The organism is Acidobacteriota bacterium, assembly GCA_020853395.1.
In the GTDB taxonomy this organism is placed as follows: Bacteria; Acidobacteriota; Vicinamibacteria; order Vicinamibacterales; family SCN-69-37; genus JADYYY01.
The window spans coordinates 346030-401518 of sequence record JADYYY010000019.1 but is presented as its reverse complement, the minus strand read 5'-3'; the positions used below and the strand labels follow the sequence as shown (position 1 = coordinate 401518).

At 70.2% G+C, this 55489-nt stretch carries 59 protein-coding genes (1 of these 59 cut by a window edge); 38 read left to right on the top strand and 21 right to left on the bottom strand.

The window, feature by feature from the left end; all coding sequences use genetic code 11:
- The first annotated feature begins 23 nt into the window (after positions 1-23).
- Positions 24-803, top strand: a complete 780-nt coding sequence (locus IT184_18350) for an SDR family oxidoreductase (protein ID MCC7010779.1) — start codon at positions 24-26, stop codon at positions 801-803.
- 21 nt (positions 804-824) lie between these two features.
- On the opposite strand, the gene IT184_18345 is transcribed toward IT184_18350, so the two are convergent.
- From IT184_18345 to IT184_18335, 3 genes are all read right to left on the bottom strand, one after another.
- Positions 825-1292 carry a nuclear transport factor 2 family protein gene (locus tag IT184_18345; GenBank protein MCC7010778.1) on the bottom strand — a complete coding sequence of 156 codons (468 nt, stop codon included), beginning with the start codon at positions 1290-1292 and terminating at the stop codon, positions 825-827.
- 172 nt (positions 1293-1464) lie between these two features.
- A complete protein-coding gene (locus IT184_18340) occupies positions 1465-2568 on the bottom strand; it encodes an aldo/keto reductase (protein ID MCC7010777.1) in 1104 nt (367 codons plus the stop codon).
- A 39-nt stretch (positions 2569-2607) separates the two neighbouring features.
- Complete coding sequence (locus IT184_18335; protein ID MCC7010776.1) at positions 2608-2970, bottom strand: nuclear transport factor 2 family protein; 363 nt, start codon at positions 2968-2970, stop codon at positions 2608-2610.
- A 299-nt stretch (positions 2971-3269) separates the two neighbouring features.
- On the opposite strand from IT184_18335, the gene IT184_18330 reads away from it, so the two are divergent.
- The 4 genes from IT184_18330 to IT184_18315 are packed head-to-tail and all read left to right on the top strand — an operon-like array spanning position 3270 to position 5729.
- A complete protein-coding gene (locus IT184_18330) occupies positions 3270-3890 on the top strand; it encodes a carbonic anhydrase (GenBank protein MCC7010775.1) in 621 nt (206 codons plus the stop codon).
- Positions 3890-4798, top strand: coding sequence for an alpha/beta hydrolase (locus IT184_18325; GenBank protein MCC7010774.1), 909 nt, complete (start codon positions 3890-3892; stop codon positions 4796-4798). The genes IT184_18330 and IT184_18325 overlap by 1 nt, the downstream gene beginning before the upstream one ends.
- A gap of 20 nt (positions 4799-4818) precedes the next feature.
- Complete coding sequence (locus IT184_18320; GenBank protein ID MCC7010773.1) at positions 4819-5160, top strand: DMT family protein; 342 nt, start codon at positions 4819-4821, stop codon at positions 5158-5160.
- Between the two features lie 8 nt (positions 5161-5168).
- Complete coding sequence (locus tag IT184_18315; protein ID MCC7010772.1) at positions 5169-5729, top strand: hypothetical protein; 561 nt, start codon at positions 5169-5171, stop codon at positions 5727-5729.
- A gap of 3 nt (positions 5730-5732) precedes the next feature.
- Here the strand turns inward: IT184_18315 and IT184_18310 are convergent, their stop codons facing one another.
- Positions 5733-7010 (bottom strand): MFS transporter, encoded by a 1278-nt coding sequence (locus IT184_18310; protein ID MCC7010771.1) that lies wholly within the window; start codon positions 7008-7010, stop codon positions 5733-5735.
- Positions 7011-7110: 100 nt separating this feature from the next.
- Between IT184_18310 and IT184_18305 the strand changes: the two genes are divergently transcribed.
- Entirely contained in the window at positions 7111-7386 is a 276-nt protein-coding gene (locus tag IT184_18305; GenBank protein MCC7010770.1) for a BMC domain-containing protein, read from the top strand.
- Here the strand turns inward: IT184_18305 and IT184_18300 are convergent.
- Genes IT184_18300 through thiO form a run of 3 tightly spaced genes read right to left on the bottom strand, consistent with a single transcriptional unit; the run spans position 7376 to position 9270 of the window.
- Positions 7376-7846 carry a MerR family transcriptional regulator gene (locus IT184_18300; GenBank protein MCC7010769.1) on the bottom strand — a complete coding sequence of 157 codons (471 nt, stop codon included), beginning with the start codon at positions 7844-7846 and terminating at the stop codon, positions 7376-7378. The genes IT184_18305 and IT184_18300 overlap by 11 nt on opposite strands.
- Positions 7815-8144, bottom strand: a complete 330-nt coding sequence (locus tag IT184_18295) for a 4a-hydroxytetrahydrobiopterin dehydratase (GenBank protein MCC7010768.1) — start codon at positions 8142-8144, stop codon at positions 7815-7817. Before IT184_18295 ends, IT184_18300 begins: the two co-directional genes overlap by 32 nt.
- A 25-nt stretch (positions 8145-8169) precedes the next feature.
- Positions 8170-9270: a glycine oxidase ThiO gene (gene thiO, locus IT184_18290; GenBank protein ID MCC7010767.1), complete on the bottom strand. Its 1101-nt coding sequence runs from the start codon at positions 9268-9270 to the stop codon at positions 8170-8172.
- Positions 9271-9486: 216 nt separating this feature from the next.
- Between thiO and IT184_18285 the strand changes: the two genes are divergently transcribed.
- Positions 9487-10467, top strand: a complete 981-nt coding sequence (locus IT184_18285; protein ID MCC7010766.1) for a hypothetical protein — start codon at positions 9487-9489, stop codon at positions 10465-10467.
- A 3-nt stretch (positions 10468-10470) separates the two neighbouring features.
- Here the strand turns inward: IT184_18285 and IT184_18280 are convergent, their stop codons facing one another.
- Together IT184_18280 and IT184_18275 are read right to left on the bottom strand one after the other, a co-directional pair.
- Complete coding sequence (locus IT184_18280; protein ID MCC7010765.1) at positions 10471-10938, bottom strand: histidine phosphatase family protein; 468 nt, start codon at positions 10936-10938, stop codon at positions 10471-10473.
- Positions 10938-11441 carry a glutathione peroxidase gene (locus IT184_18275; protein ID MCC7010764.1) on the bottom strand — a complete coding sequence of 168 codons (504 nt, stop codon included), beginning with the start codon at positions 11439-11441 and terminating at the stop codon, positions 10938-10940. The genes IT184_18280 and IT184_18275 overlap by 1 nt, the downstream gene beginning before the upstream one ends.
- Before the next feature lie 18 nt (positions 11442-11459).
- Between IT184_18275 and IT184_18270 the strand changes: the two genes are divergently transcribed.
- Positions 11460-12692, top strand: coding sequence for a TCR/Tet family MFS transporter (locus IT184_18270; protein ID MCC7010763.1), 1233 nt, complete (start codon positions 11460-11462; stop codon positions 12690-12692).
- Between the two features lie 3 nt (positions 12693-12695).
- Here the strand turns inward: IT184_18270 and IT184_18265 are convergent, their stop codons facing one another.
- Positions 12696-14009, bottom strand: coding sequence for a hypothetical protein (locus IT184_18265; GenBank protein MCC7010762.1), 1314 nt, complete (start codon positions 14007-14009; stop codon positions 12696-12698).
- A 93-nt stretch (positions 14010-14102) separates the two neighbouring features.
- On the opposite strand from IT184_18265, the gene IT184_18260 reads away from it, so the two are divergent.
- The gene (locus IT184_18260) at positions 14103-15002 is read left to right on the top strand and encodes a serine protease (GenBank protein ID MCC7010761.1); all 900 of its coding nucleotides are present in this window, start codon (positions 14103-14105) and stop codon (positions 15000-15002) included.
- Positions 15003-15076: 74 nt separating this feature from the next.
- Positions 15077-15397, top strand: coding sequence for a helix-turn-helix transcriptional regulator (locus IT184_18255; GenBank protein ID MCC7010760.1), 321 nt, complete (start codon positions 15077-15079; stop codon positions 15395-15397).
- Between the two features lie 21 nt (positions 15398-15418).
- Here IT184_18255 and IT184_18250 read toward each other — a convergent pair whose 3' ends face one another.
- Positions 15419-16420 (bottom strand): trypsin-like peptidase domain-containing protein, encoded by a 1002-nt coding sequence (locus IT184_18250; protein MCC7010759.1) that lies wholly within the window; start codon positions 16418-16420, stop codon positions 15419-15421.
- Between the two features lie 79 nt (positions 16421-16499).
- Here IT184_18250 and IT184_18245 point away from each other — a divergent pair, with 79 nt between their 5' ends.
- Entirely contained in the window at positions 16500-18470 is a 1971-nt protein-coding gene (locus IT184_18245; GenBank protein MCC7010758.1) for a tetratricopeptide repeat protein, read from the top strand.
- On the opposite strand, the gene IT184_18240 is transcribed toward IT184_18245, so the two are convergent.
- The 4 genes from IT184_18240 to IT184_18225 form a co-directional block, all read right to left on the bottom strand.
- Positions 18459-19709 carry a glycosyltransferase family 9 protein gene (locus IT184_18240; GenBank protein ID MCC7010757.1) on the bottom strand — a complete coding sequence of 417 codons (1251 nt, stop codon included), beginning with the start codon at positions 19707-19709 and terminating at the stop codon, positions 18459-18461. The genes IT184_18245 and IT184_18240 overlap by 12 nt on opposite strands.
- A gap of 163 nt (positions 19710-19872) precedes the next feature.
- Positions 19873-21255: an argininosuccinate lyase gene (gene argH, locus IT184_18235; protein ID MCC7010756.1), complete on the bottom strand. Its 1383-nt coding sequence runs from the start codon at positions 21253-21255 to the stop codon at positions 19873-19875.
- Positions 21255-22388, bottom strand: coding sequence for an argininosuccinate synthase (locus tag IT184_18230; GenBank protein ID MCC7010755.1), 1134 nt, complete (start codon positions 22386-22388; stop codon positions 21255-21257). Before IT184_18230 ends, argH begins: the two co-directional genes overlap by 1 nt.
- Positions 22388-22837, bottom strand: a complete 450-nt coding sequence (locus tag IT184_18225) for an arginine repressor (GenBank protein MCC7010754.1) — start codon at positions 22835-22837, stop codon at positions 22388-22390. Before IT184_18225 ends, IT184_18230 begins: the two co-directional genes overlap by 1 nt.
- A 205-nt stretch (positions 22838-23042) precedes the next feature.
- Here IT184_18225 and argB point away from each other — a divergent pair, with 205 nt between their 5' ends.
- The 14 genes from argB (at position 23043) to IT184_18155 (ending at position 34779) form a co-directional block, all read left to right on the top strand.
- Positions 23043-23891 carry an acetylglutamate kinase gene (argB, locus tag IT184_18220; GenBank protein ID MCC7010753.1) on the top strand — a complete coding sequence of 283 codons (849 nt, stop codon included), beginning with the start codon at positions 23043-23045 and terminating at the stop codon, positions 23889-23891.
- A gap of 5 nt (positions 23892-23896) precedes the next feature.
- Positions 23897-25081: an acetylornithine/succinylornithine family transaminase gene (locus IT184_18215; protein MCC7010752.1), complete on the top strand. Its 1185-nt coding sequence runs from the start codon at positions 23897-23899 to the stop codon at positions 25079-25081.
- 22 nt (positions 25082-25103) lie between these two features.
- Positions 25104-25610 (top strand): GNAT family N-acetyltransferase, encoded by a 507-nt coding sequence (locus IT184_18210; protein MCC7010751.1) that lies wholly within the window; start codon positions 25104-25106, stop codon positions 25608-25610.
- Between the two features lies 1 nt (position 25611).
- Positions 25612-26835: a bifunctional glutamate N-acetyltransferase/amino-acid acetyltransferase ArgJ gene (gene argJ / locus IT184_18205; protein MCC7010750.1), complete on the top strand. Its 1224-nt coding sequence runs from the start codon at positions 25612-25614 to the stop codon at positions 26833-26835.
- Positions 26836-26855: 20 nt separating this feature from the next.
- Positions 26856-27782: an ornithine carbamoyltransferase gene (argF, locus tag IT184_18200; protein MCC7010749.1), complete on the top strand. Its 927-nt coding sequence runs from the start codon at positions 26856-26858 to the stop codon at positions 27780-27782.
- An 11-nt stretch (positions 27783-27793) separates the two neighbouring features.
- A complete protein-coding gene (locus tag IT184_18195; protein MCC7010748.1) occupies positions 27794-28492 on the top strand; it encodes an HAD family phosphatase in 699 nt (232 codons plus the stop codon).
- 181 nt (positions 28493-28673) lie between these two features.
- Complete coding sequence (gene hisI / locus IT184_18190; GenBank protein MCC7010747.1) at positions 28674-29006, top strand: phosphoribosyl-AMP cyclohydrolase; 333 nt, start codon at positions 28674-28676, stop codon at positions 29004-29006.
- Positions 28996-29880 (top strand): ATP phosphoribosyltransferase, encoded by an 885-nt coding sequence (locus IT184_18185; GenBank protein MCC7010746.1) that lies wholly within the window; start codon positions 28996-28998, stop codon positions 29878-29880. The genes hisI and IT184_18185 overlap by 11 nt, the downstream gene beginning before the upstream one ends.
- Entirely contained in the window at positions 29880-31115 is a 1236-nt protein-coding gene (gene hisD / locus IT184_18180; protein MCC7010745.1) for a histidinol dehydrogenase, read from the top strand. Before IT184_18185 ends, hisD begins: the two co-directional genes overlap by 1 nt.
- A 20-nt stretch (positions 31116-31135) precedes the next feature.
- Positions 31136-32155, top strand: a complete 1020-nt coding sequence (locus IT184_18175; protein MCC7010744.1) for a histidinol-phosphate aminotransferase family protein — start codon at positions 31136-31138, stop codon at positions 32153-32155.
- Positions 32118-32726 carry an imidazoleglycerol-phosphate dehydratase HisB gene (gene hisB / locus IT184_18170; protein MCC7010743.1) on the top strand — a complete coding sequence of 203 codons (609 nt, stop codon included), beginning with the start codon at positions 32118-32120 and terminating at the stop codon, positions 32724-32726. The genes IT184_18175 and hisB overlap by 38 nt, the downstream gene beginning before the upstream one ends.
- Entirely contained in the window at positions 32723-33337 is a 615-nt protein-coding gene (gene hisH / locus IT184_18165) for an imidazole glycerol phosphate synthase subunit HisH (GenBank protein ID MCC7010742.1), read from the top strand. Before hisB ends, hisH begins: the two co-directional genes overlap by 4 nt.
- Positions 33331-34092 carry an imidazole glycerol phosphate synthase subunit HisF gene (hisF, locus tag IT184_18160; GenBank protein ID MCC7010741.1) on the top strand — a complete coding sequence of 254 codons (762 nt, stop codon included), beginning with the start codon at positions 33331-33333 and terminating at the stop codon, positions 34090-34092. Before hisH ends, hisF begins: the two co-directional genes overlap by 7 nt.
- Positions 34093-34098: 6 nt before the next feature.
- Positions 34099-34779, top strand: a complete 681-nt coding sequence (locus IT184_18155; protein ID MCC7010740.1) for a 1-(5-phosphoribosyl)-5-[(5-phosphoribosylamino)methylideneamino] imidazole-4-carboxamide isomerase — start codon at positions 34099-34101, stop codon at positions 34777-34779.
- A 232-nt stretch (positions 34780-35011) separates the two neighbouring features.
- Here the strand turns inward: IT184_18155 and IT184_18150 are convergent, their stop codons facing one another.
- Together IT184_18150 and IT184_18145 are read right to left on the bottom strand one after the other, a co-directional pair.
- On the bottom strand, positions 35012-37192 hold the full coding sequence (locus IT184_18150) for a xanthine dehydrogenase family protein molybdopterin-binding subunit (GenBank protein MCC7010739.1): 2181 nt from the start codon (positions 37190-37192) through the stop codon (positions 35012-35014).
- Between the two features lie 128 nt (positions 37193-37320).
- The gene (locus IT184_18145) at positions 37321-37803 is read right to left on the bottom strand and encodes a (2Fe-2S)-binding protein (GenBank protein ID MCC7010738.1); all 483 of its coding nucleotides are present in this window, start codon (positions 37801-37803) and stop codon (positions 37321-37323) included.
- 42 nt (positions 37804-37845) lie between these two features.
- Here IT184_18145 and IT184_18140 point away from each other — a divergent pair, with 42 nt between their 5' ends.
- Complete coding sequence (locus IT184_18140; protein ID MCC7010737.1) at positions 37846-38967, top strand: XdhC family protein; 1122 nt, start codon at positions 37846-37848, stop codon at positions 38965-38967.
- Between the two features lie 35 nt (positions 38968-39002).
- Entirely contained in the window at positions 39003-39944 is a 942-nt protein-coding gene (locus IT184_18135) for an MBL fold metallo-hydrolase (protein MCC7010736.1), read from the top strand.
- Between the two features lie 178 nt (positions 39945-40122).
- On the opposite strand, the gene IT184_18130 is transcribed toward IT184_18135, so the two are convergent.
- Together IT184_18130 and IT184_18125 are read right to left on the bottom strand one after the other, a co-directional pair.
- Positions 40123-41046, bottom strand: coding sequence for a TIGR01777 family oxidoreductase (locus IT184_18130; GenBank protein ID MCC7010735.1), 924 nt, complete (start codon positions 41044-41046; stop codon positions 40123-40125).
- 3 nt (positions 41047-41049) lie between these two features.
- On the bottom strand, positions 41050-41628 hold the full coding sequence (locus IT184_18125) for a nucleotidyltransferase family protein (GenBank protein ID MCC7010734.1): 579 nt from the start codon (positions 41626-41628) through the stop codon (positions 41050-41052).
- Between the two features lie 147 nt (positions 41629-41775).
- On the opposite strand from IT184_18125, the gene IT184_18120 reads away from it, so the two are divergent.
- Positions 41776-43353 (top strand): TolB family protein, encoded by a 1578-nt coding sequence (locus IT184_18120; protein ID MCC7010733.1) that lies wholly within the window; start codon positions 41776-41778, stop codon positions 43351-43353.
- Positions 43354-43475: 122 nt separating this feature from the next.
- On the opposite strand, the gene IT184_18115 is transcribed toward IT184_18120, so the two are convergent.
- A complete protein-coding gene (locus IT184_18115) occupies positions 43476-43886 on the bottom strand; it encodes a hypothetical protein (GenBank protein MCC7010732.1) in 411 nt (136 codons plus the stop codon).
- Positions 43887-44346: 460 nt separating this feature from the next.
- Between IT184_18115 and kdpF the strand changes: the two genes are divergently transcribed.
- The 4 genes from kdpF to kdpC are packed head-to-tail and all read left to right on the top strand — an operon-like array spanning position 44347 to position 48808.
- A complete protein-coding gene (gene kdpF / locus IT184_18110; GenBank protein MCC7010731.1) occupies positions 44347-44436 on the top strand; it encodes a K(+)-transporting ATPase subunit F in 90 nt (29 codons plus the stop codon).
- A gap of 1 nt (position 44437) precedes the next feature.
- Complete coding sequence (gene kdpA / locus IT184_18105; protein ID MCC7010730.1) at positions 44438-46168, top strand: potassium-transporting ATPase subunit KdpA; 1731 nt, start codon at positions 44438-44440, stop codon at positions 46166-46168.
- Positions 46168-48216, top strand: coding sequence for a potassium-transporting ATPase subunit KdpB (gene kdpB / locus IT184_18100; protein ID MCC7010729.1), 2049 nt, complete (start codon positions 46168-46170; stop codon positions 48214-48216). The genes kdpA and kdpB overlap by 1 nt, the downstream gene beginning before the upstream one ends.
- Before the next feature lie 10 nt (positions 48217-48226).
- On the top strand, positions 48227-48808 hold the full coding sequence (kdpC, locus tag IT184_18095) for a potassium-transporting ATPase subunit KdpC (GenBank protein MCC7010728.1): 582 nt from the start codon (positions 48227-48229) through the stop codon (positions 48806-48808).
- Between the two features lie 6 nt (positions 48809-48814).
- Here kdpC and IT184_18090 read toward each other — a convergent pair whose 3' ends face one another.
- Positions 48815-49174, bottom strand: a complete 360-nt coding sequence (locus IT184_18090) for a hypothetical protein (protein ID MCC7010727.1) — start codon at positions 49172-49174, stop codon at positions 48815-48817.
- A gap of 71 nt (positions 49175-49245) precedes the next feature.
- Here IT184_18090 and IT184_18085 point away from each other — a divergent pair, with 71 nt between their 5' ends.
- The 6 genes from IT184_18085 to IT184_18060 all read left to right on the top strand — a co-directional run.
- Positions 49246-50391 carry a universal stress protein gene (locus IT184_18085; GenBank protein MCC7010726.1) on the top strand — a complete coding sequence of 382 codons (1146 nt, stop codon included), beginning with the start codon at positions 49246-49248 and terminating at the stop codon, positions 50389-50391.
- Positions 50392-50433: 42 nt separating this feature from the next.
- Entirely contained in the window at positions 50434-51306 is an 873-nt protein-coding gene (locus IT184_18080) for a hypothetical protein (protein ID MCC7010725.1), read from the top strand.
- Between the two features lie 379 nt (positions 51307-51685).
- Positions 51686-53074 carry an efflux RND transporter periplasmic adaptor subunit gene (locus tag IT184_18075; GenBank protein ID MCC7010724.1) on the top strand — a complete coding sequence of 463 codons (1389 nt, stop codon included), beginning with the start codon at positions 51686-51688 and terminating at the stop codon, positions 53072-53074.
- Between the two features lie 47 nt (positions 53075-53121).
- Positions 53122-53862 carry a response regulator transcription factor gene (locus IT184_18070; GenBank protein ID MCC7010723.1) on the top strand — a complete coding sequence of 247 codons (741 nt, stop codon included), beginning with the start codon at positions 53122-53124 and terminating at the stop codon, positions 53860-53862.
- Positions 53862-55085: an ABC transporter permease gene (locus tag IT184_18065; protein ID MCC7010722.1), complete on the top strand. Its 1224-nt coding sequence runs from the start codon at positions 53862-53864 to the stop codon at positions 55083-55085. Before IT184_18070 ends, IT184_18065 begins: the two co-directional genes overlap by 1 nt.
- 1 nt (position 55086) lies before the next feature.
- Positions 55087-55489 carry the start of an ABC transporter permease gene (locus IT184_18060; GenBank protein MCC7010721.1) on the top strand. Its footprint extends 881 nt past the window's final position, so 403 of the gene's 1284 nt are visible here — the first part of the coding sequence; its start codon is at positions 55087-55089; its stop codon lies off the right edge, out of view.

Here is a 55489-nt window from a genome sequence, read left to right as displayed (position 1 = left end):
TCACCCTTCACCGCGGAGTCACCATGGATTATCAGTTGAACGGCAAGCTCGCCTTCGTCGCGGCCGGCGCACACGGCATCGGCGAATCGATCGCGGATCTGCTCACCCACGAAGGCGCCGTCGTCATCGTCGCCGATACGGACGGCGACACGCTGAAAGAGAAGGCCGGCAAGTGGCACGGCGTCGTCGCGAGCGATCTCGCGACCGGTCCCGGCGTCGACCGGGCCGTGGCGCACGTGCTGGACACGTTCGGCCGCGTACCCGACATCCTGATCAACAACCTCGGGGTCGGCAACCCGTACAACCTGGAGGAGCAGACGGACGAGGGTTGGGCGGCGTCCATCCAGGTGAACCTGATGGGCACCGTGCGCATCTGCCGCGCGCTCGTCCCGAAGATGGCGGCCCGCGGCTCCGGTGCGGTGGTCAACACCGGATCGGATCTCGCCAAGCAGCCCGAGCCGGCGTTCCTCGACTACGGCGCCTGCAAGAGCGCGCTGCTCTACCTGACGAAGGCGATGGCCAAGCAGTACGCGCCAAAGGTCCGCGTCAACACCGTCCTCCCCGGGCCCATCTGGTCGCGGATGTGGACGCGTCCCGGCGGCATCCTCGAGCAAATCGTCGATCAGTACAAGCTGCCGCCCGACGATGCGGTGAAGCGGTTTCTCGAGGAGCGCCAGATGCCGATGGGCATCGGCCAGCCGGAGGACGTCGCCCACGCGGTCGTGTTCCTCGCGTCCCCGCGCGCGAAGTTCATCACGGGCGCGAGCCTCGACATCGGGGGCACGATCAGAGGGCTGATCTAGGTCGGGCGCCGTTCGGCGAGCCTACTTCTTCATCTTGATCTCGTCGGACCGGAACGTCGTCACCTGGGCGAACATCAGGCCGTCCTTCGTGACGTACGCGTCCGCGCCGAGATAGGGCTCGAGCAGGAAGTCGGCGGTCGCGCGCCACTGCACGTTGATGGTGTCGCCGACGGTGAACGCGTGCTCGGTGACGAACTTCAGCCCGCACAGGCCGCCCTCGCGCGCGGGCTTCACGAAGTTGCGGAAGAGATCGCCCACCGCCTCCCGGCCCTTGACGACCTGGCCGCCGGGCAGGAAGAACTCGACGGTCGGCGGGTACTGCGCCATCAACCGGTTCCAGTCGCACTTGTTGATGGCGTCGAGGTGCTCGTCCACGACGGCCTGCGCGCCCGGCTGCCGCTTGATTGGCGGCAGATCCGACGCCTTGGTCTGGGCCGAGACGGCAACGGCGCCGCCGAGCAGCATGAAGCTGACGATGTGCTTGATCATCACGTCCTCGCTGTTTCCGGAGGGCACTCGACGCCCTCGCGCAACCTGTCGATCTCAGGGCTGAACGCCTCGCGACGCCGCAGACGGCGCGCGCGCCCGTTTCGTCCTCGGAGTCCGAGCGCCGGCGCATCGTGCCTCGCGTGCGTGCACCGGACCCGCGCACGCCGGCGTGTCATGACGGCCGCCGGACGTGCTGCATGCTGCCGGCCTCGTCGCGGCTGCCGGACACGTCGCTTCGCCACTCCGCCGTGCGCATCGACGGCAACCGCGGGTTCCGCTCCAGGCCGAACTTGTGTTGGTGCCAGTACGGATACGGCTCCGGCAGCGCGCTCACGCCGTCGAGCTGCTGCATTTCGTCCGTGGTCAGGCGCCAGGTAGCGGCCGCGAGATTGTCGCGAAGCTGCGCCTCGTTCCGTGCGCCGAGGATGACGGTGGAGACGCCGGGCTTGCCCATCACCCAATTGAGCGCGACCTGCGCGGCGGAGACGCCCCGCGCCGACGCGATCTCGAGCATCACGTCCACGATTCGGTAGAGGCGCTCGCGGTCGATCGTCCCCGGCGCCTCGAGATCGGCCAGCCGCGTCTCCGAGGGCTGCGCGTCGCGGCGGAACTTGCCGCTGAGCAGCCCGTAGTGGAGCGGGCTCCACGCCATGATGCCGACGCCCTGGTCGAGGCCCATCGGCACCAGCTCGTGCTCGACGTCGCGGCAGACGAGCGAGTAGTTCACCTGCTGGCACACGTAGCGCGCCAGCCCATCCCGCGCCGAGACCGCCAGCGCCTTCATCACGTGCCACGCCGAGTGATTCGAGCAGCCGATGTAGCGGACCTTCCCTTGACCGACGAGATCGTCGAACGCGCGCAGCGTCTCCTCGACCGGCACGAACAGGTCGGGATCGTGCGCCATGTAGACGTCGAGGTGGTCCGTGCCGAGCCGGCGCAGGCTCGCCTCGCAGGCCGCGATCAGGTGCTTGCGCGACAGCCCGACGTCGTGCACGCCCGGGCCGGTCCGCATGAACGCCTTCGTGACGAGCACGAAGTCGTCGCGCCGGCCGGCCAGTGCCGCGCCGAGGATCTCTTCGGCGGCGCCGTAGGAGTACAGATCCGCGGTATCGATCACCGTGAGCCCGGCGTCGCGGCAGAGGTCGAGCATCCGCGTGACCTCCGGCACGCCGAGATTCCCCATGTGCTGGAAGCGATCGCGGCCGCCGACCGTCATGGTGCCGAGGCTGAGCACCGATACGGTCAGGCCGCTCGTTCCGAGTTGCCGCAGCTCCATGCCTCGCTCGATGCGCGCGTCGCGAGCGCGCGCCGGACGCTACCGGGCCGCCGCGGCCTTCGGCGTGATCTTGCCGGCGAAGAAGTGCGCGACGATCTTGCCGTTCTCGACGACGAACGCGTCCACCGCGCCTTCGTACACGTTGTCGGCGGTCTCGGCGTCCCAGAAGATGTAGGCGTGCTCGCCGTCCACGATCCGCTGCTTCAGCGTGAACGTCATGCCGGGCTTCCCCCACTCGACGAACAGGTTCTCGAACGTCGTGCGGAGCGCGTCGGTGCCGCGCACCGGCCCGCCGGGTGTGAACATCACCGCGTCGGCGGCGTAATCGGCGAGCACGCCCGGGACGTCCCGCTTGCCGAACGTGTCCATGTGTCGCTGCAGCACCTCATTCGTCACCGTCACATTCCCCTCCGCTGGCGCGGCCGTGGGCGCGGGCGCCTGCGACCCGCTGCAGGCGGACGCCGCGACGCTCCCCGCCAGCACGATACCTGCGAGCCCCTGCCGCAACCGTAGTCTCCAGCCGTTCGTCATCTCGTCTCCTCACCGTGTCGGGTTCCTGATGCTAGTGCGCGGCTCCCGGCGAGTCAACGCGGCGCGGACCGATCGGGACGCCTGCGGGTCACTTGGCCGCGCCGGCGAAGTCGATCACAATGGAACGCCATGCACACGGCACACCGCGATCCTTGCAGGCAGGGCGCCCGATGATCCCGGCAGCGGACGCGCTCGAGCGGCTGCGCGAAGGCAACCGCCGATTCGCAGCGGACGTCGTGAGCCGCGACGGCATCGCCAGCCCGAGGCGCCGCAGCGAGCTGGCCGGCGGCCAGCAGCCCTTCGCGATCGTCCTCGGCTGCTCGGACTCCCGCGTGCCGGCCGAGATCATCTTCGACCAGGGGCTCGGCGATCTCTTCGTCATCCGCGTGGCCGGCAACATCGTCGCGCCCTCACAGGTCGGCAGCGTCGAGTTCGCGGCCGAGCAGTTCGGTACGCGGCTGGTCGTCGTGCTGGGCCACTCTCGATGCGGCGCCATCCAGGCCACGCTCGAAGAGCTGCAGCGGCCGCGCGAGAACCAGTCGCGGAATCTCAAGTCGATCGTCGACCGGATCCGGCCGTCGGTCGAGCCGCTGCTCCACACCGACCTGCGGGAGCGGCGCGAGGCGCTCGTGGCCGAAGCCGTGCGCGCGAACGTTCGAGCCTCCGCCTCTCATCTGCGCTCGGGCTCGGCCATCCTGGAGCACCTGATCCTGAACCACGGCCTGCGCGTCGTCGGCGCCGAGTACTCGCTCGAAACGTCGCTCGTGGACTTCTTCGACGTCGACCTCTGATGAGCCGCTGGGTACGCGTCGCCGCCGGCGTCGCGATCCTGGCGATCGTGGCGGCCGGCGTCGCGCTCGCGTGGCGCACGCGGGCGGAAGCACATCGCCTGCTGACGAACCCGCTCGACACGCGGCCGCTGCCGGGCAAGCGCCCGATCGACTACGGGCTGCTCTACCAGGACGTGGCGGTCACGACGAGCGACGGCCTCCGCCTCGTCGGCTGGTACGTCCCGCCGCGCAACGGCGCGCTCGTCCTGCTCCAGCACGGTTACAAGTCGCATCGCGGCGAGATGCTCAACGAGGCCGCGATGCTGGCCCGGCACGGCTACGGATCCCTCCTGACGACCGTCCGCGGACACGACATGAGCGACGGCGATCTCATCACGTTCGGCAGCGGCGAGATGCGCGATCTCGAGGCGTGGCACGCGCTCGCGCCCACGCTCTCCGGCGTCGACGTCGGCCGCTTGGGCATCATCGGCAACTCCTTCGGCGGCACGCTCGCGATCGAGTTCGCGGCCGACCATCCCGCCCTGGCCGCCGTCGTCGCCAACTCGGCCTTTTCGTCGCTACGCGACACCGTCGAGACGAGCGTCAGGTACTTCACCGGCCTGCCGCCGTTTCCCTTCGCGCCGCTCATCACGTTCTGGGCCGAACGCGAAGCGGGATTCCGCACCGACGACGTGGACGCGAAGCGATGGATCGGCCGATTGAGCCCGCGGCCGGTCTTGTTGATGCAGGGTGGGCGGGACGTCGTCATCTCGCCCGAGAGCGGCCGGAAGCTGTACGAGGCCGCCCGGGAGCCGAAAACGCTCTGGTTCGCGCCCGACCTCGGCCATACCCGGTTCGACACCGCCGCGCCCGAGGAATACGAGCAACGGGTCGTGGGCCTGTTCGATCGCTACCTGCTCGGCCGATAACAGCTCAGGAGGATCCCGCCGTGCCAGTCGTCCTGCAGACCACGGGTCTGCTGCTGATTTCGAATCTGTTCATGACCTTCGCCTGGTACGGACACCTCCGGAACCTGAATCACCGGGCGTGGTACGTGGCGGCGATCGCGAGTTGGGGCATCGCGCTCTTCGAGTACTTGTTCCAGGTCCCCGCGAACCGGATCGGCTACACGACGATGAGCCTGTCGCAGCTCAAGATCCTCCAGGAGGTCGTCACGTTGTCGGTGTTCGTGCCGTTTGCGATGCTGTACATGGGCGCGCCGTTCAAGCTCGACTATCTCTGGGCCGGGCTCTGTCTCGTCGGCGCCGTGTACTTCATCTTCCGATCGTAGGAGTCGTCATGCGTCTCTTGCTCGCGTCCTCACTCTGTGCGGTGGGCCTGCTGCTCGCCGGCGCCGCGACGACGGCCGCCAACGGCGCGCAGGTGCTCGCGGGCGTGCAGGCGAACTGGAAGGATCTCGAGACCTGGTCACGGCCGGATCCATCGGCGCGCCAGAGCGAGCTGGGGCTCGGCCTGCACCCGATCGGCGGCGCGGTCGTCGCCTTTCTCGGCCGGCTGTCGCTGACCGATCCGAACCGTCCCGCCGCTGACGTCCGCGTCCACGTCGCTCCCGCGTACATGGCGAACCCGAACGTCCTGCGCAGGGCCACGCTCGTCTTCACCGCCGATCTCGGATCCGATCGGCCGGCCATCGTCGACGTCAGCGCCAGCTTGATCACCGACGACGTCTCGGCCGGCGGCATCATCCAGAACGCAATCGGCACGATGCGCGCGGCCGATTTCCTCCGGCTCGCTCGGGCCGAGCGGCTCGTCGCGAACGTGCTCGGCTTCGACGTGGCTTTCAGGCCCGAACAGATCCGCGCCATGCGCGAGCTCGCCGCGCGGCTGCACCTGCGCTGACCCTCACGCCCGCAGCCGATGGCGGGCGAACCGGAGCTGATATCGGCGGAGCTGCGGCGTCATCAGCGCGATCAGCAGCGTTGCCGCCAGGCACCCCAGGCCGCCGCTGATCGCCGAGAACCGCGGCCCGAGCGCCTGTGCCACCAGCCCGGCTTCCAGCTCGCCGAGCTGAGGTCCGCCCTGGAAGAACATCATGTTGATGCCCAGCATGCGCCCGCGGATCGCATCCGGCGTTTCCAACTGGCGGATGAGGTTGCGGATGATCGCGCTCACCGCATCGCTCGCACCCGTGAGCGCGAGGCACAGGAACGTGACCGCGAAGGACGTCGAGAGGCCGAAGACGATGGTCGCGACGCCGTAGCCGAGGATGGCGGCGAGCAGCACGCGGCCGTGCTCGCGCAGACGATGGCTGAGCGGGAGCAGGACGACCGTGGCCGCGAGCGCGCCAGCGGCCGGCGCCGCCGCGAGCACGCCGTACCCCCGCGCGCCGACGTGCAGCACGTCCTGCGCGAAGACCGGCAGCAACGCCATCGCCGACGCGAAGAACGTCGCGAAGAAATCCAGCAGCATCGTCGATCGGATCACCGGGTGCCGGAACACCCAGTGGAGCCCTTCGCGCGCCGCGTGCAGCAAGAACTGCTCGCGGGCCTGCGCCGCGGATCGATCCGACCTCGGCAGATCGCGCATCAGCAGCAGCGCGGCGACGACGAACAGGAACGAGACCGCGTTGACGACGAAGGCCCACCCGACGTTCGCCTGGGCGATGATCAGGCCGCCGAGCGCCGGCCCGGCGACCGACGTCGCCTGCACCATCGCGGAGTTCAGGTTGACGGCCTGCGGCAGGTGCTCGCGCGAGACGAGCGACGCCACCAGCGCGTGGCGCGCCGGCGGATCGAACGTCCCGACCGCGGCGCCCAGCGCGGCGAGCAGGTACACCGGCCACAGGCTACTGGCGCCGGCGAACGCGAGCGTCGCGAGCAGACCCGCCACGGCGGCGCCGCCGATCTGCGTGATGAGCATCAGCCGGCGGCGATCGAAGGCGTCGGCCGCCACGCCCGCCAGCATGGAGAACAGCACCATCGGCGCCGCGCGGACGAGCCCGACCATGCCGAGCGCCAGCCCCTTGTGACCCGGCGGCGCGACGAGCGAAACGTGCCACAGGATGGAGGCCTGCTGCATGAAGGACCCGGTGAACGACACGACGAGCCCCAGCCAGAGCAAGCGGAAGTTGCGGTAGCGAAACGGCGAGAACAACCCCGTGAGCATAGCGCGCGGCACCACGTCGTGCGCGCGTCGCCGCGGCGACGGATCTGGTAGAGTTCGGCTGGCGATGGCTCAGGATAAACCGGACAAACAGGACAAGAAGGACGCCCGCCAGGCTCTGCCAGGCGAAGCGCTCGGCATGGTCGAGACGCGCGGCTTCATCGGCATGGTCGAAGCGACGGACGCCATGGTCAAGGCGGCCAACGTGGTCTTCGTCGGGTGGCAGAAAGTGGATGCCGGGCTCGTCACCGCGATCGTGCGCGGCGATGTCGGATCGGTCAAGGCCGCGACCGATGCGGGCGCCGCGGCCGCCCGCAAGGTCGGCGAGCTCGTCGGCGTCCACGTGATCCCTCGGCCCGTCGAGGGCCTGCAGGACGTGTTCCCTATCGAGTAGCGTGTCGGCTGCCCCGTCGGCGCAACTTCGCGCGCGCCGGCACCGGCCGCAGCGGCAGCCCGTCACCGGTCACGAGCGGCTGCGCAGGATCGGCTAGCAGATCGAAGATGTGCCCCTGCCTGGTCCGCAGGTAGAGGCGCCGCCCGTCCGTCAGCAGCCGCAACTCCCCGGCATCGTCGAGCGTCTCGGACAGCCGGCGGCGGAAGTAGTCGCCGAGCGCGTCCATCGCCTGCTTCAGCACCGCAGGCGTGAAACCCCGGCTGCGCAGGTCGGCGAGCGCCATCAGCTCCAGCAGATCCACCGGCGAATACCGGCGCTCCGTGTAGCCGCCCTGGCCGGTCCGGCGCGACGCGATCGCAGACTGGAAGATCCGGGTCCGGTCCCAGCTCTGCAACTGGCGGGCCGTCAGGCCCGTCAGCGCGACGACCTCACGTGCGCTGTAGCTCGTCTTGAGACGCATGCACCCCGAACGCCTGCGCGATTCTGTCCGATTGCGCGGCGCCGGCGAAATCCTTTTCCGTGACGCCCCCGGCGCTGTGCGTGCTCCAACTCACCGTCACGCGCCGGTAGTTGACGAGGAGGTCCGGGTGATGGTCGGACGCTTCGGCGTCGAACGCGAGCCTCGTCACGAAGGCGATCGCGTCGGGAAACGAGGCGAACGCGTACCTGGTCGCGATCGCGCCGTCGCGCAGCGACCAGCCGGGACGCTCCCCCAAGCGTTGTTGAACCTGCGGTTCGTCGAGTCGGACATCCTGCATGGCAGACCTCCAGCGGTATCCCGAATCAGAGGAATCGGTTCGGCGACGTGAGCGCGAACGCCGGATCGTCCGTGCCGTCGAGCAGCCAGCCGCTGACGAGCTCCGCCGTCAACGGCGCGAGCAGGATGCCGTTGCGGAAGTGCCCGGCCGCGACGACCACGCGCGGCGCGCGCGCGACCGGACCGATCAACGGCAACCCGTCCGGCGACGCCGGACGCAGGCCGACGCGCACCTCGTCGAGCGCCGCGCCTGCCGAGTCGGGCAGCAGATCCGCGACCGCCGACGTGAGCGCCTGCACGCCGGCCACCGTGGCGCGCTCGTCGAACCCGACGTCTTCCGCCGTCGCGCCGACGAGCAGCGAGCCGTCGGTCCACGGCACCGTGTAGCACCGCGGTCCCCAGACGATGCGGCTGGGACGTTGCGGTCCGGTCCACCGCAGGTGGAGCAACTGACCGCGCACCGGGCGGACGGGCAGCGCGGCCAGGTGCTGCACGCGGACCCGGCGCGACCAGCAGCCGGCCGCCAGAACGACGGCATCGGCCGACAGCCGCCGGTCTTCGATCTTGACCTCGACGCCGTCGCGCATGCACTCCACGCTGGCGGCCTCGACCGGCGTTTCGAAGATGGCGCCGGCCAGGCGTGCACGTTCCGCCAACGCGCGGACGAGCGGCTGCACACCGACGAAACCGTGCGGACGCGTCAGGAGCGCCGCCACGGCGCGACCCGCGACGGCCGGCTCGCAGCGCCTGACCTCGTCGCCCACGAGCAGATCGGCATCACAGCCGGCTTGCTGCAGCGCCGCTCGGTCGGCGTGCAGCCGGCCGGCTTCCTGCTCGTCCAGCGCGACTTCCAGCGTGCCGGTGCGGGCGTATTCGATCGGGAGGCCCGTGGACGCGCGAAGCGACGCGATCCAGTCGTCGAACAGCGCCAGGCTGCGGGTGCCCAGCTCGAGGACGCGCGCGTCCCCGTGCGCCTCTTTGAATGGCGCGAGCATCCCGGCGGACGCCTGCGACGCGCCCGCGCCGACGGCCCGCATCTCGAGCACCGAGACGGCGGCGCCCCGGCCCGCCAAGGCATCCGCCACGGCCACGCCGATGACGCCCGCGCCGATGACGATGACCTTCACGATGAGCGTCTCACGGATGCGGCTCCTGGACCGGTCGAGCGGAGGGCGCGCGTTCGGCCGATCGCCTCTCTGTGATGGGCCGGATCCACAGACAGGCATCAGCGGGCCTGTGCGCGCGAGGTGACGAATCATTGTCCTCCTCGCTGCGGCAGGGCGCAACGGGTGCGCGGCACGCGCTTTCAGTGTTACGGTACGCGCCTTGCTCCAGGGGACATCGTGATCTCTCCCAAATCGCTCATCGTCGGAGTGGTTGGGGCCGGATGCATCGCGGCAGCCGGCCTCGGCGCGTATCTCGCGGTTCGCACCGGCAACTCGGCGCCGTACGCGGCCCCGGCCGCGGCCTCATCGGCCGGTCCCACGTTGCCCGGCGGCACGACCGCCGAGGCCGAACCGGCCGCCGGGTCGTCCACGTCCGCACCCGCGGCGTCGGCCCCGGCTCCTCAGACGTCGCTTCGGGCTCGCGCCGCGCGTCCGGCGGCCAGGGTGGCGGCCGCGCCTCCAACGCCGGAGGCCGCCGCGATACCGCCGGCGCCGCCGTCTTCGCCAGCGTCCGCCGCTGAGCGGCCGCTCTCGGCGACAGAGGCCGCGTCGCCGTCTGCCTCCGACGCGGACGCCGTTGCTCAGCCCGTCGTCGTCGCACCAGCCGCCGCGCCAGCGGCGCCAGCGTTCGATGAAGTCACCGTCCGAAGCGACACGGTCATCGGCATCCAGCTCACGTCCACCGTCTCCAGCGAGAGCGCCAAGATCGAGGACCGTGTCACCGGCAAGGTCGTCCGCGACGTCACCGTCGACGGCCGCGTGATGATTCCCGCTGGCGCGCTCGTCGACGGTGCGGTCACGTCGGTGCAGCGGGGCGGCAAGTTCCACGAGCAGGCGAAGCTTGGCGTCCGCTTCACGTCCGTGCAGCTCGGCGACTTGCGCGTGCCGATTCAGACCGAGACGATCATCCGGCTGGGCGAGGCGCCGACCGGCAAGGCCGCATCGAAGATCGGCGCGAGCGCCGCGATCGGGGCGGTCATCGGCGGCATCTTCGGGGGCAAGAAGGGTGCGGCGATCGGCACGACGGCTGGCGCCGCAGGCGGCACGGCGGCCGTGATGGCCGGCGACGCCAAGGAAGCCGTGCTCGCGGCGGGCACGCCGCTCACGCTGCGTCTCACCGCGCCCGCGACGTTCGAGATCGAGCGCGCCGCCCGCTGACGCTCACGTCGCCGGCGGCGCGATGCGCCATCGCTCGACGTACGAGCCCTCGTCGCCGCGGTCGAGCAGCACCATCCCGTGCGGCGGGAAGTCCGTATCCGCCCGAACCAACCGTCGCAGCAGCGCCGGCATCAGCGGCATGTGGCTGACGAGCGCCACCATCTGAGTCTCCCCAGCCAGCATGGCGCGCACCCACTCGGGCGAGTCCTCCGGCCGCAGGCCGCGAACGGCGCGCAAGACCGCGCGGGGATTGCACGCGAACAGCAACGCTTCAGCCGTCTCGCGCGCGCGAAGCTTGCCGCTGTGCCAGATGACGTCAGGAACGAGGCCGGCGCGTTTGGCGTAATCGGCCAGCCACGCCGCCTGAGCTCGTCCGGCTGCCGAGAGCGGCCGCTGAGGATCGACCTCCGGCCCAACGGCGTCCGCGTGGTGCACGAGGAGCACCGCCGCTCGTGGGTGCTCGCCGCTCATCACGCCGCCGACGCCAACGCCGCGACGACGTCGGGTTCGATCGCGGCCGGCGGCTTGCCGGGCGCGTACCGCCGCAGCACCGCACCCGCGCGGCCGACGAGGAACTTGGTGAAGTTCCACTTCACGCGATCGGATCCAAAGATGCCTTTCTTCTGCGCCTTCAGGATCCGGTACAGCGGATGCGCGCCAGGCCCGTTCACGTCGATCTTGCTGAACATCGGAAACGTCACGCCGTAGACGCGCGAGCAGAACGCGCGCACCTCGGCGTCGGTGCCGGGCTCCTGTCGGCCGAACTGGTTGCACGGAAATCCCAGGACGACGAAGCCGGCGCGGCGGTGCGCGCGGTACAGCGTCTCGAGGGCCGCGTACTGCGGCGTGTGACCACAACGGCTGGCGACGTTCACGACGAGGAGGACGCGCCCTCGATAGCGCTCCATCGTGAACAGATTTCCGTCGATGTCCCTCACCTCGATATCGTAGAGGCTTTGCGAGGGGGAAGGCATGCGTTTCCGGATGCTAGCATGACGACAGCACGCTCCTCGGGCACGCGCCAGGCCGCGGTTGCCTTCATCTTCATCACCATCCTCCTCGACATGCTGGCGCTCGGGATGATCATCCCGGTGCTACCGGTGCTCATCGAGGAGTTCCGGGGAGGCGACACGGCATCGGCCGCGCGGACCGTCGGGCTCTTCGGCACCGTGTGGGCCGGCATCCAGTTCTTCGCGGCGCCCGTGCTCGGCGCGCTGTCCGATCGGTACGGGCGACGGCCGACGATCCTGCTCTCCAACCTCGGACTCGGCGCCGACTACCTGCTCATGGCCTTGGCGCCGTCGCTCGGCTGGCTGTTCGTCGGGCGCGTGCTCTCGGGGATCACGTCGGCGAGCGTCCCCACGGCGTTCGCGTACCTCGCGGACGTCACGCCCGTCGAACGTCGCGCGCACGCGTACGGCGTCATGGGCGCCGCGTTCGGCATCGGGTTCATCGTCGGGCCGGCGCTCGGCGGCGTGCTCAGCGTGTTCGGACCGCGCACGCCGTTCTGGGTCGCCGGGGCGTTCAGCCTCGCCAACGCGGCCTACGGCTACTTCGTGCTGCCGGAGTCGCTCGACGCCGCACATCGGCGGCCGTTCTCGTGGGCGCGCGCGAATCCCATCGGGTCGTTGCGGTTGTTGCGGTCGCACCACACCCTGGTCGGGTTCGCGGCGATCCACTTCCTCTATCACCTGGCCCACCAGTCGCTGCAGGGCGTCTTCGTGCTCTACACCGACTACCGCTACGGCTGGACGAGCACCACGGTCGGCTGGGCGCTGGCCGGCGTGGGCGTCTGCTCGGCCATCGTGCAGGCGGGCCTCGTCGGCCGTGTCGTCTCGGCGATCGGCGAACGGCCGGCGGTGCTGTTCGGCCTCTCCGCGGGCGTCGTCGGCTTCGCGATCTACGGCCTGGCCCCGACCGGCGCCGCGTTCGTCGCGGGCATTCCGATCATGTCGCTCTGGGGATTCTACGGTCCGGCGGCGCAGGGTCTGATGACGCGCCGCGTCGGACGCTCCGAGCAGGGCGCGTTGCAGGGCGCGCTCGCCAGCATCCAGATGGTCACCGGCCTCATCGGCCCGGCGCTGTTCGCCGAGACGTTCGCCGCGTCGATCAGCGGCCGCGGCTGGAACCTCCCGGGCATGCCCTTCCTGCTCGCGTCGGCGCTCCTCGTCGCCAGCGTGTTCGTCGCGATCGCCGCGACACGTCGCACCGCGGCGGCGGCCTGAGCGTCAGGCGCCGCCCATGTTCGGGTTCGAGATCGTCACGCCGCGCTTGACGAGCACGCGATCGCCTTCCTTCCAGAAGAAGCTCACCACGCCGTCCTGCGAGACCACGAACGCGGCGGTCTGCTCCGCCGCCCCCACGCACCGGAGCGCGGAGCGATGCCGCATGCCGAAGCTCTCGCCGTCCACCGCCGGCCAGGCCGCGCCGCGTTGCGCATGGCCGGTCACCTCGTAGGCCGGCACCGGCCGCGACGCGTCGACGACGATCTCCGCGCCGAAACCGAGCACGCGCAGGTCCGTGCACACGATGAGCGCGCCGTCGATGGCGCTGAACTGCGCGACGACGTCGGCCGCCGTGGCCAGGTCGTCCTCCGCGATCGTGGTCGCATCCTGCAGGTGCGGCAGGTCCGCGTCGGGCACGCGTCCGCCCTCCGGCTGCGCGCGGGCGCGCCGCGCGTCGACCAGCGCATGCCGCGCGTTGACCAGCGCGACGAAGCGATCGGGCAGCACGCTGTTGCGCTCGTCGACGTCGAACTTCATCCGCACGGGCAGCGACGATTCCGCGCCGGGCGCCGTGACGAGCAGCGTGCCGCCGTGCCCGTGCGACTCGAGGCCGCTCACGAGCGCCAGCACGGTGTTGAGCAACGCCGTCCACTCGAAGTCCGACGTCTCCCGCGCAGGCTCGCGCGTCGGCCCGACGATGCGCGGCCGCAACTGCTCCACGCCCCGCGTCAGCAGATCGCTGATCGGCAGGAACTCGAGCTCGGAGAACGCCAACTGATCCTGCAGGCTCCCGGACTTCAGCGTCGCGAGCTTGATGCCGCCCCGGTAGATGTGCAGCTCGCCGGCATCGCGGACGTCGACGAGCAGCGCATACGGCGCCGGGCGCTGGTAGATGGACCGGCCGCGCCGCGCACGCACGAGATTGGCCCCGATGTTCAGCACGCCGGCAATCGTGCAGTCCGACGCCTGCCCTGCCGGATCGCACACCACCAGCATCGCGGCGTTCGACGGCGCCACCGCGGGCGCCAGCGAGCGGATCGCGTCGCAGGTCAACCGCCGCCGGTTCACGAACGGGATGATCGGCACCGGCTCCGACTCGCCTTCGCGCAGCACCCGCACGTCCGGCGCGCAGCACAACGTGAACTTCAGCGTCCGCCCTTCCTCTCGCGCGAAGCTGGCGAAGAAGGCGGTCTCCAGGATGTACCGCAACTGCGCGATCGGCGGCAGCGGGGGCGCGGGGCGATCGTGACGGGCGACGAACGTCGTCCATCGGCTGAGCACCTGCTCGGCCAGGTCCGCCGGAAATGCGTACGGCATCGTCCGCTACGATAAGAACTCCCGGATCGGATTGTCCAGCGACCCGCCCATCCGGGTGATCCGTGACGACCGGCCGGATGTCACGATGGCCGCATGAACGCCATGTCCCTCAGCGGCTTCTCCGAACAGCTCGCCGATCTCGTCGACCGTGCCTCCGCGTCGGTCGTCCAGGTGCAGGGCCGGCGACGGCCAGCCAGCGGCGTGGTGCTCCACCCGGATCTCGTGGTGACGACGACACGCGCCATCGGTCAGGAGCGCGGGCTCCGGCTTCGAACCTCGGACGGCACCGCACACGATGCCGAGCTGCGTGGTTGGGATCCTGCGACCGGCCTCTCGTTGCTGAAGGTGACTGGGGCGCCGCTCCAGCCGTTCGAGGCCGAGGCGCCGCCGCCGAGGACCGGTCACCTGATCGTGGGCATCGCGCGCTCGTGGAGCAACGTCGTCACCGCGACGTCCGGCATCGTCGCGATCGTCGGCGGCCCGCTGCCAACCGGCCCCGGCCGCGCGATCGAGCGGGTGATGCGCACGACCGCGCCCATGCACGGCGGATTCGCGGGCGGTGCCGTGCTCGACGTGTCCGGCCGGTTCGCCGGCGTCGCGACGGCCCAGGCGATCCGCGGCCTCGCGGTGGTCATCCCCGCCGACATCGTCGGCCGAGTCGCGGCCCGGCTCGCGGAGCACGGCACGCCGCGCCGCGGCTACCTCGGCATCGCCGGCCAGGCCGTGCGCCTTCCGCCGGGTCAGCAGGACGCACGATCGCCGCAGCGCGGACTGCTGATCGTCGGCATCTCGCCCGAGAGCCCGGCCGAGCGCGCCGGGCTGATGGTGGGCGACGTCATCGTCCGCTTCGACGCGCAGGCGGTGGAATCGCCCGTGGACCTGCTGGCGCTGCTCGACGACGGGCGCGTCGGACGCGAGGTCGGCGTGCGCCTGCTGCGCGGCGGCTCGACGATCGACGCAACCGTCATCGTCGGAACGCGTCCACATCCTTGATGCGCGTCGTCCTCGTGGGTCCGGCGGGAACGCGCGAGCGGCTTCGGCCGTCGCTCGCGGCCGCGGGCTAGAGCATCGCGGGGGAATTCGAATCGCTGGCCGCGGCACGCCGCGCCGGCGTCCGGGCCGACGCCGTGCTGCTCGCGGATCCGTCGAGCGGGCAAGAGGAGCTCGCGGCCCGTGCGGCACCGCCGGCGGACCCGTTGACGCCGCGAGAGCTCGAGGTGCTGACGCTCATGGCTGACGGGCTGCCGAACAAGGCGATCGCCGCGCGGCTCGGGATCAGCGATCAGACCGTGAAGTTCCACGTCGCCGCGATCTGCGGCAAGCTCGGCGCACGCAACCGCACCGGTGCCGTCCGGCTCGCGCTGGCCGAGGGCCTGATCGCGATCTAAAGTCCCGCCGCGGCCGTCGCGTCAGGCGGGCCAGTCTCCTCGCGGCACGACCGTGACCCGGTGCAGCTCGCCCATCCTGATCACGCCGAGCTCGGCCGGCCGCCCGATGCGGTCCGCGTCGAGAAGGCGGTGCAGCTCGTCCACGCCGCCGATGGGGACGCCGGCGAAGCTCACGACGATATCCCCCTGCCGCACGCCGGCAGCGGCCGCCGGCCCGCTCGGCTCGACGGCCATCACACGGATGCCGCTCGACGTGTGCAGTTGATGCGCGCGCGCCAGGGCGCGGCCGACGGGCACGCGCTCTCCCGCCACGCCAAGGTAGCTGCGGCGCACGCGTCCTTCCTGCAGCAGGTGCGAGACGACGAAGCGCACGATGTTGCTCGCGATCGCGAACGACAGCCCCTGCGCGCCCATGATGATCGCCGTATTGACGCCGACGACGTGACCGGCGGTCGTGACGAGCGGGCCGCCGGAATTGCCGGGGTTGAGCGCGGCGTCCGTCTGGACGATCTCGTCGATCAGCCGGCCCGTGCGGCCGCGCAGCGACCGGCCGAGCGCGCTCACGACGCCGCTCGTGACGGTGCACTGGAAGCCGTACGGGTTGCCGAGCGCGACGACCACCTGGCCGACGCGGATCGACGACGAGTCGCCGAGGCTGACCCATGGGAACGGTCCGCCGCTGATGCGCAGCACCGCGAGGTCCGTCGCGGGATCGTCGCCGATCAGGTCCGCGTCGTGCCGCTGCCCGTCCTGCTGTATGACCTGGACCGCGGCCGCTCCGTCGACGACATGGCTGTTGGTGATGACGAGACCGTCGGGCGCGAAGATGAAGCCGGATCCGGCGGCCTGCCCGTCGCGCGGCGCCGCTGCCGCGTCGCGCCGGCGGCGTGCGACCTCGACGCCGACGACCGCGGGGCTGACGACGTCGACCGCGCCGATGACCGCGCGGGAGTACGCATCGAGCAGATCGACGTCGTCGCTCGCCGGCTGAGATCCAGGCACCTGCGGTCCCCACGTCGCCATGGATCCATCCTACGGATCGGCGCAACGAGCCGCCTCACCCGTTTGGGGAGGCGCCGAATGCGTGTGGTAGCCTCACGCGATGGCTCGGGCGAATCGCCGCCGCCGAGCGCGTGAACAGCCAGCCGCGCCGCGCGATGTGTTCTCACCGCAGCCCGTCCGCCGCTGGCCCGCCGCCCTGCTGCTGATCTGGATCGCCCTCGTCTACAGCCCATCGCTCTCGAACGGCTTCACCTACGACGATCCGGACGTCGTCACGCTCGCTTCCGGTCTGCTGAGCGATCCAGGACAGATCGGCCGCCTGTTCTCGTCGGACTACTTCCGCCTCTCGAATGAGTCGACGTACCGGCCGTTCGTCACCTTCACCTACATGGTGGACTGGCAGGTCGGCGGCGGCCGGCCCTGGGCGTTCCATCTGCACAGCGTGCTCTGGCATCTGGTGGCAGTGTCTTGTCTCGTCGCGCTCCTTCGACGTCTCGGCGCGAGCGACGGATTCCGCTACGCGTCCGCCGGCCTCTACGGCGTGCATCCGGCTGTCACGGAAGCCGTCGACGCGGTGGCCTTCCGCGAGGACGTGCTCGTCACCGCCCTCGGCCTCGTGACGCTTCTGCTCGTGACGGGCGATCGGCCGCGGCCGCGCGCGTTGCGGCTCGGCCTCGGCGCGCTGGCCATGACGCTCGCGTTGCTGGCGAAGGAGTCCGCCGTCGTGCTGCTGGCGCTCGCGCCGCTGACCTTCTGGGCAATGGCGGAGCGGCGCAGAGCCGGCTCGTGGACGCCCCGCGCGCAGCGCGTCGAGTACCTCGTGCTCGCAGCTTGCACGCTCGCGTACGCCGTCGTGCGGTTCGTCGTCTTTCCGGCGAGCAGTGTTTACGGCATCCGCATCGGCGACTCGCTCTTCGCGTCGCTCGCGACCGGCGCGGTCGCCTTCGGCTATTACGCCGGGCTCCTGCTGTACCCGTTCGCGCTCTGTGCCGACTACCGCGGCGTCGTCCCGTTCGTCACCTCTGCGCTCGATTGGCGGCTCTGGTTGGCGCTCGTGGCGCTCGTCGGCCTGAGCTACGCCGCGTGGCGCTGGCGGCGACAGGAGCCGCTCGGATTCTGGGGCTGGTCCTGGTTTCTCGTCGCGCTGCTCCCAGTGTCGAACCTCGTGCCGATTCCCGCCTTCATGGCGGAGCGGTTCCTCCATCTCCCGTTCGTCGGCCTCGTCGTGGCGTTGGCCGCGACCGTGCGGCAAGTCATCGTGCGAACGGCCCGAAGCCCGCGACCGATCGTCGCCGGCGCGGCGATCGCCACCTTGCTGCTCATGAGCGCCGTCACGTGGCGACGTCACGCGGCTTGGTCGTCGGACGAAGGGCTCTGGGCCACGACGCTTCGCGATCACCCGACGTCGCAGGGCGCTCTGCACGGCTACGGCTCCGCGCTGATCCAGCAGGGCCGATATGCCGATGGGATGGCATACCTGCAGCAGCTCCTCCAGGATTCGACCGTCGGCCGCGAACGGCGCGCCGCGGTCGCGATCGAGCTCGGCGCGGCCTACGACAGGCTCGGGCAACCCGACGCCGCGCGTCGCGCCTTCGAGCAGGCGCTCGCGGCCGCGCCCGACGTCCGCGCGCATCTTGGGCTCGCGATGATCGCGTACCGAGCCGACGAGCTCGACGACGCGAAGCGGCACGCCGAGGCGGCAGTGCGGCTGCAACCGGACTCCCCAGAAGCTCTGGGTGCGCTCGGCGCGGTGCTCTCGAGGCTCGGGCGGCGTGCCGACGCCATCGCGGCCTGGCGCGAAGCCGTCCGCGTGCAGCCCTCGCTCGCGTCGGCGCACGCGAACCTCGGCGTCGCGCTCGGCGCCGAGGGAGACGTCGACGGCGGGATCGCGGCACTCGACCGGGCCCTCGCGCTCGATGCCGGCCAGGCGCCGTGGCATCTCGCCATCGCGAGGTTGCTCATCCGCCGAGGCCGCACCGACGAAGCGGTGCAGCACCTGCAGACGGCGTTGCGGCTCGATCCCGGATTCGAACCGGCGCGCGACGCGCTGCGGGCGTTGTCAGCTCGCTGAGCTCGCGGCGGCCCGCCGCGCGTCGAGGATGCGCGTCGTCAGCGCGAACACGTCATCGACCGTGATGGCCTGCATGCACCGGTTGTCGCGGCAGCTCGTCTGGCGGTTGTTGTACGCGTTCACGCACGGGCTGCAGGCGATGCCGGCCCACAGCGGATGCGTGCGATCGCCCAACGCGGCGAAGAGCGCCGGCGTCTCCGGCCCGAAGAGCACGATGGCGTCGACGCCGGTGAGCGCCGAGAAGTGGCCCGGACCGCTGTCGTTGGTCACGAGCACGTCGGCCAGGTCATAGAGCACGAGCAACTGCCCGAGCGTCGTGCGGCCGGCCATCGACACGCACCGGGCCGAGCCGACACGGCGCGCCAGCGCGTCTGCCGCCGCCGCTTCGCCGGGAGCGCCCGTGAACGCGACGGCGACGTCCGGATCGCGGGCGACGAGCCGCTGCGCGAGCTCGACGTAGTTGTCGGAGGCCCAGCGCCGCAGCGGCAACTGGTCGCTGGCGTTCGGGTTCAACAGCACCAGCCGATCGCCGCGGCGGACGCCGAGCGCGTCCAGAATGGCGCGCACGCCGGTGTGCTCGCCCGCACCCGGCGTGAACCGTGGCAGCGGCGGCGTGTCCGGCGGCACGAGATCGAAGGTCGGGAACGCCCGCGGATCGGCGTCGATCGCCATCACGAGGAGCGTGAACAACCGGCTCGTGTGAAGGTGCGGATTGTAGAGCACGCGATGCGTGAAGAGATCCCCGCGATACGGACCGTCGTTGAAGAACCCGTGGAGGCCGACGCGCCGCCGGCAGCCCGTCAGATACGCGATCACGGCCGACAACCGCGTCAGGAACTCCAGATCGACGCACGTGTCGATTCGGCGCCGCCGGATCTCGAGCAGCCGCGCGAGGCCGCTCGCGAGCAGCGCGATCGGCGACGCCGTGCGGACGGTCAGCACGTTGTCGCGCGGGATGAGATCCAGCGCGTCGAGGATGAACCGGTTCTCCTCGAAGACGAGGAAGTAGACGTGGTCGCGCCCGACCCGCGCGACGGCGCGGCTGATGGCGTCCCGGGCGAGCACGGTCGATCCCTGCTCGGCCAGCTTGATGAACACGATGCGCTGGGGATCGCGCGGCGGCGGCGTGCGGACGAGATCGACGAGACGCCGCCAGCCCGTGAGCACGAGGCACGCGGGCACGCCCGCCCATCGATCCAGCCGCTGCAGCAGCCGTACGTTGCCCGTTACGCGAGCCATCCGTGTCGAGCGGGCATCAGGCGGCCGCTGGGCGCCGCCGGGCGAGGCGCGCGGTCACGCGAGGCGTGCGCGATGCGTCGGCGCGAGCAACGCGGGCGTCGGGACATGCGGGCGCGATACGCTTCGTCGCCGGATCGGCAGCGTGATGCCCGCGGACACACGGCTACCGATTATGGACCAGCCAGCCTTTCAGCTCGGCGAGCGCCGCCGCCACGGCCTCGGGATTGGTCGACTGCGGCGTCTTGCGCGCCGCCACGGCGGCCTCCGGCGTGATCGCCTGGAAGATGCCGTCGTCGAAGAGCTCGTGATATCGCCGCCAGTCGTCGAGCGACAGCGCCGAGAAGTCGCGGCCGTCCGCGTAGAGATCGCGCACGATGCGGCCGGTCACCTCGTGAGCGGTGCGGAACGGCAGGCCTCGTCCGACGAGGTAGTCCGCCACCTCGGTCGCGAGCAGCAGGCCGGAGGCGGCCGCCCGCGCGGCCGGCGCGCGCAGCGCCAGCGTGCGCACGACGGTCGCCGACGTGCGCGCGCACGCGATCACGGTGTCCTCCGCCTCGAAAGCGATCGCCTTGTCCTCCTGGAGATCCTTGTTGTAGCCGAGCGGGAGCCCCTTCATCGTGGTGAGCCAACCGGTCAGCAGGCCGATCGCCTTGCCCGACTTCCCGCGGACGAGCTCCAGCGGATCCGGGTTCTTCTTCTGCGGCATCAGGCTCGACCCGGTCGCCACCGAGTCGTCGATCTCGAAGAAGCCGAATTCCTCGCTCGAGAGCAGGATGACGTCTTCCGCCAGCCGGCTGAGGTGCACCATGGCCATCGCACAGGCATAGAGAAACGTCGCGACGAAATCGCGATCGCCCGACGCGTCGATGCTGTTGGCGACCACGCGCGCGAAGCCGAGCCGCCGGGCGAGCCACGCCGTGTCGATCTCGTACGCCGTGCCGGCGATGGCGCCCGATCCAAGCGGCAGGACGTCGGCCTCGGCGCGGGCGACGTCGAGCCGATCGACGTCGCGCCGGAAGGCGGCGGCGTGTGACAGGAGCACGTGGGCCACGAGCACGGGCTGCGCGCGCCGCAGGTGCGTGTAGGACGGCATCACCGCGCGGCCGGCGCCCTCGGCCTGTGAGGCGAGCGCCTCGATCAGCGTGCGCACGGCCTGCTGCACGACCCCGATGCGGCGCTTCAGATAGAGACGGAAATCGACGGAGACCTGCTCGTTGCGCGACCGTCCGGTGTGCAGCCGGCGGCCCGCCTCGCCGACGCGCTCCACGAGGTGCCGCTCGACGAACGAGTGCACGTCCTCGTCCGCCGCCTCGTCGACGAGCGCCGGATTGGCGTGCACCGCGGCTCCGACGGCGGCGAGCCCGTCGAGGATCGCGGTGCAGTCGGCCTGCGTGATCACGCCCGCGCGCGCGAGCGCTTCCGCCCACGCCCGGCTGCCGGCGATGTCGTCGTCGATCAACCGCCGATCCACCTGGAGCGACTTGCCGTACTCGAAGACCTCGGCGTCAGGCTGCTGCGCGAACCGGCCGGACCAAAGCGTGGACACTAGGCATCCTTCCCTGTCGAGGCCGGAACCGCGACCCCGCGCGGATCGGCCGGAATGGCGCGGACGGCCGAGATCTCGCACCGCCCCGCGAACAGCCGGACGCACACCTCGCCCGCGAGATGGCGCCGCGCGCTGGCCGCGAACGCATCGAGCGCCTGCCGGGTGAGGCCGTACCAGTCGCCGCGCTCGATCAACGCGGCATATCGCCCGCCGAGATCGGTCGCGAGCCGGTCGAGATCCGCGGGCAGGACGTCACGCCGCAGGGCGGCGTACGCCGGACAGAGCACTACTGCCGCCGACGCGTCGAGATCGATCCCGCGAGGGCTCGAGGCCACGCGGCCCACGCCGTGCGCCGCCGCGATCGTCTGCAGCGTGACGACGAGCTCGACGGGATCGAGGCTGACGCCGTTGAGCCCAACCGGCACGCCATCGGCGAAGGCGATGTCGATCGTCGCCGACGGCGGAAACCGGTCGTCGTCGTCCGATGCGGCCGCGGTGCGCAGCGGCCCGGACGGTCCGATCGGCCGCTCCCAGAGGTTGCCATGCTCGAGCGGATCGTCCGCTCTCGTCTCAGCGGCGGCGTGAGCGCGCGCGCCGTGGGATCGTTCCCCCACCTGCCGTGTCGGGAACTCGAGCGATTCGTCGGCGCGGGAGAACCGCTGGCGATCGCGATCGCCGAGAAGCTCCAGGCCGTCGCGGCGAACGAGATCCGCGAGGGTGACGACGTCGAGCGCCGGATTGAGCGCGTGAAGCGCGTGCGCGAACCGCGCGACGCCGCCCCGCGACCGTGCGCCGTGCGCGACCGCGGACGCCCCTTCGAGCGCGGCGATCTCGGTGAGGGACCGCGCGATGAGCGGCGCCGTCAGCGCGTGGCCGAGCCCGTCGCCAGGCTGCAGCGCGCCGGCGGCGAACGCCGGCCAGACGAACTCGCGGAGGAACGGCTCACGCGCGTCGATCACGTGCGCTCGGCGCGCGCCGAGCGCCAGCGCCCGCTCGCGCACGTCCTCGAGCGTGCGGCGCTGCCCCACGTCGAGCGTCACGGTGACGACCTCGGTCCGCGCGTCGCCCGCGATCGCGGCGAGCGCGCGCGCATCGTCGCGGCGTCCGCTGTCGGCGAAGACGACGACGGCCATCAGGCCTTGACCATCGCTTTCAGCTTGGTCTCGACCGCGGCCGCGGCCGGCCCGCCCCGACAGACGAGCAGGATCGTGTCGTCGCCCGCGATCGTACCCGCCACCTCCGCGAGCTGTGCGCGATCGATCCACTCGGCGAGGCCCTGGGCCTGCCCGCGATCCGTCCTGACCACGACGAGCGGATCGACGCGCTCGAACCCGCGCACGAGCGTCGCCACGGCGCGCTGGAGCTGCGTGCCGACCGCCGGGCCGCCGCGGTCGAGACCCGGCCGCACGTACGCGCCGTCGCCCGCCCGCTTGACGAGCCCGAGGTCCTTCAAGTCCCTGGAAATGGTGGCCTGGGTCGCGTCGATGCCCACAGCGTGGAGCCGCTGCCGCAGCATCTCCTGGGAGGCAATCGGCTCGCGATCGATGACGTCCAGTATCTGAGCTTGGCGCCAGGCTTTCATAGTTATTCAGCCGCGGCTCGAATCATACAGTGTCTGCATAGTTGAGCCAAGCGATTTGGCGGAGCCGAAACGCGAATCTCGATTGACTCCGTCATCCTCGGCATGTATATCTATTTGCTGTTGTGAATATCTATTCTGCCAATGTCGACGAGGCGACCGGCTGCGCAGCCCTATCGCCCACCTTTGCCGGCCGAAGAGGCGGGCGATGACGCCGCTCGTCCTGAAGCTCGGCGGCGAGCTCGTCGAGACCGCCGCACAGCGGGCGAACGTGGCCGCCGCCCTGGCAGCCGCCAGCCGCCGCCGGCCGGTCGTTGTCGTTCACGGTGGCGGGCGCGCGATCGACGCCGAGCTGGCGCGGCGACACATCGCGCCAGCGAAGGTCGAGGGCCTCCGCATCACCGACCGCGAGACGCTCGACGTGGTGATCGCCGTGCTCGGCGGCACGGCGAACACGGAGCTGGTCGCCGCGTGCGTGGCGGCCGGCGTCCCGGCTGTCGGTCTGACCGGCGCCGACGCGGGCTTCGCCCGCGCCGTGCGGTCCAGCGCGCATCGCACGTCGAGGGGCGACACGGTCGATCTCGGGTTCGTCGGCGATCCCGTCGGCGTGGACGCCGCGCTGCTGAACGCGCTCCTCGCGGCGGGCTACGTGCCCGTCGTCGCCAGCCTCGGCCTCGAGACGGCGACAGACGATGGACGCCTTCCCGCGATCCTGAACGTCAACGCCGACGTCATGGCCTGCCGCATCGCGGCGGCCTTGAGCCACTGCGATCTGGTGATCGCCGGCACGACGGCGGGCGTGCTCGACCGTGACGGCTCGACGATCGCCGATCTGGATCTCGACGGCGTCGATCGGCTGATCGGTGCCGGCACGGCCACGGCCGGCATGATCGCGAAGCTGGCCTCGTGCCGCGCGGCGCTCGACGCCGGCGTCGCACGCGTGCGAATCGTCGACGGCCGCGGCTTCGGCGGCACGAGCGATCTAGAGGCGGCGCCAGGCACGACGCTGCTCCCGGCACACGCGGCCGCCGGCACGGCTGAGGAACCAACACGATGACGACGATGACGGATGTGAAGGCGCTCGAAGCGCAGTACCTGCTGCAGAACTACAGGCGGCAGCCGGTGGTCTTCCAGCGCGGAGACGGCGTGCGCCTCTTCGACGACGCGGGCAAGCCGTACCTCGACTTCGTGTCGGGCATCGGCGTGGCGTCGCTCGGCCACGCGCATCCCGTGCTCGCGAGCGCGCTGGCCGATCAGGCGCGGACGCTGCTCCACACGTCGAACCTCTACTACCACCCGCTGCAGGGTGAGCTCGCGAAGCGCCTCGTCGAGCTGACCGGCCTCGATCGCGCCTTCTTCTGCAACAGCGGCACGGAGGCGATGGAAGCCTGCCTGAAGTTCGCCCGCCGCTACTGGCAGGCGCAGGGCCGGAACCGGACGAACTACGTGGCGTTCTCGCACGCGTTCCACGGACGGACGATGGGCGCGCTGTCGGTGACGTGGGACGAGCACTACCGCGCGCCGTTCGAGCCGCTGGTGCCCGGCGTGACGTTCGTGCCGGCCGACGATCCTCGAGCGCTCGCTGCCGCCGTCGACGAGGACACGGCCGCCGTGGTGTTCGAGCCGATCCAGGGCGAGGGCGGCGTGCGCCCGTTCTCGCCGGCGATGGCCGGCGCGGTCGCGGCCGCGTGCGAGGCGACCGGTGCGCTGCTCATCGCGGACGAAGTCCAGTCCGGCTCGTGGCGCACGGGCGCATTCCTTCGCAGCGGCGCCCTCGGGCTGAAGCCGGACCTCGTCGCGCTCGGCAAGGCCCTCGGCGCCGGCGTTCCGGTGGGCGCCACGCTCGTCACCGATCGCGTCGCCGCCACGATCGCAGCAGGCGATCACGGCACGACGTATGGCGGCAACCTGCTCGCCTGCCGCGCGGCGTTGACGTTTCTCGACGTGATGGAGGCCGGCGTGCTCGACACGATGCGCCGCGCATCCGCGCGGCTCTTCCAGCGGCTGCACGAGATCGCGGCGCGCCACCCGGCGCTCGTCGCCGAGGTGCGCGGCGCCGGGTTGATCGCCGCGCTCGATCTGCGCACGGACGCGCTCCCCGTCGTCCAGGCGGCGCTCGGACGCGGTCTGCTCGTGAATCGTACGGCCGGCACGGTCGTGCGCCTGCTGCCGCCGTACGTGGTGACGGACGCCGAGGTGGACGAAGCCGCCGCCGGCCTGGACGCGGCGCTGGCCGTGCTCGCGTGACGTGGGGGACGAGATGAGCGACGTGATCATTCGAACCGCGACCGTGGACGATGCGAGCGCGATCCATGCGCTGATCGACGCGAACCGCACCGCCGGACATCTGCTCCCGCGCGATCTCGCGAACGTCCGCCGCCGCGCCGGCGCGTTCGTCGTCGCCGACTTCGACGGTCAGGTCGTCGGCTGCGCGGAGCTCGCGCCGCTTTCGCCTCTCGTGGCCGAGATCCGCTCGCTCGTCGTCGCGCCAGACCTGCGCGGCGCGGGTGTCGCGACGGATCTCGTGGCCGAGCTTCGCCGGCGGGCGGACACGACGGGGTTCGACACGCTCTGCGCGTTCACGCACGACGCCCGCTTCTTCGTGCGGCAGAACTTCTCGATCGTGCCGCACCTCTGGGTGCCGCAGAAGATCGCGAAGGACTGCGCGCCGTGCCCGCTGTTCCGCCGCTGCGGCCAGCACGCGATGGTGCTGTCGCTTCGCGCGACGTCCCGCCATGCCGTCGCCGACGTTCCCCAGCACGCCGCGGTCGCCTGAGATGACGACGACGCGTCTCGATGGGGGCGTGACGACCCCGCGCGGCTTCCGTGCGGCCGGCGTGGCCTGCGGCATCAAACGCCGGCGGGCCGGCGCCGATCCTGCGCTCGACCTGGCCCTGCTCGTCGCCGACCGGCCGGGGCCGAGCGCGGCGGTGTTCACGACCAACAAGGCCGTGGCCGCGCCGGTCGTCGTCTCGCGCGCCAACCTCGCCGCGTCACACGGCCTGACGCAGGCCGTCGTGGCGAACAGCGGCTGCGCCAACGCGGCCACCGGCGCCCGAGGCCTCGAGGTCGCGGGCGACATGGCGGCCCTGGCGGCCGCCACCGTCGGCTGCACCGTCGATCAGGTGCTCGTGGCGTCGACCGGCGTCATCGGCGTGCAGCTCGACGTCGAGAAGGTCCGACACGGCATCACGGCCGCTCACGCCGCGCTCAACCGCGACGGCGGTGATGCGGCCGCGCGCGCGATCATGACCACCGATCCGTTCGCGAAGTCCACGGCGGCGATCTGCGACACGCCCGCCGGACGCGTCACCGTCGGCGGCATGGCGAAGGGCTCCGGCATGATCGAGCCGCGGATGGCGACGATGCTCGGCTTCCTGACGACCGACGCGCGGGTCGATCCGATCGTGCTCGGACGCGCGCTCCGCCGCGTCGTCGACCGGACCTTCAACGCCATCACGGTGGACGGCGAGTGCTCCACGAACGACTGCGTCTTCGCGCTGGCGTCCGGCGAGTCCGGCATCGCGATCGAGAGCGACGACGATCCCCGCCTGATCGACCCGCTGATGGCGGTGGCCGGCCATCTCGCCCGAGAGATCGTGCGCGGCGGCGAAGGCGCGACCAAGCTCGTGACCGTGCAGGTGACCGGCGCCGCATCGGAATCGGACGCGTGGCTGGCGGCGAGGACCATCGCGAACTCACCGCTCGTGAAGACGGCCGTGCACGGCGGCGATCCGAACTGGGGCCGGCTGGTCGCCTCGGCCGGCCGCTCCGGCGCCGAGTTCGTGCTCGACCGCGCGTCGGTGTCGATCGGCGACGTGCCGCTCTTCGTCGCCGGCACCCCGCACGACGAGCGTGCGGACGCCGCCGCGGCCGTCCTGCAGGCGCCGGAGATCACCATCACGGTCGACCTCGGCACCGGCGGCCGGCACGAGGCGACCATGTGGACCTGCGACTACAGCGCCGATTACGTCCGGATCAACGCGGAGTACCGAACATGAACGCACCAGCGGCCACCGCGATGCGCACGCGCAAGGACTACCTGTCGGTTCACGACCTGACGCACGCCGACCTGCGCCGCGTGCTCGACCTGGCGGCGGCGCTCAAGCGCGACCGCGCCGCCGGGCGCTTCACCGCGCGTCCACTCGCACACAAGCAGGTGGCGCTGATGTTCGAGAAGCCCTCCCTGCGCACGCGGATGACGTTCGTCGTCGCGGTCCGCGAGCTCGGCGGCGACGTGATCGAGATGCCGGCCGACACGGTGTTCGGCGGCCGCGAGTCCCTGGAGGACGTGGCCCGGAACGTCGAACGCTGGGTGTCGGCGGTCGTCGCGCGGACGTTCGAGCAGGCGCGGCTGGCCGCGTTCGCCGCCGCGGCGCCTCGCCTGCACGTCGTCAACGCGCTGACCAATGAAGAGCATCCCTGTCAGGTGCTCGCCGACATGCTCACCCTCGAGGAGCACCTCGGCCGGCTGCCGGGCCGCGTGCTCGCCTACGTCGGCGACGGCAACAACGTCGCGACGTCGCTCGCGCAGGCCGGCGCCATGCTGGGCGTGCACGTGCGGATCGCGACGCCCGAAGGCTTCGAGCTTCGGCCCGAGGTCGTCGCGCGCTGTCGCGATCTGGCAGCGCAGGGCGCCACGCTGACGCTGCTCCACGATCCGCAGGCGGCAGTGTCCGGCGCCGACGCGGTCTACACCGACGTGTGGACGTCGATGGGACAGGAAGCCGATGCCGCACGGCGCGAGGCGGCGTTCCGTCCGTACCAGGTGAACGCCGAGCTGATGGCGGCCGCCGCGCCCGGCGCGCTCTTCATGCACTGTCTTCCGGCGCACCGGGGGCAGGAAGTGACGGACGCGGTGATCGACTCGCCGGCGTCGGTCGTCTTCGATCAGGCCGAGAACCGGCTGCACACGCAGAAGGCGCTCCTCGCGCTGCTGATGAGCTGACGCGACCCGACGTGCCGCCACCGGATTCCTCGTCTCAGCGCGTCACCGCCGTCGTGCTCGATTTCGACGGCGTGATCGCCGACTCCGAACGCCTCCATCTCGGCGCGTTCCAGGAGGTGTTCGCCGCGCACGGCTGGACGATCGGCGACGCCGAGTACTTCGACCGGTACATCGGCTTCGACGATCGCGGCCTGGTGCTCGCCTATCTGGCCGATCGCGACCTCGTCGTGGCGCCGGCTCGGATCGAGGCCATCCTCGCGGCGAAGGCGCAGGCATTCGGCCGCCACCTCGCGTCGACCGACATCCTCTATCCCGGCGCCCGCACCGCGGTGCAACAGCTCGCGGGCGCGTATCGGCTCGCCATCGCGTCGGGAGCGCTCCATCACGAGATCGTGGCCATCCTGCGCACCGGCGGGCTGGCCGATCTCATTCCCGTCATCGTTGCCGCCGACGACGTCGCGGCGTCGAAGCCATCGCCTGAGCCGTACCTCGCGGCCGCTGCGAAGCTCGGCGTGCCGGCGTCGGCCTGCGTCGCGATCGAGGACTCGCCCGCCGGCCTGGCATCGGCGACCGCCGCGGGCATGCGCACGATCGCGGTGACGACCACGGCGCCGGTGCACGCCGTGCTCCACGCCGACCGCGTGGTCGCGGCGCTGCGCGACGTGACGCCGGCGCTCGTGGCAGAGCTTGGGAGGCCGGCGGCGCTGTGATAGCATCGACGGCAATGTCGCGGTTCCTCCATGTCCATCTCCACCATCACCACGGTCGGACGACCGGACGGTGGAGCTGCGCGTAGCGACGATTCGACCTCGCTCGATTGCTTAGCAGCCCGCCGGTTCTGGCGGGTCCCTGATCTTCCCCGCCATTTCCGCCGGCCAAGGATGTTCCGGTATGGATTTCTCGAAGCTCGACGGGCTCGTGCCCGCGGTGATTCAGGACGTCGACTCGCTCGAGGTCCTCATGGTGGGGTTCATGAACGACGAGGCGCTGCGGCGCACGCGTCTGACCGGCTTCGCCACGTTCTACTCTCGATCGCGCCAGAAGCTCTGGACGAAGGGCGAGACGTCGGGCAACCGCCTCGAGGTCGTCGAGCTGTTCACGGACTGCGACGACGACACGGTGCTGGTGAAGGTGCGCCGGCTCGGCGACGGCGTCGTGTGCCACACGGGCGCGCGCAGTTGCTTCTACACGCCGCTCTCGCGCGAGAACGCCAATGACGCTTAAGCTCGGCCTGCCCAAGGGCTCGCTGCAGGACGCGACCATCCAGCTCTTCGCGCGCGCGGGCTTCAACATCTACGTCAACTCGCGGTCGTACTATCCGACGATCGACGATCCCGAGATCGAGTGCCTGCTGATTCGCGCGCAGGAGATGGCCCGCTACGTGGGCGACGGCGTCATCGACGCGGGCCTGACCGGCCTGGACTGGATCGCCGAGCACGCGGCGGCCACCGGCCGCGACACCGTGGTGCCGGTGGCGGACCTCGTCTATGCGAAGCAGAGCTTCGGGCGGGTGAAGTGGGTGCTCGCCGTGCCGGAAGACTCGCCGTACCGGACGCCGAAGGACCTCGACGGCAAGACGATCGCGACCGAGCTCGTCCGCGCCACCGAGGCCTACTTCCGGCGGCAGGGCGTCGGCGTGAACGTGGAGTTCTCGTGGGGCGCGACCGAGGTCAAGCCGCCGGTGCTCGCCGACGCGATCGTCGAGGTGACGGAGACCGGCTCGTCGCTCCGCGCGAACCGGCTGCGGATCATCGACACGGTGCTGGAGTCGAACACGCAGCTCATCGCCAATGCCCAGGCGCTCGCGCACGCGGCCAAGCGGACGAAGATCGACAACATCGCGCTGCTGCTGCGGGCCGCGATCGAGGCGCACGGCCGCGTGGGCCTGATGCTCAACGTGCGGCGCGAGGACCTGCCCACGGTGCTGGGCCTGCTGCCCGCCTTGCAGCGGCCGACCATCTCGCCGCTCAGCGAGGACGGCTGGGTCGCGGTGAACACGGTGATCGAAGAGCGGACCGTCCGCGAGCTGATGCCGCGCCTCAAGGCCGCCAACGCGCAGGGCATCGTCGAGTACCCGCTCAACAAGATCGTGCTGTGATGCGCATCATCTCGACGACGGATCGCGCGGCGCTCGACCGGCTGGTGTCCCGCGACGCGGCGCGGCGGGCGGACGTGGAGCGCGACGCCGCGCGCATCGTGGCCGACGTCCGCGCCCGCGGCGATCGTGCCGTGCTCGATTGGACGCGCCGTCTCGATCGGCCGCTCGCGGCCGTCCGCCCGGTCGCCGCGGCCGAGCTGAAGCGCGGATGGTCCGAGACGCCCGCGGCCGTCCGCCGCGCGCTCAGGATGTCGGTGTCGCACCTGGAGAAGGTGGCCGCGAAGCAGGTGCCGAAGCCGTTCGCCGTCACGGTCACGCCGGGCGTGCGCATCGAGCAGCGCGTGCAGCCGCTCGCGCGCGTCGGCTGCTACGTGCCGGGCGGACGGTATCCGCTGCCGTCCACGCTGATCATGACCGTCGTGCCCGCGCGTGTCGCGGGCGTGCGCGACGTCGTCGCCGTGTGTCCGCGCCCCGCTCCGGCCGTGCTCGCGGCGGCCCTCGAGGCCGGCGCGTCGGAGGTCTTCGCCATAGGCGGCGCGCAGGCGATCGGCGCGCTCGCGTACGGCACGCGGGCGATCGCGCGGGTCGACAAGATCGTCGGGCCGGGCAACGCCTGGGTGACGGCCGCCAAGGCGCTCGTGTCGGCCGACTGCGCCATCGATCTGCACGCGGGCCCGAGCGAGATCGTCGTCGCCTCGGATCGCGGGCGGCCGGAGTGGATCGCGGCCGACCTGCTCGCGCAGGCGGAGCACGATCCGGCAGCGCGCGCGCTGCTCGTGACGACGCGCCGATCGCTCGCGACCGCGGTCGCGGCGGAAGTCGACCGGCAGATGCCTGCGACAGGGCCGGCGAGGCAGTCGATCACGTCGAACGGCGCGATCGTCGTCGCCACGACGCGGCGCGAAGCGGTGGCGGTGGTCAACCGGCTCGCGCCGGAGCACCTCGTCGTCGACGAGGAGGCCGACGTCGACGCGTTCCAGACGGCCGGGACGATCTTCGTCGGGAGATGGAGCGCGCAGGCCTCGGGCGATTACTGCACGGGATCGAATCACGTGCTGCCGACCGGCGGCGCGGGCCGGTTCCGGGGCGGGCTCAGCGCCGCCGACTTCGTCCGGGTCTTCAACGTGCAGCGGCTCACGCGGCGCGGCATTCGCGCCATCGGTCCAGCCGTCGTGGCGCTCGCGGACGCCGAAGGGCTCGACGCCCACGCGCGATCCGTCCGGGTGCGGCTGTGAGGTCCGCGCCGGAACCGATCGTGCCCGGCGGATTGCGGCTCCACTTCAACGAGAACACGGCGGGCTGCTCGGAGGCGGTGCGCACCGCGCTGCAGGCGCTCATTCGCGAGGACATCGCGTGCTACCCGGACGCAGCGGCCATCACGGCGAAGGTGGCACGCTGGTTCGGCGTCGACCGCGGATGCGTGCAGCTCACGAACGGTCTCGACGAGGGCCTCCAGATGGTCGCGCAGTACGGCGCATGGCACCTCGGCGACCGAATCTCCCAACCCGAGATCGTCGTCGTCGAGCCGGCCTTCGAGGTCTACGAGTCGTGCGCCGAGGCGGTCGGGGCCCGGCTCGTGCGCGTGCCGCCAGCCGCGCGGTTCGCGTTTCCGATCGAGGACGTGATCGGCGCGATCACGCCGGCGACGCGCGCGATGTATCTCACGGACCCGAACAACCCGACGGGCGTGGGCATTCCGGCGGAGGCGATCGACCGCGTCCTCGAGGCCGCGCCGCACGCGCTCGTCCTCGTCGACGAGGCCTACGCGGACTTCAGCGGCCGGACGCTGATCGGCCCCCGGCTCGATCGCGCGCGCCACCTCGTGATCGGCCGGACGTTCGCGAAGGCCCACGGCCTGGCGGCGCTGCGCATCGGCGCCCTCGTCGGGCATCCGCGGACGCTCGATCGGCTTCGCACCGTGCAACTGCCGTTCTCGGTCAACGTCGCCGCCATCGCGGCCCTGTCGGCCGCGCTCGACGATCGCCGCCATCTCGAGTGGTACGTGAGCCAGTCCGCCGCGTCGCGTGAAGCGATCTACGCGTTCTGCCGGCGGCGCGGCCTCGCGTTCTGGCCGAGCGAGGGCAACTTCGTGCTGCTCCGCGTGGGCGACGCCGCCGCGATCGCGGAGACGATGGCTGCCGCCCGCGTGTTCGTCCGCGACAAGTCGGACGCGCCCGGATGCGCCGGGTGCATCCGGCTCACGGCCGGCGTGCTCGACCACACGCGTCGAGCGCTCGATGTACTGGAGGATATCCTTGCGTCGCGCGCGCATTGATCGGCGAACCACCGAAACCTCGATCCGGCTGTCGATCGATCTCGACGGCCAGGGCCGCTACGACGTGCGGACCGGCGTCCGGTTCCTCGACCACATGCTGGAGCTCGTCGCCCGTCACGGCGGGTTCGACCTGACGATCGCCGCCGACGGCGATCTCGACGTCGACCAGCACCACACCGTCGAGGACGTCGGCATCGCGCTCGGCGAGGCCATGGCGAAGGCGCTCGGCGACAAGCGCGGCATCAACCGCGCCGGCTACTTCCTCATGCCGATGGACGAGACGCTCGCGATCGCCGCCATCGATCTCTCCGGCCGGCCGTTCGCCGTCGTCGATCTGTCGAAGGTGCGCGCCGCGCGCGTGGGCGATCTGCAGACCGAGCTCGTGCAGGACTTCTTCGAGGGGTTCGCGAACGCCGTTCGGGCCAACGTGCACCTGAAGGTGCTCTACGGCCGATCGAGCCACCACCAGATCGAGGCGACCTTCAAGGCGTTCGCGCGGGCGCTGCGCGTGGCGTGCGCGAAGGACCGGCGGCTCGCGCGCATGCTGCCGTCCACGAAGGGCCTGCTGTGATCGCGCTCGTCGACTACGGCGCCGGCAACCTGACGTCGGTGCTCAAGGGCTTCGCGGCCGTGGGCGCCAACATCCGCACCATCCGATCGGTCGACGGCCTCGACGGCGCCGCCGGCATCGTCATCCCCGGCGTGGGACACTTCAACGCGACGGCGTCGCTCGACGAATCGTGGCGCGGCGCGATCGGCCGCGCGGTCGAGCGCAGCGTCCCGCTGCTCGGCATCTGCCTGGGCCTGCAGTGGCTGTTCGAGGGCAGCGACGAGGCGCCCGATCTGCCGGGCATCGGCCTGATGCAGGGCCGCTGCTTCCGGCTGAGCGGCGACGTGAAGGTGCCGCACGTTGGATGGAACACGCTCGAGACCGGCGCACGCCGATCCCGATTGCTCGAAGGCGTGCCCACCCAGGCGTCGGCGTACTTCACGCACTCGTACGCGGCGCCGGTCGGGCCCGACACGGTGGCGGTCACGACCCATGGCGTGCCGTTCGCGTCGGCCGTCGAGCGAGCCGCGATCTTCGGCGCGCAGTTCCACCCCGAGAAGTCCGGGCACACCGGGTTGAAGATGCTCGAGAACTTCCTCCGCGTCGTCCAGACGGGCGGGCGATCGTGCTGACCAAGCGCCTCATCGCCTGCCTGGACGTCCGAGACGGCCGCGTGGTCAAGGGCGTCAACTTCGCCGGCCTGCGCGCCGCCGGTGATCCTGCCGAGCTCGCCGACCGGTACAACCGCGAGGGCATCGACGAGCTGACCGTGCTGGACGTCACCGCCACGCTCGAAGGCCGGCGCGCGCTGCTCGACACCGTCCGCGAGGTCTCGCGCCGCATCTTCATCCCGCTCGGCGTCGGCGGTGGCATCCGGTCGATGGACGACGCGAGGGCGGTGATCGACGCGGGCGCCGACAAGGTCAGCCTCAACAGCGCGGCGCTCGCCGATCCGTCGATCGTCACCGCGGTCGCGAACACGTACGGCAGCCAGGCGGTGATCGTCGCGATCGACGCCAAGCGGGGCGCGGACGGCTTCGAGGTGTTCGCGCGCAGCGGCACGACGCGCGCCCCGCGCGAGGCCGTCGCCTGGGCGCGCGAAGCCGCCGACCGCGGCGCCGGCGAGATCCTGCTCACCTCCATCGACCGCGACGGCACGCGTTCTGGCTTCGACTGCGAGCTCACGGCGGCCGTCAGCGACGCCGTGCCGATCCCGGTGATCGCGTCCGGCGGCGCAGGCGTGCCGGAACACTTTCTCGAGGTCTTCGAGGCCGGCCACGCGGACGCCGCGCTGGCCGCCTCCGTCTTCCATTTTTCCGAGCACGCCGTGCGCGACCTGAAGACCTTCCTCGCGCAGCACGGCGTGCCCATGCGCTTGGACTGGTAGGCACCCGTGCTCATTCCTTCAATCGATCTGATGGGCGGCCGCGTCGTCCAACTGCAGCAGGGCGAGAAGCTCGTGCTCGCGAGCGACGATCTGGACGGCTGGATCGACAAGTTCTCGGCGTTCCCGATCGTGCAGCTCATCGATCTCGACGCGGCGATGGGACGGCCCGCCAACGACGCCCTGGTCCGCCGCGTCGCGTCGGCGCTGCCGTGCCAGGTCGGCGGCGGCGTGCGATCGATCGAGCGCGCGCAGGAACTGCTCGCCGGCGGTGCCCGCCGCGTGATCCTCGGGTCGTCGCTCTTCAACGATCGCGGCGTCAACCGCGGCCGCGCCGAAGCGTTCGCGGAGGTGATCGATCCGGACCTGCTCGTCGGCGCGATCGACAGCAAGGGCGGCAAGGTCGTCGTCCACGGCTGGAAGACACCGATCCCCGTGACGCCGGAAGACGCCGCGCGCACGCTCGAGCCCTACGTGGGCGCGTTCCTCTACACCCACGTGGACACGGAAGGACTGTTGACCGGCCTGAACCTTTCGGCCGTCAAGTCCGTCCAGGCGGCGACGAAGCGGCGCCTCATCGCCGCCGGCGGCATCCGCAACCGCGAGGAGGTCGACACCCTCGATCGGCTCGGCATCGACGCCGTCGTCGGCATGGCGATCTACACGGGGGCGATGGAGATCAGACCGTAGCGAGAGCTGCGTTCGGATCGGCGGAACGGTGCTGCGAGTCGTGCGCCGTGCGCTTCGAGCGGCGGCTCGACGCGATGGCCGTCACGGACTCGCGGTTGAGAACGCTCACGCGGAGCAGGACAGGTCGAGCCACGACATCCGCGACATCACGAAATGCCGGATCGACGTCCAGGCGCGTCGGAGAATACCCGTCACGTGTCTGCCTCTTGACCGATCGCGGGCCGGTCGGTCGCTACGCCCAACTGAAGCCCTGCTTCGCGAGCGGCAGCGAACGCACGCGCGTGCCGGTCGCCGCGTGGATCGCGTTGCACACCGCGCCGAGCACCGGCGGCAGCGCCGGCTCGCCCAGGCCCGTCGGCGAGTACTGCGTCGTCAGGAAGTGGACGTCGATCTCCGGCGGCGCCTGGTTCATGCGCGTCGGCTGGTAGCGATCGAAGTTGCTCTCGACCGCGTGGCCGTTCGCGAACGTCACCTCCCAGTTCATGAGGTGGCTGAGCGCCTCGATGGCGCAGCCCTGCGCCTGGTTCACGGCGTTGCTCGGGTTGATGATCTGGCTGCCGATGTCGCCGACGGTCCAGATCCGGTGCACCCTGACCTTCTTGGCCGCGTCGACGCTGACGTGGGCGACCGACGCGAAGTAGCCGAGATGACTGAAGTGGAAGCCGACGCCCATGCCCGAGCCCCGGGGCATGGTCGTCTTCGCCCAGCCCGAGCGATCGCGCACGGCGCGCAGCACGCTGCTCATCCGCTCCGCGTTGAAGATCGACGCCGGGTTCGGCGCGCCGCCGCCGCGGCCGCCGGCTCCGGGCGCCGCAGGCGGCGGCAGGGGAATCGGCGTGTTCGACAGCAGATCCAGCCGGAACTCGATCGGATCCCTGCCGGCGGCGACCGCCAGCTCGTCGAGGAACGACTGCATCACGAAGGCGATGCCGTTGCTGCCCGGAGCGCGCATCGCGCCGGTCGGGAAGCCGAGCGGCATGAGCGATCGGCCGTACGCGTAGTGCTGCACGAAGCGCGCGGGAAACTCCATGGCGCTCATGTCGGCGCTGGCGGCCACGCCCTGCCCGGCGCCGTACGTCACGAAATGGTTGCGCCACCCGGCGATCCGGCCTGATGCGTCGATGCCGGCTTTCAGGAAATGGAAGCCGCCGGGCCGATAGAAATCGTGCTGCACGTCCTGCTCGCGCGTCCAGAGCAGCTTCACCGGCGTGCCGTTGAGCTCTTTCGCGATCCACGACACTTCGGCAACGTAGTCGTTGGTCAGCCGACGGCCGAAGCCGCCGCCGCCGCGAAGCTGGTGCATCGTGATGTCGGCCGGCGTGATGCCGAGCGTCGTCGCGGCGAGCTGCAGGCCGTTGGCGGGCGTCTGGCTCGGCGTCCACAGCTCGAGCTTGCCGTTGGCGAAACGCGCGGAGGCGTTCTGCGGCTCCAGCGGCGCGTGCGACAGGAACGGATACGAGTACGCCGCCTCGACCACCTTCGCGGCGCCCGACAGCGCGCGCTCCACGTCGCCATCGGTCCGCACCCACGTCTGCGGCGTCTGCGGCCCGAGCTCGGCGGCCTGCCGCGCGAAGCCGGCGCTCGACTGCGCCGACGTCGCGCCCTCGTTCCACGTGACCTTCAACTTCTCGCGCGCGGTCTTCGCCTGCCACCAACTGTCCGCCACGATGGCGACGCCGCCCAGCAGGCCGGTCAGCACGGTGCCGCCCTCGACGACGAACGCGTGGCGGACGCCGGGCATCGCCCCGATCTCGTCGAGGTTCGCGCTCACGACCTTGCCGCCGTACACGGGGCACTTCTCGAAGACCGCATAGAGCATCCCCGGCAGCGTGAAGTCGATCGAGAAGATCGGCTTGCCGGTGACGATCGCGGCGTTCTCGACGCCCGGCGTCGGCTTGCCGATGATCCGGTACTCCTTCGGATCCTTGAGCTCGATGTCCGACACGGCGGGCGGCGGGAGCGCGGCCGCTCTCGCGGCGATCTCGCCGTAGCCCACGGACCGGTTGCTCGCGCGATGCTGCACGCGGCCGGACGACGTGGTGCACTCGGCTTCGGGCACGCTCCAGGTGGACGCCGCGGCCGAGACGAGCATCATGCGCGCCGCCGCGCCCACCTGCCGGAGCGGCGTCCAGTTGTTCGGCGTGGCCGTGCTGCCGCCGGCCGACTGCGGGCCGTACACCGCAGGGTTCACGTCGGCCTGCTCGATGCGGACGACGCTCCAGTCCACGTCGAGCTCGTCCGCGATGATCATGGGCAGGTGCGTCTTCGGCCCCTGCCCCACTTCCGGGTTCTTGGCCGTGATGTACACCGTGCCGTCCGGCATGATGCGCACGAACGCGTTCGGCGACCAGAGCGCCGGCGGCTGCGCCTGCGCGGCGCTCTCGGACGGCTTCAGATAGAGCGCGAGCAGCATGCCGCCGCCCCCGATCGCGCTCACGCGGAAGAACGCACGACGATCCATGAGCACGCTCTGCACGGCGCCTCCTACGAAATCCCGGCTTCGCTGCCGCTCGCTCGCCTCGCGGTGCACGGCGCGGCCACTCAGTCGTTGCCGGCGCCGTTGGGCCCGGCGAGGTTGAGCGACGCCTGCCGAATCGCCTGGCGGATGCGGAGGTACGTGCCGCAACGGCAGAGGTTGCCGCTCATCGCGCCGTCGATCTGGGCGTCGGTCGGATTGGGCGTGCGGGCGAGCAGCGCGACGGCCGACATGATCTGGCCGGCCTGGCAGTAGCCGCACTGCGGGACGTCGATGTTCATCCACGCGCGCTGAACCGGATGGCTGCCGTCAGCCGACAACCCTTCGATCGTCGTCACGCGCTTGCCCGCGGCCGCCGACACGGGCGTGCTGCACGAGCGGATCGGCTGGCCATCCAGGTGCACCGTGCAGGCGCCGCACTGCGCCACGCCGCAGCCGAACTTGGTGCCTTTGAGGCTGAGCACATCGCGGATGACCCACAGAAGAGGCATCTCGGCAGGCACGTCGACAGTCGTCGGCCGCCCATTGACGGTCAAGGTAAACGCCATGGAAGCTGCTCCAGGAGTATTCAGTTTTAAACTAGGTACGCCGTGACAGCAAGCGCAACCGTCAGGCCGAGCGCGTCGCCCTACGAACGCATGGCCGAGCTCTCGGCCGCCGGCCGCCGGTTCGCCGTCGCAACCGTGGTGCGGACCCACGGCAGCACGCCCCAGACGGTGGGCGCCAAGCTCATCGTGACGGACGATCCGGCGGACCGGCCGTTCGGCACGCTCGGCGGCGGGTGCGTCGAAGCGGACGCGATGCTCGCCGCCCGGGATGCCCTCGGCGGCGCCGGCCGATCGCTCCGCGAGTACCGCTTGAACGAAGAGCTCGACTGGAACACGGGGCTCGTGTGCGGCGGCACGATGTGGATCCTCGCGGAGCCTGGCGGCGACGCGCTCGCCGTCGCGGGCCGCGACCTCACGGCCGATCTCGCGCGCGCCGCCGGCGGCGGCCCCGCGCTCGCCGTGATCACGCGCCTCGAGCGCGCCGGGCGCGGCTTCGAGCTCGACCGCCGCATGGCGGTGTTCGCCGACGGCCGGCGCGTGGGCACGCTCGGTGATCCGATCGAGGACGCGCGCGCGGCCGACGCTGCCATCGCGCAGTTCCAGCACGGCCCGCCGCGGCTCGTCAGGGCCGACGACCAGCACGACCTGCTCATCGAGCCGGTGGCCGGCCGCCCCCATCTCGTCATCGCCGGCGGCGGTCACGTGGCGAAAGCCCTCGCCCGGCAGGCGCAACTGCTCGACTTCGACGTCACCGTGCTCGAGGATCGGCCCGAGTACGCGAACCGCGAGCGGTTCGACGGCGCTCACGTCGTGCTCGCCGGCGTGGCCCACAGCATCGCGTCGCTCGACTACGGCGCTCAGACGTTTCTCGTCGTCGCCACGCGCGGCCACAAGATGGACGCCGAGTGCGTGCTGGCGGCGGCGCGCACGACCGTGCGCTACATCGGGCTGCTCGGCAGCCGCCGCAAGACGGTGCTGATTGCCGACATGCTGCGCGACCACGGCGTGCCCGAATCGAGGCTGGCCGCCATCCACGCCCCCGTCGGCCTCGACCTCGGCGGCCGGTCGCCGGCCGAGATCGCGTTGTCCGTCCTCGCCGAGATCACGCAGATCCGCTACGGCGGCACGGGTCTGCCGCTGAGCCGGCTCTCGTCATCCACCTGATCGTGCTTTGTCGCCTTTGTCGCGGAGACATCACCATGCTGCGTCGTCGCCTGACCGTGCCCTCGACCGCCGTGCTCGGCCTCGCCATCGCCGGTACGCTCACGGCCCAACGCGGCCCCGTGCCGGATCCGCTCGTGCGCGAGAACGTGACGACCAGGCTGGCGCCTCACACGTACGTGATTCCCGACGGCGACGTCGGCCTCGTCCCCAACGTCGGCATCGTCGTCGGCAGCCGGGCGACGCTCGTGATCGATCCCGGCCTCGGGCGGCGCAACGGCGAGACGGTGCTCCGCGAGGTGGCGAAGGTCAGCCGGAACACCGAGCTCTACATCGCCTCGACGCACTTCCACGCCGAGCACACGACGGGCTACGTCGCGTTTCCCGCCTCGGCGAAGTACGTGAACTCGAAGGTGCAGGAGGCCGAGTTCGAGCAGGGCGGCATGCAGATGGTGCAGATGTTCTCGGGCCGATCGCCGGCGACCGCCGAGATCCTGAAGGACGCTGCGAGACGGCCCGCCGACATCACCTTCGACCGCGAGCACCGTCTGGATCTCGGCGGCGTGGCCGTCCGCTTCGTCGTCGTCGGCCCGACGCACACGCGCGGCGACACCGGCTTCTTCGTCGAGGGCGACAACGTTCTCTTCGCCGGCGACGTCGTGATGAACAGCTCGTTTCTGGCGGCGAACGCGGCATCGAGCGCGAAGGCCTGGCTGGCGGCGTTCGACACGTTCCAGGCGTTGAAGCCGCAGATCATCGTGCCCTCGCACGGCGCCGTCGGATCCGGTGGGCTCATCGAGGCGAACCGCGCGATCGTGCAGACGATTCAGACCCGCGCGCGGGCGCTCAAGGCGCAGGGCAAGTCCGCGGACGAGACGGCAACCGCCGTGCAGGCCGAACTGCAGGCCGCGCACCCGGCATGGCCGAGGGCGAACGGCATCACGGCGCTGGCGCGCGCCGCCTACGCGGAAGCGCCGTAGCCAGAACGCCATGCCGGCATCGCCGGGCGATCGCCCGCGCGGCTGTCGGCAGCGTCGCGACGCGTTCTTCGAGGAAGCGCAACCGATCGCGCGGAAGCTCATCGCGAGGTCGTGGACGCCGCGCTCGCCCCGGAAGCGCCGCGAAGTGCGCGGCCTCGTCCGGCCTAGGCGCGAAGGCTCAGCGGTTGGCCTTCACGGCGGCTGCCACGGCCGGGTCGATCTCCGGATAGCGAAACACGAACCCGGCGTCGACGGCGCGCCGTGGCACGACGCGCTGCCCTTCGATCAGCATCGCCTGCGCCATCTCGCCGTACACGAGCCGCAGGAAGAAGGGCGGCACCGGCAGGACGCTGGGCCTGTGCAGCGCGCGGCCCAGCGCGGCTGAGAACCGCGCGTTGGTCACCGGGTTCGGCGACGTGGCGTTGTACACGCCCTCGACCGCCGGCGTCGCGATCGCCCACAGCACCATCGACACGAGATCGTCCTCGTGGATCCAGGACAGGTACTGGCGGCCGCTGCCGATCGGCCCGCCGGCGAAGAGCAGGAACGGCACCTTCAGCCGCGCGACCACGCCGCCGCGGCTGGACACGACGACGCCCGTCCGGAGCGTGACGAGACGACAGCCGAGCGCTGCCGCCGGCTGCGCTTCCGCTTCCCACGCCTGACAGAGCTCCCCGAGGAAGTCGCGGCCGGCGGGGAACGACTCGTCCACCTCGCGCGCGCCGTCGCCGGTGCCGTAGTAGCCGACAGCCGATCCCTGGACGAAGACGGCCGGCCGGCGCGTCGCGGCCCGCACCGCCGCCACGAGGCTGCGGGTCGGCAGCACGCGGCTCGCTCGCAGCTCCCGCTTGCGTGCATCCGTCCAGCGGCGATCCGCGATGCCGGCGCCCGTGAAGTTGACGATCGCATGGGCCCCGTCGATTTCGGCTGCCCACGCGCCGCTCGTCCCATCGGGCTGCCACGCCGCGCGCCGAATCCTCGAATCGCCGCTCGACCCTGCACTGCGGCTCAGCACGACGACGTCGTGGCCATCGTCCGCCAGCCGCCGCGCCAACGCGCCCCCGATCAGCCCCGTCCCGCCCGCGATGATGATCTTCGTCACGGCTCACACCAAGTCGCCCGGCACGTCCACGTCGTGCAACACGCCGGCGTCCTCGACCGGCAACTCGACCGGCGGGCCGCCCGCCGCAGCCTGAAACGCGTCCTTCAACGTTCCCCGCGGATCGCCCTTCGCCGCGATGGCGTCGCAGACGACGCGAGGAAGCGCCACGGGATGACCGCGCTTCGGCCCGACGGCCGGAACGACGACGCGGCCGGTCGCGCGGCATGCGTCGACGACGGCGCGCACGGTGGCGGGCTGCACGAAGGGCATGTCGGCGGGAAGCACGAGCACGGGCGATCCGGCCGCAGCGATCAACCCGGCATGAATGGACGAGAACATCCCGCGGTCCGGTTCCGGGTTGACCACCGTCGTGACGCGCGAGTCGTCGAGAAGGCCGACCAGCTCGCGCGGCGCCTCAGGGCCGATGACCACGACGACGTCGTCGATGCCGCCGGCGGCGAGAGCCTCGAGCGTCCGGCGAATCAACGGCCGGCCCTGCACGTCGGCGAGAAGCTTCGGGCCGCCGAATCGCGACGAGCGTCCGGCGGCCGGAACCACGGCGGAGGGTGTGACGTCGGCCACGCGTCATCGTAGAGCAGTTCCGAGATGCGCCGCGATGGCTTGTCGGCCGCGGGCGGGTTCCGTTATCTTGTCAGCCGGTCACCCGACAACCATTCCGATCCGGCGGCTGTGTGCCCGATGCGTGGCCCGGCCGTCGATGGAGGCGTCATGACGCGCTGGATCCGCGGTTCGTTTCCGATCGCGATCGTCCTCGGCATCGCGGCTGGCGGCACGCGCGCCGGCACCGCGCCCACCGCGGCGATCGGCCTCTTCGACGGCAGCACCGACATCGGCGCGCCGTCGACGATCGGGCCGGGCTCGGCGACGTACGACGCGAGCCGCCAGGTCTACCGCGTCACCGGCGGCGGCGAGAACATGTGGGCGCGCGCCGATCACTTCCACTACGTCTGGAAGAAGGTCTCGGGCGACGTGATGCTCACGGCCGATGTCACGTTCGCCGGCTCGAAGCCCGAGACCGGCACGCCCAACGGCCATCGCAAGGGCGTGCTGGTGCTGCGGCAGACACTCGACGGCGACAGCGTCTACGCCGACGCCGCCGCGCACGGCGACGGGCTCACGTCGCTGCAGTGGCGCGCCGAGAAGGGCGACGTCACGCACGAGGTGCAGACGGATCTCGCCGGCCCGCGCCGGCTCCGGATCGAGAAGCGCGGCGACTACGTCTCGATGTCGGTCGCCGATCCCGGCGGCCAACTGCGGCCGGCAGGCGGGGCCGCGCGCGTGCCCTTCGCGGGGGAGTTCTACATCGGCATCGGCGTGACCGCGCACGACACCGGCCGGCTCGAGACCGTCGAGTTCTCGAACGTGCAGATCGCCACGCCGCCGTCGGCGACGGGACGCACGACGCTCGTCAACACGCTCGAGACGATCAGCCTCGCCTCCAAGGACCGCCGCGTCGCGTACGTCGTCACACAGCGCGATCGGATCGAGGCGCCGAACTGGTTCCCGGACGGGACCAACACGCTGTACTTCAACAATGGCGGCCGCCTGTACCGCGTACAGGCCGATCCGCCCGGCGCGCCGCGGAATCCGAACCGGAGGAGCACGCCGGAGGCGGTCGACCTCGGCCCGCTCACGCGCATCAACAACGACCATGGCGTGACGAAGGATGGCGAGCTGTGGGCGATCAGCGATCAGTCCCAGGTCGTCAACGGGCAGCGCCCGTCGCTGATCTACACCGTGCCGGCTGGCGGCGGCGCGCCGACGCGCGTCACCGAGCTGGGACCGTCCTACTTCCACGGGTGGTCGCCCGACGGCAGAACGCTCGCCTACTGCGGCGAGCGCAACGGCAACTTCGACGTCTACACCGTCTCCGCCGGCGGCGGCCCGGAGCGGCGCCTCACCACGGCGGCGGCGAAAGACGACGGCCCGGAGTTCTCACCGGACGGGCAGCACATCTACTTCAACTCCGATCGCAGCGGGTCGATGCAGGTGTGGCGGATGAAGGTGGACGGATCCGAGCAGGAGCAGATCACCAACGACCGCTTCGAGAACTGGTTCCCGCACGTCGCGCCGAACGGACAGGTGATGGTGTTCCTGAGCTACGCGCCGGGCTCGGGCGATCATCCGGCCAACAAGGACGTCGTGCTGCGGCGCATGAACCTCCAGACGCGCGCCGTCGATGCGCTGGCCGAGCTGTTCGGCGGCCAGGGCACGATCAACGTGTCGTCGTGGTCGCCGGACAGCCGCTATCTCGCCTTCGTGAGCTATCAGATCGTGCCCGAGTGAGCGCGCCGGTCCGTGAGCGAGCGCAGCTCACGTCGGTTCCGGCCCGGCGAGAGTGGCGCGAGCGTCTCGAGCAGCGCACGTTCTCGCTCGAGCGCACCCCGCATGCTCGTACCGGTTCGACGCTAGCCCTCGGATGACGCGAGGACCACTTCGTAGCCCAACGAGCCCAGCGTTCGCGCGAACGTCGTGTCGGAATCATCCCCATCACCTTCGGGTGTGCCGAGCACGAGCGTGGACCGCGTGGGGGCCACCTGGGCCAGGTCCGACACGGAGTGGAGATCGAGAATCGCGATACCGACGACGTCGAAGCTGCCGGCGAGACTGAGTGCGGCTTTCAAGGCACGACGTCGCCGTTCGTCGAGGCTGTCGCCGGCGCCGCTACCCACTGGCAGCGGCGGCTGCGCAAGCAGGCGACGGTCGTGTGCGGACACCAGCATCGTGACCTTGCCGGTACGCTGACGAGCCAGTTCAGACGCCGCTCCGAGCGCCGTGACGGTGGCACGCGGCGTCGTGGCAATGACGTACACGTCCACCGACGCGGCTGCGCACCCAATGGTCACAGCACCCTGCCTCGCAAGACCGCGACTGCACCCATCGACGTAATCGGTCGCCTCCTTCTGCCGACAGCGTAGAGAACCGCGCCGAAGAAAGGCCTGAGAAGTCCCTGAAGAAGCCCTGAAGGTCTTCAGGGTTTTTTCAGGGACTTCTCGGCCCGTTTTCAGGAGCAGATCCCTATCGTTGAGAGGAGCGTTACGTCATGGCCCGCGCACGCGTGGAACCTGCACGGTGGTGTGGAATTCCGGACGCTCGGCGACACGACCACGGCGCTGAACGGCGGCGACGGCCGGCGCGTCGTTGGCTCTCTTGGTATTGGGTGTTCGTACTGAGGTGACCTGTGCTGGACGTCGTGTTCTTGGGCGTGGTGGTGGTGTTCTTCGTCGTCAGCCTCGGGTACGTGCGCGTCTGCGACTGGCTGATGAAGTGAGGTGGGTCGTGGGGCTCGATTACGCCATCGGTCTGGCCGTGAGTGCGGCGATGCTCGCGTATCTCGTCGTCGCGATGCTGAAGCCGGAGAAGTTCTGAGATGACCACGAACGGCTGGCTTCAGATCCTGTTCTTCCTGCTCGCGCTGCTCGCGGTGACGCCTCCGCTCGGCGCGTACATGGCACGCGTCTTCTCGCGCCAGCGCACTCGGCTCGATCCCGTGCTGTGGCCGCTCGAGCGGCTCGTCTACCGCGCGACGGGCGTGGACGAGACGCGCGAGATGCGCTGGACCGAGTACGCCGTGGCGGTGCTCCTCTTCAGCGGCGTCTCACTGGTCGTCCTGTATGCAATCCAGCGCCTGCAAGGCGTGCTGCCCTGGAATCCGCAGGGCCTCCCGGGCGTCGCTCCGGCGCTGGCGTTCAACACGGCGGTGTCGTTCGCCACCAACACGAACTGGCAGGCCTATGGTGGCGAGTCCACCATGAGCTACTTCACGCAGATGGCCGGCCTCGCGTACCACAACTTCGTGTCCGCTGCCACGGGCATGGCGGTGGCGATTGCGTTCATTCGCGGCATTGCGCAGCGCGAAAAGGAGACGCTCGGAAACTTCTGGGTGGATCTGGTGCGAGCGTCCCTGTGGATCCTGCTACCCATCGCCGTCGTCGGGGCGTTGTTCCTCGTGTCCCAGGGTGTGGTGCAGAACCTCAGGCCGTACGACACCGTGCACACGGTCGAGGGCGCAACGCAGGTGATCGCGCAGGGTCCGGTCGCGTCCCAAGAGATCATCAAGCAGTTCGGCACGAACGGCGGCGGCTTCTTCAACGCGAACGCCGCGCACCCGTTCGAGAATCCGACGCCGCTCTCGAACTTCGTCTTGATGTTCGGCATCTTCGCGATTTCCGCGGGGTTGACCTACACGCTGGGCTCGATGACGGGATCCCGCCGCCACGGGTGGGCCGTCTGGGGTGCCATGGCGTTTCTGTTCCTCCTGGGCGTGAGCGTGGCGTACTGGGCGGAAGCGCGCGGCAACCCGTTGCTGACCGCCGCTGGCGCGGATCAGACGGTGACGCCGATGTCGTCGGGCGGCAACATGGAGGGCAAGGAAGTCCGCTTCGGCATCGCCAATACCGCGCTCTTTGCGACGGTGACGACCGATGCGAGCTGCGGCGCGATCAATGGCTGGCACGACTCGTTCACGCCGCTCGGCGGGCTGGTCCCACTCGCGAACATGCAGCTCAGCGAGGTCGTGTTCGGCGGCGTGGGTGCCGGCCTCTACGGCGTGCTCGTCTACGTCATCCTGTCCGTCTTCATCGCCGGCCTGATGGTCGGACGGACTCCCGAGTACCTGGGCAAGAAGATCCAGGCGTTCGAGGTCCAGATGGCGATGCTGACGGTCCTGATCTTCTCGCTCGTGATCCTGCTGTTCACGGCCGTCTCGGCCGTCTCGCCGGACTTCGGCACCGCCAGCGTCTTCAACCCCGGCCCGCACGGCCTGTCGGAGATCCTCTACGCCTATTCGTCGGGCGCCGCGAACAACGGATCGGCCTTCGGCGGGCTGAGCGTCAACACCAACTGGTACAACACGACGATCGGCCTCGCCATGCTCTTCGGCCGCTTCTTCATGATCATTCCGCCGCTCGCGATCGCGGCGAGCTTGGGCCGCAAGAAGCACGTGCCGCCCTCGCTGGGCACGTTCCCGGTGACGACGCCGCTCTTCAGCGCGCTGCTCGTGGGCGTCATCGTGGTCGTCGGCGCGTTGACCTTCTTCCCGGCCCTCAGTCTCGGGCCGATCGTCGAGCACTTCCTGATGCAGAACGGGCAGGTCTTCTAATGGCGACACAGGCGCAGGCTCGGGCACGCTCGATCTGGGATGCCCGGATCGTCCGCCGCGCGACGGCGGACGCACTCCGGAAGCTGCATCCGCGAACGATGGCGCGCAACCCGGTGATGTTCGTAGTCGAAATCGGCAGCGTGCTCACCACGTGGCGGCTGGTCCAGGATGCGATCACCGGTCGAGGCGATCTGTTCTTCGAGTTCCAGATCACCGCATGGCTGTGGTTGACGGTGCTGTTCGCCAACTTCGCGGAGGCCATGGCCGAAGGCCGAGGCAAGGCACAGGCGGACACCCTGCGAAAGACCCGCACGGAGACCGTGGCGAACAAGCTCACCGCTGGCGATCGGATCGAAAAGGTCCCGGCCCCGACGCTCCGAAAGGGCGATGTGGTCATCGTCCATGCAGGCGAGTTCATTCCAGGAGACGGGGAGATCGTCGAAGGCGTCGCCTCCGTCGACGAGTCCGCCATCACCGGGGAATCGGCGCCGGTCATCCGCGAGTCCGGCGGCGACCGCTCGGCCGTGACGGGCGGGACGCGCGTCATCTCGGACTGGATCAAGGTCCGCATCACCTCCGACCCCGGTCACACCTTCCTCGATCGCATGATTGCGCTCGTCGAGGGTGCCGAGCGTCAGAAGACGCCGAACGAGATCGCGCTCAACATCCTGCTCGCGGGCCTCACGATCGTGTTCCTGATCGCGGTGGTGACGTTGCAGCCGTTCGCGGTGTATTCGGGCGCGCCGCAGACGCTCTTCGTCCTGGTGTCGCTCCTGGTGTGCCTGATACCGACGACCATCGGCGGTCTGCTGTCGGCGATCGGGATCGCCGGCATGGATCGCCTCGTCCAGCACAACGTGCTGGCGATGTCCGGCCGGTCAGTGGAGGCCGCCGGCGACGTGCACACGCTGCTGCTCGACAAGACGGGCACCATCACGTTGGGCAACCGGCAGGCCGCGGAGTTCATTCCGGTGACCGGCGTGACGGACGGCGAGCTGGCGGACGCGGCCCAGTTGGCCTCGCTGGCCGACGAAACCCCCGAAGGGCGATCCATCGTCGTCCTGGCGAAGGAGAAGTACCACATTCGCGGTCGCGAGCTCGCGGACAAGGAAGCGACGTTCATCCCGTTCTCGGCGCAGACCCGCATGTCCGGCATCGATGTGGACGGACGGCAGATCCGGAAGGGCGCATCGGAGGCGATCACGGCCTACGTCACCGCCAATGGCGGCGCGATCACGCCGGAGCTTCGGCGCGCCGTCGACACCATCGCCCGGGCCGGCGGTACGCCGCTCGTGGTGGCCGACAAGGCGCGCGTCCTCGGCGTCATCGCGCTCAAGGACATCGTCAAGGGCGGGATGCGTCAGCGGTTCGCCGCGCTCCGGGCGATGGGGATCAAGACCGTCATGATCACGGGCGACAACCCGTTGACCGCGGCGTCGATCGCGGAAGAGGCCGGCGTGGACGACTTCCTCGCCCAGGCGACCCCTGAAGACAAGATGACGCTCATCAAGCGCGAACAGGCGGACGGCAAGCTCGTCGCGATGACGGGCGACGGCACGAACGACGCGCCGGCCCTGGCGCAGGCCGACGTCGGCGTCGCGATGAACACCGGGACGCAGGCCGCGAAGGAAGCCGGCAACATGGTCGACCTCGATTCGAACCCGACCAAGCTCATCGAGATCGTCGAAATCGGCAAGCAGTTGCTCATCACGCGGGGTGCGCTGACGACGTTCTCGATCGCGAACGACGTGGCGAAGTACTTCGCCATCATTCCTGCGATGTTCCTGGCGACCTATCCCGTCCTCGACGCGCTGAACATCATGGGTCTGCGGACGCCGCAGTCGGCGATCCTGTCGGCGGTCATCTTCAACGCGCTCATCATCGTCGCCCTGGTGCCGCTGGCCCTGCGCGGCATTCCGTATCGTGCGATCGGCGCCGCCGCCCTGCTGCGGCGGAACCTGCTGATCTACGGCATCGGCGGGATTGTCGTCCCCTTCGCCGGGATCAAGCTCATCGACGTCCTCATCGGCGTCCTCCATCTGGCGTGAGGATCTCCCCATGACACTCGTGCAACAGCTTCGGATCGCATGCTCGATGACGATCGTCACGACGGCCATCTTGGGGATCGCCTATCCGCTGGCCATCACGGGGGTGGCGCAACTGGCGTTCCCCGCCCAAGCCAATGGCCAACTGATCGAGCGGAACGGAATCGTCGTCGGGTCACGGTTGATCGGGCAGGGCTTCTCGTCCGCGGGCTACTTCCGGTCGCGGCCGTCGGCCACGAGCACGCCCTATGACGCCGCGAACTCGGCGGGCAGCCAACTCGGGCCGACCAACAAGAAGCTCATCGACGCAGTCGAAGCGAACGTCGAGGCGGCACGCCGGGAGAATCCGCGGGCGCCCGTCCCCATCGATCTGGTGACGACCTCCGCATCGGGCTTCGATCCGCACCTCTCGCCGGCGGCGGCCGACTTCCAGGTGCCACGGGTCGCGCGGGAACGCGGCATCTCAGAGGCCGACGTCCGCCGTCTCGTGGCCGCGCACACGGAGGACCGACAGTTGGGGTTCTTCGGCGAGCCGGGCGTCAACGTGCTGGAGCTGAACCTCGCGCTCGATCGTGACCATCCGACGAAGCGGTAGGCGCGATCAGCGCTTCTCGAACACGAGCAGCCACCAGGGATCGTCGGAGGGCCGGTCGATGAACCGATCGTCGCGCATCACCAGCTCGAAGCCCTGCGCCAGGACGACGGGCTCGGCCTCGGAAGGATCGAGACCATGAGACCGGCCGGTTCCTGCGCCATGCCCAGCGTCGTGGAGACCGAGATCGACCACGGTGGTGCCGGCTCTCAGGTTCAGGTGGCGCAGGACGTCGCCCGGCCGCTGCCAGGTGTCACGTTCCCGCTCCACCTCGGTCAACACACGGAGCGTGCTCACCCCCTGGTAGAGCACGAACGCGATCGGGACGACGATGAAGGCGGCGACGAGCGACAGGACGAGTCGTTTCACGGGTCCGTCCCATGTTCTCACCACACGGCGAACGTGGAGCGAGCGCGTCGACCGTACGCCCACGCGAGGTGATGCGCATGGCTGAACGACGTCCGACCGCCGATGCGCTCCTCGAGCGAATCAAAGAGCGAGATCGCGCGCGTCTCCGTATCTACATCGGCGCGGCGCCGGGCGTCGGCAAGACCTACGAGATGCTCCAGGAAGCCCATGCGCTGCGCGGGCGCGGGCTCGACGTCGTCATCGGGTTCGTCGAAACCTACGGCCGCGCCGAGACACAGGCGCAGGTCAAGGACCTGGAGGTCGTTCCACGGCGCACGGTCGACTATCGGGGCGTGGTGTTGGAGGACATGGACGTCGACGCCATCATCCGGCGCAAGCCACAGGTCTGCGTCGTCGACGAACTGGCGCACACCAACGTGCCAGGCAGCCGTCATCAGAAGCGCTACGAGGACGTATTGGACATTCTCGATGCGGGCATCCACGTGCTCACGGCGGTGAACATTCAGCACCTCGAGACGCTCAACGATGCGGTGGCGCGAACGACGGGTGTGCGCGTGCGCGAGACGGTTCCCGACACGTTTCTCGATCGGGCGGACGAGGTGATCAACGTCGATGTCACGGTCGAGGAGCTGCGCAATCGCTTGCGTGAAGGCAAGATCTACAGGCCCGAGAAGGTGGAGCAGGCCCTGTCCAACTTCTTCCGAAAGGGCAACCTCTCGACGTTGCGCGAGCTGGCCTTGCGCGCGGTGGCAGACGAAGTCGGAGAGAAGGCGGCGAGCTATCGCGCCCGCGAAGGCCTGGAGCCCGCGCTGATTCCCGAGCGCGTGATGGTGTGCATGAGCTCGAATGCACTCGCACCACGTGTCATCCGCACGGGCGCGCGGATTGCCGGGCGGTTGGGCTCCAAGTGGTACGCGGTGTACGTCGAGACGCCACGCGAACAACCGGGACGGATCGATGAGACCGATGCGGAGGCGCTGCGCGAGAACGTCCGGCTGGCGGAGAGCCTCGGGGCGATCGTCGTGCGGGTGAAGGCCGACAAACCCGCCGAGGGCTTGATCGCATTCGCGCAGCGTGAGGGCGTCACGCACGTCATCTTCGGTCAGACGGCGCGTGCGCGATGGGAGCTGATCTGGAGGGGCTCGACGCTCGACAAGTTCCTGAGCGCCGTGCCGGACGCCGCCGTGCAAGTCGTGCCATTGACCGAGAGCACCTGAACCTCGGGCTGCCGAACGGCGGATTGAAGCATAGGGCACGTCATGACCAAGATCCCGCGTCACCTGATTCTCGGGCTCTCCTGCCTCGCTGTCGTCGCTGGCTGCGACGTCAATTCCGCCCTCGAGCGGCTGTCAGAAGCGCGCCAGGTCTCGTCGGACCTCCAGATTCAGTTCACCACCGCAGCCGACTCGGCGAACAAAGCCGTGATGGCCGACACGGACGACGCGTCGATGGCGTTCGCCGCGGACGCCGATGCCGCCAAGGCCGAAGTCCTCAGGAGCGTCGATGCGCTCCGCTCCCTGCTCCAGGGCCTTCGGTACACGGAGGAGACCCAGAGTCTCGAGAGGTTCGCGACGCAGTTCGCGGCGTACAGCGCGCTCGATCGACGCGTTCTCGATCTCGCGGTCGAGAACTCGAACGTCAAGGCGCAGCGTCTGTCCTTCGGGCCTGCGTTCGAGGCGGCGGATGCGTATCGCGATTCGCTCGAAGCCATCGCCGCATCCGTTCAAGGGAGAGAGATGTGGCACGGCAGGGCGCTCGTGGCGACCGCGATTGGCGCCGTTCGCGAGATTCAGGCGTGGCACGCGCCCCATATCGCCGAGCCCTCCGATGCGACGATGGGCCGGATCGATCGACGCGTGCGGCAGGCCGAGACCACGGCACGCGCCGCACTCGCGTCGCTCGATTCCGTGATCGGTCCGGCGTCGACACCTCGGCTGGCCGAAGCCCGCGCCGCGCTCGACCGATTCATGACGCTCACGAATCAGGTCATCGAGCTGTCGCGTCGCAACACGGACGTTCGTTCCCTGGCGTTGTCGCTGACGGAGAAGGGGAAGCTCACGACGGCCTGTCAGTCCAGTCTCCGGGCGCTTCGAGACGCGCTGGCCAAGCGAGGCTTCACCGGGACGCGCTGAGCCGGACCGATCGGTTCCTGCCGAAGCTGAGGACGGACCGCACCAGCATCGACGCGGCAGGCTCGATACCCCACGTGTCGAAGTCGAGAGAGCTGTGGAGCTCCATCGCCTTCGGTGCGCGTTCACTCACGCCCAGGCAGACGTGGGTGACGCCTGGAAGCTGCCGAGCGAACCGGAGCGGCTTCGAGCATCATTCGACGGCCGGCGCCCGCGATCGCGCGCGTTGTGCCGGGCGCCACGTGAGGCCGTCCGGCGACAGGACCGTCACGCACCGCCTCTCCGCGCGGCGCTCCACGCGCCGCCGTAAACATTTGTTAAGAGCCGTCACGCGGCGCCCGAAACGCGAAACCTCACGGGATCATCCACGTCTGTTACGGCTATGAGGAAGAAGACGTGGATCGTCGCCGCCATCCTGCTCGCCGCCTCCGCGGCGGGCTTTGCGCAATACCGATCACGCAGACCTGCCGGCACCGAGGTCACCGTCGAGACGATCGCGACGCACGATCTGCAGGCGCTCGTCTCGGCCAGCGGCAAGATCCGGGCGAAGAAGACGATCAACATCAGCGCCGAGACCATGGGCAAGGTGGTGAACCTGGCGGTCACCGAGGGTCAACGGGTCCAGAAGGGGGAGCTGCTCCTCGAGATCGATCCACGGAATCTCGAGACGGTCGTGCAGAATCGCGAGGCGTCGCTGGCGTCGGCGCGCTCGCAACTGGAGCAGACGAGATCGCAGATCGAGAGCGCCAGGGTCGCCCTGCAGCAGGCCACCGACACGCTGCGTCGTCAGCAGGACTTGTGGCGCGCCGGCCTGATTCCCCGCGAGACGTACGAACGCGCGCAGAACGACCTGAAGATGCGCGAGACCGATCTCCGGGTCAGCGAGCAGTCGGTTCTCACCCAGGAACAACGGATCAAGGTCGAAGAGGCCAACGTCGCCAGCGCGCGCTTCGATCTGAACAAGGTCAGGGTCGTCGCGCCGATCGACGGCCTGATCACGAAGCGCAACGTCGAGGAAGGCGAAACCGCCGTGGTCGGCACCATGAACAACGCTGGCACCGTCCTGCTCGTGGTCGCCGACATGTCCATCATCGAGACCGAGATCGAAGTCGACGAGACCGACGTGCCGTACGTCGCCGTCGGCCAACGCGCGAGCGTCGCCATCGACGCGTTTCCGGACGAATCGTTCCCCGGTCGAGTCACCGAGGTCGGCAACAGCCCGATCACCACGACCAGCGGGACGGCCACGACCGGGCGCGCCACGAACTTCAAGGTCGTCGTGCAGCTCGAGGGTGACGTGCCGAACGTTCGGCCTGGCTTCACCTGCACGGCGACGATCACGACGGCCACGCGAGCCAAGGTGCTGGGAGTGCCGATCCAGGCGATGACCGTTCGCGAGCTGATCGTCGACACGAACGGCAGGATCGTGCCCTCCTCGCCCACGGGGACCGGCAGCCCCACACCGGCACCGGTCGTGCCGAAGGACGGCGAGTCGCGCAAGGAGCTCGTGGGCGTGTTCGTGGTCGACGCTGGGCGGGCGAAGTTCGTGCCGGTCGAGACCGGCATCGCGGGCGAGAAGTACTTCGAGGTGCTGGGCGGCTTGACCGCGGGCGTGCAGGTCATCACCGGGCCGTTCGCGAGTGTCCGCTCCTTGAAGGATGGCGACGCCGTCGTCTCGTCCGCCGCCGTTGCGGAGGCGACGCCGGGCGGGTCCATGCTTCCGCCTCCCCCGCCGGAAGGCGGAGGCGGCGGCCGCGGGGCCGGCGACTGAGCCCGTGCTCGGACGTCTGAAATCCCGGTGCTAGTGTCGTGATCGCCATGTCAGACCACGAATCGCAGCCCGCATCCGGCGACTCGGACGCAGCGCCGGCGGCGCGACGTCCGGTCGTGCTGATCGTCGACGACGACCTCGAGTTGTGCGAGGTGATGAGCGAGTACCTGCGCGAGCAAGGCTGCCTCGTGCACACCGCGCACGACGGCCGCTCCGGTCTGGCCGCCGCGCTTCGTCCCGGCCACGACGTCGTCCTGCTGGACGTCATGCTGCCGGTGCTCGACGGGTTCGAGGTGCTCCGTCAGGTCCGGCGCCGCAGCCGGGTTCCCATCATCATGCTGACGGCCCGCGCGGGGGCGCAGGATCGCGTCGATGGCCTGAATACCGGCGCCGACGATTACCTGCCGAAGCCCTTCCACCCCGCCGAGCTGATGGCCAGGATCTCCGCCGTGCTGCGTCGCGCCGGCGGAAGCTGGCACGCACCCGCGACGACGATCGAGGTCGGTTCGGTGCGCGTGAACGAAGAGCGGCGCCAGGCCTGGTGCAACGGCACGGCCTTGCCGCTCACCTCCGTGGAGTTCGAGATTCTCGATCTGCTCGTCCGATCGGCGGGCCGCATCGTGTCCCGCGATCAGATCGCGGCCGTGCTCTATCAGCGTGAAGCCTCGCCCTACGAGCGCAGCGTCGACGTGCACGTCAGTCACCTGCGCCGCAAGCTGAAGGATCTCGGGCAGGATCCCATCCGGACCGTCCGCGGCACCGGGTATCTGTTCGAACGGAATCCGTGATGCAGCAGTTCTTCGAAGCCGCGGGCATCGCGCTGCAGGCCATCTGGGCCAACAAGCTCCGCTCTCTCCTGACCGTGATCGGCAACGTGGTCGCCGTCACGTCGATCATCGCGGTCGTCTCGCTGGTGCAGGGGCTCAACGCGTCGGTCGAGGACGCCATCCAGACGCAGTTCGCCGCCGACTCGTTCTCGGTTCGACGGACGGGGCTGAGCGCCACCGACGACGAGCAGCTCCGGCAGGAGAGCAACCCGCGGATCACGCTCGACGACAGGGACGCGATTCACGCCTTCGCGACGAGCGTCGGCATGGTGATGGCCGAGGCGTCTCAGAACGCCGAGATGAAGTTCCGCAACGAGTCGCTCGACTCGGTGCAGGTTCGAGGCCTCACGAAGGAGTATCTCTCGCTTCCCTCGACGAACATCGAACGCGGGCGCGCCATCACGCCCACCGAGTTCGATCGCGGCCGCTTCGTCGCCATCATCGGCTGGGGCGTCGCCGACAGGCTCTTCGGGTCCGTCGAGCCGCTCGGCAAGACGCTCGCGATCGCCGGGGTGCAGTTCGAGATCGTCGGCGTCGCACCCCAGAAGGGGTCGCTGCTCGGCCAGTCGCAGGATGAATGGGCGGTGGTGCCGCTTCCCGCGTACCGCAAGGTGTTCGGATCGACCCAGTCTCTCGATCTGACGGTGCGCCCCATCGATCCGTCGCTCGTGCAGGTGGCGATGGACGAGGTGCGCGTGGCGCTTCGCGTGGACCGGCGCTTGCGGCCGTCGGAGCCCGACAACTTCGGCATCCTGACGTCCGACACGTTCCTCGCCATCTACTCGCAAGCCACCACCGGGCTGTTCGCGGTGCTCATCGGCGTCGTCAGCCTCTCGCTGGTCGTCGGCGGCATCGTGATCATGAACATCATGCTGATGGTCGTGAGCGAACGCACGCGCGAGATCGGCCTGCGCAAATCGCTCGGCGCGCGACGACGCGACATCATGTGGCAGATTCTCACCGAGTCGATCACGCTCTCCACCTTTGGCGGGCTCTGGGGCACGGCGTGCGGTTTTCTGGTCGCGTGGGCCCTCAGCCAGGTCACGCCGCTGCCTGCCATCGTCGAGCCCTGGTCCGTCGTGCTGGGGATCGGCATGACGGCGGCCGTCGGCCTGTTCTTCGGCATGTATCCGGCCGCGCGGGCCGCGGCGCTCGATCCCATCGAAGCGCTCCGAAAGGAATGACGTGCGTTTCAGTTTGATCGGCGAAATCGTCTCGATGTCGTGGGAGACGGTGCGCGGCAACAAGCTTCGATCGTTCCTGACGGTGCTCGGCATCGTGATCGGCATCACGTCCATCGTCGGCATGACGGCGATGATCCGCGGTTTCGACGAGTCCATCCGCGACGTGTTCCGCACGCTCGGACCGAACACCGTTTTCGTCTCCAAGATGTCGGTCGTGAGCTTCTCGTCGGGGCGATCGTTCCAGGAACTGATCATGCGGCCGAACATCACCGCGGCCGATGCCGACGCCGTCGAGCGCGGGGCGCCGTCGGTCGAGTTCGTGGACCTGACGCTCGGAACCGGCGGCCCCGGCGGCCGGTCGGAGCGCATCTTCGCCGGCAACCAGCGGACGAAGCCGCTGCAGG

What these genes read in the sequence shown, in the direction of transcription:
- IT184_18350 (MCC7010779.1), top strand. Translation starts at nt 24, where the DNA reads ATGGATTATCAGTTGAACGGCAAGCTCGCCTTCGTCGCGGCCGGCGCA.
- argF (MCC7010749.1), top strand. Translation starts at nt 26,856, where the DNA reads ATGCGCACGCGCAAGGACTACCTGTCGGTTCACGACCTGACGCACGCC.
- hisD (MCC7010745.1), top strand. Translation starts at nt 29,880, where the DNA reads ATGCGCATCATCTCGACGACGGATCGCGCGGCGCTCGACCGGCTGGTG.
- IT184_18065 (MCC7010722.1), top strand. Translation starts at nt 53,862, where the DNA reads ATGCAGCAGTTCTTCGAAGCCGCGGGCATCGCGCTGCAGGCCATCTGG.
- IT184_18340 (MCC7010777.1), bottom strand. Translation starts at nt 2,568, where the DNA reads ATGGAGCTGCGGCAACTCGGAACGAGCGGCCTGACCGTATCGGTGCTC.
- IT184_18280 (MCC7010765.1), bottom strand. Translation starts at nt 10,938, where the DNA reads ATGAGCGGCGAGCACCCACGAGCGGCGGTGCTCCTCGTGCACCACGCG.
- IT184_18300 (MCC7010769.1), bottom strand. Translation starts at nt 7,846, where the DNA reads ATGCGTCTCAAGACGAGCTACAGCGCACGTGAGGTCGTCGCGCTGACG.
- IT184_18085 (MCC7010726.1), top strand. Translation starts at nt 49,246, where the DNA reads ATGCGCATGGCTGAACGACGTCCGACCGCCGATGCGCTCCTCGAGCGA.
- argB (MCC7010753.1), top strand. Translation starts at nt 23,043, where the DNA reads ATGACGCCGCTCGTCCTGAAGCTCGGCGGCGAGCTCGTCGAGACCGCC.
- IT184_18260 (MCC7010761.1), top strand. Translation starts at nt 14,103, where the DNA reads ATGAACGCCATGTCCCTCAGCGGCTTCTCCGAACAGCTCGCCGATCTC.
- IT184_18240 (MCC7010757.1), bottom strand. Translation starts at nt 19,709, where the DNA reads ATGGCTCGCGTAACGGGCAACGTACGGCTGCTGCAGCGGCTGGATCGA.
- IT184_18080 (MCC7010725.1), top strand. Translation starts at nt 50,434, where the DNA reads ATGACCAAGATCCCGCGTCACCTGATTCTCGGGCTCTCCTGCCTCGCT.
- kdpC (MCC7010728.1), top strand. Translation starts at nt 48,227, where the DNA reads ATGACACTCGTGCAACAGCTTCGGATCGCATGCTCGATGACGATCGTC.
- IT184_18230 (MCC7010755.1), bottom strand. Translation starts at nt 22,388, where the DNA reads ATGGCCGTCGTCGTCTTCGCCGACAGCGGACGCCGCGACGATGCGCGC.
- IT184_18245 (MCC7010758.1), top strand. Translation starts at nt 16,500, where the DNA reads ATGGCTCGGGCGAATCGCCGCCGCCGAGCGCGTGAACAGCCAGCCGCG.
- IT184_18075 (MCC7010724.1), top strand. Translation starts at nt 51,686, where the DNA reads ATGAGGAAGAAGACGTGGATCGTCGCCGCCATCCTGCTCGCCGCCTCC.
- IT184_18070 (MCC7010723.1), top strand. Translation starts at nt 53,122, where the DNA reads ATGTCAGACCACGAATCGCAGCCCGCATCCGGCGACTCGGACGCAGCG.
- IT184_18215 (MCC7010752.1), top strand. Translation starts at nt 23,897, where the DNA reads ATGACGGATGTGAAGGCGCTCGAAGCGCAGTACCTGCTGCAGAACTAC.
- IT184_18250 (MCC7010759.1), bottom strand. Translation starts at nt 16,420, where the DNA reads ATGGCGACGTGGGGACCGCAGGTGCCTGGATCTCAGCCGGCGAGCGAC.
- IT184_18185 (MCC7010746.1), top strand. Translation starts at nt 28,996, where the DNA reads ATGACGCTTAAGCTCGGCCTGCCCAAGGGCTCGCTGCAGGACGCGACC.
- hisI (MCC7010747.1), top strand. Translation starts at nt 28,674, where the DNA reads ATGGATTTCTCGAAGCTCGACGGGCTCGTGCCCGCGGTGATTCAGGAC.
- IT184_18275 (MCC7010764.1), bottom strand. Translation starts at nt 11,441, where the DNA reads ATGCCTTCCCCCTCGCAAAGCCTCTACGATATCGAGGTGAGGGACATC.
- IT184_18225 (MCC7010754.1), bottom strand. Translation starts at nt 22,837, where the DNA reads ATGAAAGCCTGGCGCCAAGCTCAGATACTGGACGTCATCGATCGCGAG.
- IT184_18270 (MCC7010763.1), top strand. Translation starts at nt 11,460, where the DNA reads ATGACGACAGCACGCTCCTCGGGCACGCGCCAGGCCGCGGTTGCCTTC.
- IT184_18120 (MCC7010733.1), top strand. Translation starts at nt 41,776, where the DNA reads ATGACGCGCTGGATCCGCGGTTCGTTTCCGATCGCGATCGTCCTCGGC.
- argJ (MCC7010750.1), top strand. Translation starts at nt 25,612, where the DNA reads ATGACGACGACGCGTCTCGATGGGGGCGTGACGACCCCGCGCGGCTTC.
- IT184_18315 (MCC7010772.1), top strand. Translation starts at nt 5,169, where the DNA reads ATGCGTCTCTTGCTCGCGTCCTCACTCTGTGCGGTGGGCCTGCTGCTC.
- IT184_18325 (MCC7010774.1), top strand. Translation starts at nt 3,890, where the DNA reads ATGAGCCGCTGGGTACGCGTCGCCGCCGGCGTCGCGATCCTGGCGATC.
- kdpA (MCC7010730.1), top strand. Translation starts at nt 44,438, where the DNA reads ATGACCACGAACGGCTGGCTTCAGATCCTGTTCTTCCTGCTCGCGCTG.
- IT184_18265 (MCC7010762.1), bottom strand. Translation starts at nt 14,009, where the DNA reads ATGCCGTACGCATTTCCGGCGGACCTGGCCGAGCAGGTGCTCAGCCGA.
- IT184_18150 (MCC7010739.1), bottom strand. Translation starts at nt 37,192, where the DNA reads ATGCTGCTCGCGCTCTATCTGAAGCCGTCCGAGAGCGCCGCGCAGGCG.
- IT184_18295 (MCC7010768.1), bottom strand. Translation starts at nt 8,144, where the DNA reads ATGCAGGATGTCCGACTCGACGAACCGCAGGTTCAACAACGCTTGGGG.
- IT184_18135 (MCC7010736.1), top strand. Translation starts at nt 39,003, where the DNA reads ATGCTGCGTCGTCGCCTGACCGTGCCCTCGACCGCCGTGCTCGGCCTC.
- IT184_18145 (MCC7010738.1), bottom strand. Translation starts at nt 37,803, where the DNA reads ATGGCGTTTACCTTGACCGTCAATGGGCGGCCGACGACTGTCGACGTG.
- IT184_18345 (MCC7010778.1), bottom strand. Translation starts at nt 1,292, where the DNA reads ATGATCAAGCACATCGTCAGCTTCATGCTGCTCGGCGGCGCCGTTGCC.
- hisB (MCC7010743.1), top strand. Translation starts at nt 32,118, where the DNA reads ATGTACTGGAGGATATCCTTGCGTCGCGCGCGCATTGATCGGCGAACC.
- kdpB (MCC7010729.1), top strand. Translation starts at nt 46,168, where the DNA reads ATGGCGACACAGGCGCAGGCTCGGGCACGCTCGATCTGGGATGCCCGG.
- IT184_18330 (MCC7010775.1), top strand. Translation starts at nt 3,270, where the DNA reads ATGATCCCGGCAGCGGACGCGCTCGAGCGGCTGCGCGAAGGCAACCGC.